Source organism: Coleofasciculus sp. C1-SOL-03, assembly GCF_040220555.1.
Lineage (GTDB): Bacteria > Cyanobacteriota > Cyanobacteriia > Cyanobacteriales > Coleofasciculaceae > Coleofasciculus.
In genome coordinates, this window is the sequence record NZ_JAVJUO010000195.1 from 57,672 (window position 1) to 115,342 (window position 57,671).

General features: G+C 46.3%; 42 protein-coding genes and 1 tRNA gene (2 of these 43 cut by a window edge). 21 read left to right on the forward strand and 22 right to left on the reverse strand.

Going from position 1 to position 57,671, the window contains the following annotated elements; genetic code table 11:
• Window positions 1-384 carry the 3' portion of a peptidoglycan-binding domain-containing protein gene (locus RIE73_RS30200; RefSeq protein ID WP_446404687.1) on the forward strand. It extends 585 nt beyond the left edge of the window, so the window shows 384 of its 969 coding nt (coding positions 586-969); its start codon lies off the left edge, out of view; the stop codon is at window positions 382-384.
• A gap of 724 nt (window positions 385-1,108) precedes the next feature.
• Here RIE73_RS30200 and RIE73_RS30205 read toward each other — a convergent pair.
• Together RIE73_RS30205 and RIE73_RS30210 are read right to left on the reverse strand one after the other, a co-directional pair.
• Window positions 1,109-1,588, reverse strand: a complete 480-nt coding sequence (locus RIE73_RS30205) for a hypothetical protein (protein ID WP_446404688.1) — start codon at window positions 1,586-1,588, stop codon at window positions 1,109-1,111.
• Window positions 1,589-1,772: 184 nt separating this feature from the next.
• Window positions 1,773-4,886 carry an MFS transporter gene (locus RIE73_RS30210; RefSeq protein ID WP_446404689.1) on the reverse strand — a complete coding sequence of 1,038 codons (3,114 nt, stop codon included), beginning with the start codon at window positions 4,884-4,886 and terminating at the stop codon, window positions 1,773-1,775.
• A 362-nt stretch (window positions 4,887-5,248) separates the two neighbouring features.
• On the opposite strand from RIE73_RS30210, the gene RIE73_RS30215 reads away from it, so the two are divergent.
• Window positions 5,249-5,827, forward strand: a complete 579-nt coding sequence (locus tag RIE73_RS30215) for a TIGR04376 family protein (protein WP_446404690.1) — start codon at window positions 5,249-5,251, stop codon at window positions 5,825-5,827.
• A gap of 318 nt (window positions 5,828-6,145) precedes the next feature.
• Here the strand turns inward: RIE73_RS30215 and RIE73_RS30220 are convergent, their stop codons facing one another.
• Window positions 6,146-6,472 (reverse strand): hypothetical protein, encoded by a 327-nt coding sequence (locus RIE73_RS30220; protein WP_446404691.1) that lies wholly within the window; start codon window positions 6,470-6,472, stop codon window positions 6,146-6,148.
• Between the two features lie 42 nt (window positions 6,473-6,514).
• Here RIE73_RS30220 and RIE73_RS30225 point away from each other — a divergent pair, with 42 nt between their 5' ends.
• Complete coding sequence (locus RIE73_RS30225; RefSeq protein ID WP_446404692.1) at window positions 6,515-6,910, forward strand: PPC domain-containing DNA-binding protein; 396 nt, start codon at window positions 6,515-6,517, stop codon at window positions 6,908-6,910.
• Between the two features lie 144 nt (window positions 6,911-7,054).
• Here RIE73_RS30225 and RIE73_RS30230 read toward each other — a convergent pair whose 3' ends face one another.
• The gene (locus tag RIE73_RS30230; RefSeq protein ID WP_446339977.1) at window positions 7,055-7,264 is read right to left on the reverse strand and encodes a hypothetical protein; all 210 of its coding nucleotides are present in this window, start codon (window positions 7,262-7,264) and stop codon (window positions 7,055-7,057) included.
• A 466-nt stretch (window positions 7,265-7,730) separates the two neighbouring features.
• On the opposite strand from RIE73_RS30230, the gene RIE73_RS30235 reads away from it, so the two are divergent.
• From RIE73_RS30235 to iscB (RIE73_RS30250), 4 genes are all read left to right on the forward strand, one after another.
• The gene (locus tag RIE73_RS30235; protein WP_446404693.1) at window positions 7,731-9,500 is read left to right on the forward strand and encodes an ABC transporter ATP-binding protein; all 1,770 of its coding nucleotides are present in this window, start codon (window positions 7,731-7,733) and stop codon (window positions 9,498-9,500) included.
• Window positions 9,501-9,554: 54 nt separating this feature from the next.
• A complete protein-coding gene (gene ccmS / locus RIE73_RS30240) occupies window positions 9,555-9,983 on the forward strand; it encodes a beta-carboxysome assembly chaperone CcmS (protein ID WP_446404694.1) in 429 nt (142 codons plus the stop codon).
• A gap of 328 nt (window positions 9,984-10,311) precedes the next feature.
• A complete protein-coding gene (tatC, locus tag RIE73_RS30245; protein ID WP_446404695.1) occupies window positions 10,312-11,082 on the forward strand; it encodes a twin-arginine translocase subunit TatC in 771 nt (256 codons plus the stop codon).
• Window positions 11,083-11,369: 287 nt separating this feature from the next.
• Window positions 11,370-12,671 carry an RNA-guided endonuclease IscB gene (gene iscB, locus RIE73_RS30250; protein WP_446404696.1) on the forward strand — a complete coding sequence of 434 codons (1,302 nt, stop codon included), beginning with the start codon at window positions 11,370-11,372 and terminating at the stop codon, window positions 12,669-12,671.
• A gap of 233 nt (window positions 12,672-12,904) precedes the next feature.
• Here iscB (RIE73_RS30250) and RIE73_RS30255 read toward each other — a convergent pair whose 3' ends face one another.
• Window positions 12,905-18,331, reverse strand: coding sequence for a CHAT domain-containing protein (locus tag RIE73_RS30255; protein ID WP_446404697.1), 5,427 nt, complete (start codon window positions 18,329-18,331; stop codon window positions 12,905-12,907).
• 502 nt (window positions 18,332-18,833) lie between these two features.
• Here RIE73_RS30255 and RIE73_RS30260 point away from each other — a divergent pair.
• Window positions 18,834-19,670 carry a DUF928 domain-containing protein gene (locus RIE73_RS30260; protein ID WP_446404698.1) on the forward strand — a complete coding sequence of 279 codons (837 nt, stop codon included), beginning with the start codon at window positions 18,834-18,836 and terminating at the stop codon, window positions 19,668-19,670.
• 229 nt (window positions 19,671-19,899) lie between these two features.
• The gene (locus tag RIE73_RS30265; protein WP_446404699.1) at window positions 19,900-21,819 is read left to right on the forward strand and encodes a CHASE2 domain-containing protein; all 1,920 of its coding nucleotides are present in this window, start codon (window positions 19,900-19,902) and stop codon (window positions 21,817-21,819) included.
• Window positions 21,820-21,850: 31 nt separating this feature from the next.
• Here the strand turns inward: RIE73_RS30265 and RIE73_RS30270 are convergent, their stop codons facing one another.
• Window positions 21,851-22,159, reverse strand: coding sequence for a hypothetical protein (locus RIE73_RS30270; RefSeq protein ID WP_446404700.1), 309 nt, complete (start codon window positions 22,157-22,159; stop codon window positions 21,851-21,853).
• A gap of 374 nt (window positions 22,160-22,533) precedes the next feature.
• Here RIE73_RS30270 and RIE73_RS30275 point away from each other — a divergent pair, with 374 nt between their 5' ends.
• On the forward strand, window positions 22,534-22,839 hold the full coding sequence (locus tag RIE73_RS30275; protein WP_446404701.1) for an urease subunit beta: 306 nt from the start codon (window positions 22,534-22,536) through the stop codon (window positions 22,837-22,839).
• Window positions 22,840-23,102: 263 nt separating this feature from the next.
• Here the strand turns inward: RIE73_RS30275 and murA are convergent, their stop codons facing one another.
• On the reverse strand, window positions 23,103-24,452 hold the full coding sequence (murA, locus tag RIE73_RS30280; RefSeq protein WP_446404702.1) for a UDP-N-acetylglucosamine 1-carboxyvinyltransferase: 1,350 nt from the start codon (window positions 24,450-24,452) through the stop codon (window positions 23,103-23,105).
• A gap of 247 nt (window positions 24,453-24,699) precedes the next feature.
• On the opposite strand from murA, the gene RIE73_RS30285 reads away from it, so the two are divergent.
• Both RIE73_RS30285 and RIE73_RS30290 read left to right on the forward strand, forming a co-directional pair.
• Window positions 24,700-24,783 (forward strand) — tRNA-Leu (locus RIE73_RS30285).
• Window positions 24,784-24,834: 51 nt separating this feature from the next.
• Complete coding sequence (locus RIE73_RS30290; RefSeq protein ID WP_446404703.1) at window positions 24,835-25,629, forward strand: TrmH family RNA methyltransferase; 795 nt, start codon at window positions 24,835-24,837, stop codon at window positions 25,627-25,629.
• A gap of 3 nt (window positions 25,630-25,632) precedes the next feature.
• Here the strand turns inward: RIE73_RS30290 and RIE73_RS30295 are convergent, their stop codons facing one another.
• Window positions 25,633-25,827, reverse strand: coding sequence for a hypothetical protein (locus tag RIE73_RS30295; RefSeq protein ID WP_446404704.1), 195 nt, complete (start codon window positions 25,825-25,827; stop codon window positions 25,633-25,635).
• A 4-nt stretch (window positions 25,828-25,831) separates the two neighbouring features.
• A complete protein-coding gene (locus RIE73_RS30300) occupies window positions 25,832-26,104 on the reverse strand; it encodes a hypothetical protein (protein WP_446404705.1) in 273 nt (90 codons plus the stop codon).
• A gap of 857 nt (window positions 26,105-26,961) precedes the next feature.
• Here RIE73_RS30300 and lpdA point away from each other — a divergent pair.
• The 5 genes from lpdA (at window position 26,962) to RIE73_RS30325 (ending at window position 32,737) form a co-directional block, all read left to right on the forward strand.
• Window positions 26,962-28,395 carry a dihydrolipoyl dehydrogenase gene (lpdA, locus tag RIE73_RS30305; protein ID WP_446404706.1) on the forward strand — a complete coding sequence of 478 codons (1,434 nt, stop codon included), beginning with the start codon at window positions 26,962-26,964 and terminating at the stop codon, window positions 28,393-28,395.
• A 114-nt stretch (window positions 28,396-28,509) separates the two neighbouring features.
• On the forward strand, window positions 28,510-29,412 hold the full coding sequence (trpC, locus tag RIE73_RS30310) for an indole-3-glycerol phosphate synthase TrpC (RefSeq protein ID WP_446404707.1): 903 nt from the start codon (window positions 28,510-28,512) through the stop codon (window positions 29,410-29,412).
• 121 nt (window positions 29,413-29,533) lie between these two features.
• Complete coding sequence (locus RIE73_RS30315) at window positions 29,534-29,833, forward strand: DUF5340 domain-containing protein (RefSeq protein WP_446404708.1); 300 nt, start codon at window positions 29,534-29,536, stop codon at window positions 29,831-29,833.
• 307 nt (window positions 29,834-30,140) lie between these two features.
• Window positions 30,141-31,424 (forward strand): RNA-guided endonuclease IscB, encoded by a 1,284-nt coding sequence (gene iscB, locus RIE73_RS30320; protein ID WP_446404709.1) that lies wholly within the window; start codon window positions 30,141-30,143, stop codon window positions 31,422-31,424.
• A 158-nt stretch (window positions 31,425-31,582) separates the two neighbouring features.
• Entirely contained in the window at window positions 31,583-32,737 is a 1,155-nt protein-coding gene (locus RIE73_RS30325; RefSeq protein ID WP_446404710.1) for a pyridoxal-phosphate-dependent aminotransferase family protein, read from the forward strand.
• A 191-nt stretch (window positions 32,738-32,928) separates the two neighbouring features.
• On the opposite strand, the gene RIE73_RS30330 is transcribed toward RIE73_RS30325, so the two are convergent.
• The 4 genes from RIE73_RS30330 to RIE73_RS30345 form a co-directional block, all read right to left on the reverse strand.
• Window positions 32,929-33,120 carry a DUF2949 domain-containing protein gene (locus RIE73_RS30330; RefSeq protein WP_006100242.1) on the reverse strand — a complete coding sequence of 64 codons (192 nt, stop codon included), beginning with the start codon at window positions 33,118-33,120 and terminating at the stop codon, window positions 32,929-32,931.
• A 454-nt stretch (window positions 33,121-33,574) separates the two neighbouring features.
• Window positions 33,575-34,141: a DUF192 domain-containing protein gene (locus RIE73_RS30335; protein ID WP_446404711.1), complete on the reverse strand. Its 567-nt coding sequence runs from the start codon at window positions 34,139-34,141 to the stop codon at window positions 33,575-33,577.
• Between the two features lie 200 nt (window positions 34,142-34,341).
• A complete protein-coding gene (gene nblR / locus RIE73_RS30340; RefSeq protein ID WP_446404712.1) occupies window positions 34,342-35,043 on the reverse strand; it encodes a response regulator transcription factor NblR in 702 nt (233 codons plus the stop codon).
• Window positions 35,044-35,433: 390 nt separating this feature from the next.
• Window positions 35,434-35,514, reverse strand: a complete 81-nt coding sequence (locus RIE73_RS30345) for a hypothetical protein (RefSeq protein ID WP_446404730.1) — start codon at window positions 35,512-35,514, stop codon at window positions 35,434-35,436.
• A gap of 511 nt (window positions 35,515-36,025) precedes the next feature.
• Between RIE73_RS30345 and RIE73_RS30350 the strand changes: the two genes are divergently transcribed.
• Window positions 36,026-36,997: an NAD(P)-dependent oxidoreductase gene (locus tag RIE73_RS30350; RefSeq protein ID WP_446404713.1), complete on the forward strand. Its 972-nt coding sequence runs from the start codon at window positions 36,026-36,028 to the stop codon at window positions 36,995-36,997.
• A 405-nt stretch (window positions 36,998-37,402) separates the two neighbouring features.
• Here the strand turns inward: RIE73_RS30350 and RIE73_RS30355 are convergent, their stop codons facing one another.
• From RIE73_RS30355 to RIE73_RS30390, 8 genes are all read right to left on the reverse strand, one after another.
• Window positions 37,403-38,425 (reverse strand): D-alanine--D-alanine ligase family protein, encoded by a 1,023-nt coding sequence (locus RIE73_RS30355; protein ID WP_446404714.1) that lies wholly within the window; start codon window positions 38,423-38,425, stop codon window positions 37,403-37,405.
• 32 nt (window positions 38,426-38,457) lie between these two features.
• On the reverse strand, window positions 38,458-39,858 hold the full coding sequence (locus tag RIE73_RS30360) for a sodium/proline symporter (RefSeq protein ID WP_446404715.1): 1,401 nt from the start codon (window positions 39,856-39,858) through the stop codon (window positions 38,458-38,460).
• 138 nt (window positions 39,859-39,996) lie between these two features.
• Window positions 39,997-41,343, reverse strand: coding sequence for an ATP-grasp domain-containing protein (locus RIE73_RS30365; RefSeq protein WP_446404716.1), 1,347 nt, complete (start codon window positions 41,341-41,343; stop codon window positions 39,997-39,999).
• Between the two features lie 162 nt (window positions 41,344-41,505).
• Window positions 41,506-42,333 (reverse strand): O-methyltransferase, encoded by an 828-nt coding sequence (locus RIE73_RS30370; protein WP_446404717.1) that lies wholly within the window; start codon window positions 42,331-42,333, stop codon window positions 41,506-41,508.
• An 88-nt stretch (window positions 42,334-42,421) separates the two neighbouring features.
• On the reverse strand, window positions 42,422-43,783 hold the full coding sequence (locus RIE73_RS30375; RefSeq protein ID WP_446404718.1) for a sedoheptulose 7-phosphate cyclase: 1,362 nt from the start codon (window positions 43,781-43,783) through the stop codon (window positions 42,422-42,424).
• 1,426 nt (window positions 43,784-45,209) lie between these two features.
• The gene (locus tag RIE73_RS30380; RefSeq protein ID WP_446404719.1) at window positions 45,210-46,124 is read right to left on the reverse strand and encodes an Rpn family recombination-promoting nuclease/putative transposase; all 915 of its coding nucleotides are present in this window, start codon (window positions 46,122-46,124) and stop codon (window positions 45,210-45,212) included.
• A 517-nt stretch (window positions 46,125-46,641) separates the two neighbouring features.
• Window positions 46,642-50,025, reverse strand: coding sequence for a maltose alpha-D-glucosyltransferase (gene treS / locus RIE73_RS30385; protein ID WP_446404720.1), 3,384 nt, complete (start codon window positions 50,023-50,025; stop codon window positions 46,642-46,644).
• Between the two features lie 204 nt (window positions 50,026-50,229).
• Window positions 50,230-52,191: an alpha-1,4-glucan--maltose-1-phosphate maltosyltransferase gene (locus tag RIE73_RS30390; protein ID WP_446404721.1), complete on the reverse strand. Its 1,962-nt coding sequence runs from the start codon at window positions 52,189-52,191 to the stop codon at window positions 50,230-50,232.
• A 1,036-nt stretch (window positions 52,192-53,227) separates the two neighbouring features.
• Here RIE73_RS30390 and RIE73_RS30395 point away from each other — a divergent pair.
• The 3 genes from RIE73_RS30395 to RIE73_RS30405 all read left to right on the forward strand — a co-directional run bounded on the left by RIE73_RS30395 (window position 53,228) and on the right by RIE73_RS30405 (window position 57,049).
• A complete protein-coding gene (locus RIE73_RS30395) occupies window positions 53,228-54,115 on the forward strand; it encodes a hypothetical protein (RefSeq protein ID WP_446404722.1) in 888 nt (295 codons plus the stop codon).
• 535 nt (window positions 54,116-54,650) lie between these two features.
• The gene (locus tag RIE73_RS30400; protein ID WP_446404723.1) at window positions 54,651-55,565 is read left to right on the forward strand and encodes a hypothetical protein; all 915 of its coding nucleotides are present in this window, start codon (window positions 54,651-54,653) and stop codon (window positions 55,563-55,565) included.
• Window positions 55,566-55,837: 272 nt separating this feature from the next.
• Window positions 55,838-57,049: a calcium-binding protein gene (locus RIE73_RS30405; protein ID WP_446404724.1), complete on the forward strand. Its 1,212-nt coding sequence runs from the start codon at window positions 55,838-55,840 to the stop codon at window positions 57,047-57,049.
• A gap of 87 nt (window positions 57,050-57,136) precedes the next feature.
• Here RIE73_RS30405 and RIE73_RS30410 read toward each other — a convergent pair whose 3' ends face one another.
• Window positions 57,137-57,671, reverse strand: partial view of a peptidylprolyl isomerase gene (locus RIE73_RS30410; RefSeq protein WP_006100319.1) — the 3' portion only. 203 nt of this gene lie beyond the right edge of the window; only the last 535 of its 738 coding nucleotides appear in the window; its start codon lies off the right edge, out of view; it ends in the stop codon at window positions 57,137-57,139.

The window sequence follows — 57,671 nt, forward strand, 5'->3', positions numbered from 1 at the left end:
GAAGTCGAGGCAATTCGGCAATACCGCCAAACGTGGCAGAGTCAGTATAATGAGCGAGCAAAATTTTTGGGTCATTGGTATGGACCTTTTGGTGTTGCCATTACTCTAATTCCGACTTCTAATCCTAATCGTGTCTGTGTGCAATATCAAGACGAGTATGGTGCAGGGGTAGAATCAGCAGAATTCAAAAACAATAAACTACTCTGGAAGGATCATGTTATGCTACTCATGCAGGACAGATTAGTATTAGTTTGGTACGGACAAGGTAAGATTGATGCGAAAGTGGATGTTCAAGACTTTCCTTCAGCTAAGATTCCGGCGACAGTCCGCGATGAGTCATTCCAAGAGCAATACGAACAGTTCGGATGTCAAGGATGGAATTAACAATGTAGTCATTGGTACTCCCATTCTCAAATTTACTTTAATCTAGTCCAAAGGAGTTAACTATTGACATTTAATTACAAGGCTTAACCGAGCCGTTCGGCGAATGTAGATCTAAAAAAATTGCCTACACCACTAAGGAGTGCATACGACAATACAATGTTACCTAAAAAAATTTCCGCTTCTTTCTTTGCCATCATCCTTATTTGCTTCTTGCTTCCCTTCGTAACTGTTTCTTGCTAAGTTAGCAATTATCCCCGCGATCGCCGGAGCTTTTGGCGCTTTAATGCTCTTACTTCTCAAGTCCGCCGTACAAGGACAAGTTGCCCAACAGGGAACTCAACTAATGGGTTTTGACCTTGATTTTGGAATTGGTTTTTGGGGAGCATTTATCTTTTTCATCTCTGGAACTTTTCTAAATGGTTGGGTCTTTTTCTCTGAAGTGAAAAAGTAAATACCTCATTACTGTCTACACGGGCAATATTCATGAATTCAGCCAAACTTTATTGGTACATTATTACAGCGCTTTTCAAGAAGTAGACACATCGATTAGGACTTTCGGCACCATTGTAGAGACGTTGCATGCAACGTCTCTACTCTAGATCCCCTTACTCTGATTTGCAATCTGCTATAAAAAATTGGTCTTGTGGGAGAGAACAAGACCAACTTAAAACAGAAAAACTCCGTTTGAGATTAACGGAATACTTATTTATTAATTTCTGATTGATTAAGAGGGGATATCTTCCAGAGCTAAATCGAAAGTAATCTCATGAACCCCAGGAATGTCTTTAATCTGGTCAATGTATTTACGCGCCGTTGCTTGGTCTTTAACCGTTCCGGTGAGTCGAACCGCACCACTCGCAACGCCAGCGACTAGGTTCTCAGAGATATCGGACTCAATTTTATCCTGAATCTGGGAATCACTCAGTTCCTTTCCACCTCGGCTTGATGCAACATATTCAATCCCTTGATACTGATTCCCTGCTGCAGAGGTTGTCACTTTTTCATTGTTGGGTTGTTGACTGCCTTGAGAGGAATCAACAGCAGCTTGAGGGGGAGCAGCAAAGGCAGGAAAAGCACTATTAAATGTAAAGATGGCAACACCCAGCAGCATCATAACTGAGCGAAACAGGCGATTTGGCTTCACGAGAACAAGACTCGCGATCGCCAAGGTAGCGATGATCATTAATACGTTGATCATATCCATAACTATCAATTTCTCCGTACACTACAGCTAACATTACCGACTGCTGCGAAAATAGGCTTCATTCTACGGTCATAAACTACTAATCTATCCAAAGATAGATACAGAATTAAGGAAACAGGGATATGGGGAAATCCCTGAAGACGCGCCCTGACGTAGAGACGTTGCATGCAACGTCTCTACATCTTCAAGCAACGCCTAAAGCGCCTGCACCTGCGGAAGCCAACGCCGAAACCAGCGCCGTACCAAACAGCCACCAAGCCGCCGCCGCCGCCGCTTTGCGAGTTTCCTCGGCTTGACGTTGGGCTTGATACTTGACTTGTTCTAAACGCAGTTGGGCTTGTTGTTGAATCCGTTCTGCCCGTTGTAGCACACGAGTGCGAACCTGCTCAATCTGAGCAATCATCTGATTAGCATCGGCTTCGGAGATATCGTCACGGGAACTGAGAATCGCGACTAGAGTATCCCGATCAAACTGAGACAAGCGATCGCGCAGTGCATCAAACCCCGCTTCTGGGTCATCAAACAACGTCCGCACATCTTGCTTGATGCCATCATAATTCAGTTCAGGACGCTCTAAGCTATTCAGGTAGTCGCGAATGCGCTCAAAAATACCGTCAATAATCGACTGGATGCGATATTGTACCGTCCGGATTTGGGCGATCGCTTGGTCGCGCACCTTGAGGATTTGATCGACAATCTGGTTAACATCCTCTTCTGATATATCCTCCCGTTGGGATAACAGCGCCACCAGCGTCGAGCGATCAAAGTGGGACAGGCGTTCTTGCAGACTCGACATCCCCGCACCGGGTTCATTCAGCAGTAATTGCATATCCCGCTTAATTCCTGCGGGATTCAGTTCCTCTTTACCCGTCGAACGCAGATAATCCTCAAAAGCGGCTTGGAAATCTTGGGCGGTTTCCTGAGTGCGTAGCGCCCAGCGTCGGGGGGCTTTGGCGATACGGCGCAGGGTGGAAAAGACTTGATCAATGATCTGGTTAACCTCTTGTTCACTCAGATCATCCCGTTGGGCGAGTAACTGTACCAGAGTATCGCGATCCATTGCTGCTAATCGACGTCTGATTAAGCGAGTTCCAAGCTGTGGATCATCCAGCAGTTTGGTTAAATCACGCTGAATCCCGTCTGGATTGAGTTCTGGCTTCCCGGTGTTCCGCAGATAGTCAGCGATCGCGGACATGGTTTTGTCGTATTGCTCTTTGGTTGTATCCGCCATTTTTTGGGGAATACTGCGAACACGAGTCCAAGTCCGTTCAACCTGATCGATAATTTGGTTAATTTGGCTTTCACTCAGATCCTGACGCTGATTTAACAGTTGTACCAACGTATCCCGGTCAAAGCGTTCGGCGCGTTTCCGCAGCAGCAGCCATCCTGCTTGGGGTTCATCTAAGAGTAATTTGAGTTCCTGTTCAATGGCTTGAGGATTCAGTTGAGCTTGACCCGTGTTACTCAATATAGACTGAACCTTCATCCACTGGGCTTCAACTTTTGCCTTCAGCGCCTCTTGAGTTTCTCTGGCGGTATCCAAAACGCGATCGCGGGCTTTCTCCAGTTCTACGATGACGGCTTCCCGTTCTACCGGGGTTAAATCTTGACGTTGTTCGACCAATCGCTCAAATAAAGGACGATCAAACTGAGCCAGACGATTGCTCAGGTGTTCATAATCTGCATCTGGATCATGGAGAATCTCCCTAATATTCAGTTGAATTTTCTCAGGCGTGAGTGCTTCTTTCGGCGTGGATAGGAGATATTGCTCCATCTCGGCTAATAGTGCGATCGCCTCGGCGCGTTCTCTAGCCGCAATTGCCACAGATAAGGCTTCTAAGCGAATGATATCCAGCCAAGTCGAAATTTCTCTGATCCGTTCTTCGGTAAAAACACCCCGTTGGGCTAACAAATCAGCAAAATCTGACCGATTGAGCTGCTCTAATTCCTGCACCACGGTGGCGGGGTCAGCTTCTGGATCATAGAGTACATCTCGGAATTCCCGCTCCAGCGTTGGTCGATGCATCTGCCAAGAATATTTATTGAGCAGATAATTTTCTACATCGGCTCGCACCGTACTGTATGCTTCATCCTGAGTCCCACCCCGGATCTGAGCAGAAACTTGACCAACCTGTTCAGTGACTTGGCTTCTGGCGCTTTTAAGCTGACCAACAATTTTCTCCATATCTAAGTCTGATATATCCACACGTCCCATCACCATGCCCATCAGACTATGCATACCTGTGGATGCAGCTTGAGCCAGAGGTCCTGGATGTTGGGCTTTGCGGCGCTTGCGGAGTTCTGCCACTAAATCATCGAGCTTCTCGGTAAACTCATCACTAACAAGCTGATCTGGCGTAGCGGACTGAAGGTATTCCCTAAATTCTGCGATCGCATCTCTAGAAGAAGGGAGCCGATTCACCGTTTTCTTCCAGACGGCTTCAAGTTGGTCAACAATCCGATTCACATCCCGTGGCGATAAATCGCTGCGGTTACTGACTAAATCAATAAAAGTCTGCCGATTAATATCACGTAGGCTGTCACTACCAGCAATTTCTTGTAAATTTGGGTCATTGATTAAGTCTTCTAATTCCCCCCGAATCTTTTGCAGATTCAGTTCTGGAGGTCGTATCGCCTGAATATAATCTTCTAAGTTCTCGCGAATCGTCTCCGGGTCAATTGCAGACCCCAGTTCTCGACGAACTGCTGCGGCTGTTGCTTCTGCGGTTTGCACCACCTCTTTTTTTACCGCACTCCCGCCAATAGCGGCTGTAGCCGTGCCTACAAGAGCTTGAAACCCTGAGGTAGCGGTATTAACCACTGATCCGATCAACGAACCAACGGTTGTCGAACTGACCCAAACCAGTAACGAAAAATACGTTGCCCAAATCACCAACCCGACGATCGCACCCAATCCGGGATTCTCCAGCAAGCTTAATTCTACGGCAAATAGACAAGCAAAAAATAGCGCCACGGTAACGCTAATTAACGTGGCTAATCCCAATGCTGTACCAACCTTGCGAATTTTCCCTTGTACGCTTTCTGAGGATTTGTGATCAGACGATGATGAGTCTCCGCCTCCAGCAAAGGAAATTCCCAACGCCACACCCAGATTCGTTAACAGCATCTGGAACGCAAACGCTAAAACCACACCAGCGATTAATGTGGTAAAAAATTGGGGTCCGTCAAAGATCAGCGCCGCATCTTCAACGGTATCGAGTTCTGGCTCTATCGGTATCTGTGCTATCCAATCTGCCCAACCCGTGAGTCCTAATGCTAGTCCCACACTCTCAACCATAATGTTCTTCCTTTACATAAACGATGACCAGAATAGGATTCCCTCTTCCAGGACAAATCCTCCTGTCTTTCTGCCAGAATCGTGGTCTCAAGGCAGAAAATCATCTCCCCAAGGGGTGAAACTCTTGGGCAAATTGCCAATTTATGCCCACCGATAGAGTAATTTGCAAGTTGATTCAGGTGGGAACTATTAAAGTTAACGGTGGGGATTGTCATTGGTTAGGGAACAGGGAACAGGGAACAGGTAAGGTAGAGTTTTGAGTTAACTTCCTAATCTTCCCCATCACCCCATCACCCCAGCTCCCTGACATCCAAAGGATGAGGTAGCATATTAGCGAAGCGCACGGGTATTAGGAGTTTGACGTGGGTTTATTTGAGGATCTCAATCGCTTTCTGGAAAATCGACTGGATGAATTTCTCCGCAACAATCCCCATCTAGAGTTACAGGCACTCGAAGAGCAGTTACGGGAGCAAGAAGAAGACACATTGAAGCTGATTGCTGACTTGCAACTTCAGCAAAAGCGCCTACAGGACGAAATATTAGCAGTTGCCCAAGAAATTCAGCGTTGGCACGAACGGATGAATAAGGCTCAATCGAAAGGCAGACCTGATTTAGCCCAAGCCGCTCAACAGCGAGAAGCTACGCTTTTGCATCAAGGGAATCAACTCTGGGGCAAGATGGAAGGGGTTAAACAGCGAATTGCTCAGACGAAAGAACTCCAGCGTCAGATTCAAACCCGTCGTAATCAAGTTCATGCCAAAGCCAGAGAAGTCGAAGCCGCCCGCGCTCAAGCCCAAGCTCAATCTCAGTGGCAGACATCGGCTTGGAACCAGAGTCCTAACTACAACATTGGAGCAGGTGTAGACCCCTTAGAGGCTCAGTTTCAGCGCTGGGAAACTGATGAGGAGTTAGACCAAATGAAACGGAATATGGGACGCTGAGGGGTGTCCCTCCCATTAATTGGTAACTATAGATGAATTAGAATGGGAAACCCAAAACCGTAGGGGCGCAAAGACTTGCGCCCGATTCAATGGTCAAATCTAATCCACAATTTTAGCTGTGTCACGCCAGTAGGGGCGACCCGCCGCATTTAATTGACACCACCCAACCTTTAATTTAATCGGGTCGCCCCCAGCCCAGTATCGGCAATTATCTAACACCGCCTACATTTGCAATTGGGCGAGTCGATATAGGTTAATTCTTACACAGCCTACTATATGCAGCGACTCGCCCCTACAACCGCGACGCCCCCTCCCTATTCACCCATTCCCTGATGAACGGCGAGGAATCGTAAAGGAAATCGAACGAGGCGGCTTAGGTAGTGATGTGGATGACGATGAATTAAGTACCGTCGAGTTGGATGCTAGATTGCCACTCTCCACCGCAGGAGACTGAGTTTGATTGGCTGAGAATTGCCTGGATTGTAGAAAAATCGACCAACCAGGAGATTTACCGTAGTTAGACGCGATCGCGAGTAATGCTCCTGCCAAAATGAATACTGGCATGGGTAGGATCAAATCGCTCATCCACTGAGACAATTCTATTAGGCTAAACAATACCACAAAGGTGGTAATTACAACTCTCATCGCTCTGACTTAAAACTAGCGCTGCCGCCATCATCATACACCATGCAAATTTTTGCGATTCGCTTAAAACCCAACGACGATTTAAAGGCAAGTTTAGGGCATTTCGTCAAACAGCACCAGATTGAAGCTGGGTTTATGATTACGGCGGTGGGTAGCCTCAAACAAGCCACCCTGCGCTTTGCTGGTCAAAATTATGCTCAAGCCTTCAAGCAGCGCTTTGAAATTGTTTCCCTGGTTGGCACTCTGTCAATCCATGGTATCCATCTACACATTGCCCTGTCGGATAAAAAAGGGAAAACAATCGGAGGGCATCTTTTAGAAGGATGTATCATCTATACAACGGCTGAAATTATTATGGGTGTCAGCGACAATTTAATCTTTTTGAGAACAATGGATGAAACGACAGGATATAAAGAGCTAGAAATCAAACTTAAATAAACTTTACTGTACGACCAGCCGAAATTTGTGTTCCTCAAATCCAGCCAAATCACTCTATCACAGTCGTTTAGGGTCATAAACTCAAAACGGATGCGCTTAACGCTCACTTAGACAGTCGCGGAAAGCCGATTGGAAAATAAAAAACTATCCTTCACCCAGAATTAGCTGAAGCGTTCGGTGCGCTTCTTGTAGGGTTTGGAGTTCGGAATTAAACTTCCATAGATAGGGCTTAACTCTATTACCTCCCACAATGGCGGGTTCCCAAGCCGTCAATTGCCATCCTTGCTCAGTTGCAGTGAGGCAATAATCAATTCGGGGAGGAATAATCGAGGGGTTGGCGTTAGTAATCATCATTGCTTGCTTGTAATACCCTTAAGTGGTCAAAAAAATTGTGATTGAGGGTAAGGAAGCGATCGCCTATAGCTTACTGGTGATGCCCTGAGTCCTATCAATCATCATGCCACCCCTTTCTGGAGATGGTAAGCCTTACCCGCAATCTTTATCGAAATATCATAATTAAATTGGAACAAAACACGAGGTTATGGGGGGTTGCCGAAGTCTCTGTGAAATTGAGCTTCATCCAAGCTTCACATAACTCGGTCGAGTAAATAGACTTATTCTACGGATTGTCACAAAATATACAAGAGAGGTGATGGGGGAGCTGGGGGAGCTGGGGGAGCTGGGGGACACCTCGGCTCCGCTCGGTGTGTCAGATGGGGAAAATGAGAGAACTTTCCTTGTCTGTGTAATCAGTGTCAATAAGCTCTCACCTCCCTACCCCTATCTCTCCAATAAATCCGTGAAATCAGTGTTTTGACCAATGACCAATGACAAATCACCACTCAAACGCCTATTTGCCTACGGTCACAACTATCGCACGGAAATCTGGCAGGCGATCGCTTGTTCGGTTCTGAATAAAATTTTTGACTTAGCGCCACCCGCGTTAATTGGTGCGGCGGTGGATGTGGTGGTTCAAAAAGAGGATTCCTTAATTGCCCAACTTGGCGTCACCGATACTTTCACCCAACTGTTGATTCTGGCGTTGCTAAGTCTGATCATCTGGGGATTAGAATCCATCTTTGAATATGCCTATAGCCGACTCTGGCGAAATCTAGCACAGACGATTCAGCATGATTTGCGCTTAGATGCCTACGCCCACTTACAATCCCTCGACTTGGCTTATTTTGAGGATAGGAGTACGGGTAGGTTGATGTCGATTCTCAATGACGATATCAACCAACTGGAACGCTTTCTGGATGTTGGCGCGAATGAAATTCTTCAGGTATCCACAACCGTTGTGATTATTGGTGCTGCGTTCTTGATTCTGGCACCTGGCGTGGCTTGGATGGCACTTCTACCCATGCCGTTTATTCTCTGGGGTTCTATCGCCTTTCAGCGCCGCCTTGCGCCCCGTTATGCTGAGGTTCGGGAAAAGGTGAGTTTACTCAATGGGCAATTAGCCAATAATTTAACCGGAATCACCACGATTAAAAGCTTTACGGCGGAAGCCTATGAAATCCAGCGCATAACTGCCCAAAGTGAAGCCTATCGTCAAAGTAACCGTCGCGCGATCGCACTCTCGGCGGCGTTTGTGCCATTAATTCGTATCCTCATCTTATTGGGCTTTATCGGAATTCTCCTCTATGGGGGGATGGAAGCCGTCGCTGGGAGATTAGCGGTTGGAACTTATAGCGTGTTAGTCTTCCTCACGCAACGCTTATTGTGGCCCCTCACCCGACTCGGACAAACCCTGGATCTCTATCAACGGGCGATGGCGTCTACAACCCGGGTGATGAATCTGTTAGATACGCCGATTACCATGCATTCAGGCGAGATTTCTTTGCCTGTGAGTCAGGTAAAAGGGGAGTTAGCGTTAAAAAATATTACCTTTTCCTATCAGGGACGCCATCCTGTGATAGAAAATCTGTCTCTGCATATTCCGGCGGGAAAAACCATTGCCATTGTTGGTGCGACAGGTTCGGGGAAAAGTACCCTCGTCAAGTTATTATTGCGACTCTATGAAGTCCAAGACGGAACCATAACCCTAGATGGGATTGACTTGCGCCAGCTTCAGTTAGCTGATTTACGCCAAGCCATTGGTTTAGTTAGCCAAGATGTATTTCTGTTTCATGGCACAGTGCGAGAAAATATTACCTATGGTAGTTTTGATGTCACGCTATCCGAGGTAGAAGCCGCCGCCGAAATTGCCGAAGCCCATGAATTTATTTGCCAACTTCCCCAAGGCTACGACACAATTATCGGGGAGAGAGGACAAAAGTTATCCGGTGGACAGCAGCAGCGACTGGCAATTGCTCGTGCTATCTTAAAAAATCCCCCGGTGCTGATCCTCGATGAAGCCACGTCTGCCGTGGATAACGAGACAGAAGCCGCCATTCAGCGATCGCTAGAGAAGATTACCCAGAACCGAACCACGATCGCGATCGCTCATCGCCTGTCTACAGTACGCAATGCTGATTGTATTTATGTGATGGATAAGGGTAAATTAGTTGAACAAGGCACCCATGAAGAATTACTGGCACAACAAGCTATTTATGCGATGCTTTGGCGGGTTCAGTCTGGTGTTAAATAAGTCATTGGTCATTGGTCATTAGTCATTTGTCATTGGGGATTGTCAACCATGATTATGTTCAGTAAACCTCAGCCGAATAAGCCAGAGGATCAGTGGAAAGTTAAGCTAAATCAGTTTGCTAAAAAACATGGTAAAGAACTGGCGGCGCTTTCATGGGGACTCTTTCTAGAGAAGGGCGAAAGCGACGAAACGATAGGAATTGACCTGAAACCTAGACCCCATTTTGTCTATTGTCCCAAAGCGGCGCTGGAAAAATTAAATCAAAAGGTTGAGAACTATCTACAGGAAGTGGTAGGTATTGTGAATGCTCACCAACCGGATAAAGAAGTGTTAATGATTGGGATTGGGAATGACCAAATTAAATTAATTCATTTTGAACCGGAATCTCCGCCTCCAGTATGTTTTGAGGAAGTGGGGAAAGATGTCGATACATTAATTGAAGAGTTAGAACAGCGTCTGAGCGAATTTGGTATTCGTCCTTAGTTGTCAAAACACTGATTTCACAGATTGATTGGAGAGATTGGGGTGGGGAAGTGAGAGGTTAGTTACACTGATTACACTGAGTTCCATCCGGGTCAAAACCAAACGTTAGCGATAAAACCCGCCCCTACAATAGACGTTCCCATTGCTCCCTCATCTCCCTCATCTCCCAGACGTTCCACCGGAACGTCTCTACAACCCCATCTCTCCCATCTCCTGATAACTGATAACTGCTCACTGATAACTGATAACTCCCCCAGCTCCCCCTGCATCCTCATCCCGCGATCGGTACAATAATAGTTAACAAACGACTATCCAACTCTGCAAACTGATGACGCCTGACGTAGAAACCTTACCCCAGCAACCCGACACCAGTGAAACCGACAACCTCGACGAACTTCCCAATGATGTCGAGATGTCACTGTTTGATCACTTAGAAGAGTTGCGGCGGCGCATTTTCTATTCGCTGCTGGCTGTAGCCGTTGGTGCGATCGGCTGCTTTGTCGCGGTTAAATACATTGTTCAGGTATTGGAAATCCCGGCTCAAGGCGTTAAATTTTTGCAATTGGCTCCCGGTGAATACTTCTTTGTTTCCCTGAAAGTAGCGGGTTACAGTGGTTTGCTGGTAGCGACACCTTTCATTCTTTACCAAGTGATTCAGTTTGTCTTACCGGGATTAACTCGCCGCGAACAACGCTTGATTGCACCTATAGTTTTCGGTTCGAGTATTCTGTTTTTTGTCGGGTTGGCATTTTCCTACATTGCCTTAATTCCCGCCGCGCTGAAATTCTTTATTAGTTACGGCGCTGATGTGGTTGAGCAAGCTTGGTCAATTGAACGGTATTTTGAATTTGTGCTGCTTCTCATGTTCAGTACAGGGATAGCGTTTCAAGTCCCAATTATTCAGCTTCTCTTGGGAAATTTAGGCATTGTCTCATCCTCTCAAATGCTTTCCGGTTGGCGGATTGTTATTTTAGGTGCAGTGATTCTCGGTGCTGTGCTAACTCCTTCCACTGATCCTCTGACTCAAAGCTTACTTGCTGGCGCGGTTATCGGTCTTTACTTTGGCGGAATTGGTCTGGTTAAGCTGTCAGGCAAGTGATTGAGTTCGTAGTTTGTAGTACGGGAACCTTAGCCTGTTATAATTCTGGGTTGACTATTAGCGTAACAGCTATCCACTCAACACAGGACAACTGTGGACAAGATAGCCAGACTGAGGCTTAAAAGCCTACGTTAAAGGGGTTAAGACACCTACGAATGCTTTCCAGTTTGTAGCTCTGTCGTCAAGGATTAAACAGGTGTATTGAGTTAAGCCAGTGTCTTTGACCGAACAAGCTTCTTTAACTTTGTCGAGGAACACGTTACCGGAGCAATCCGAGATTAAAACTTATGTTTGTGTTTGTACTGGACAAAAATAAAAAACCACTCGCTCCTACTCACCCAGCACGCGCAAGAAAACTGCTTCGTACTGGCAGAGCGTCAGTGTTTCGTCGCTTTCCATTCACCGTCATTTTGCACGACACAGAGGTAGAGAACTCTCAAGTCACGAAATACAGATTAAAAATCGACCCCGGGGCGAAAGTCACAGGGATTGCCATCCTCAAAAGCAATGTGGTGATATGGGCAGCCGAATTAACTCATAGAGGCTTCGCTATCCGAGATGCACTTACCACCCGTCGTCAATTACGCAGGTCGCGACGCAATCGCCAAACTAGATACCGTAAAGCACGGTTCAATAACCGCCGCCGTCCCAAAGGGTGGTTGCCACCATCTCTAAACAGTCGAGTTCAAAATATATTGACTTGGGTAAGGCGATTATCAGGAGTTTGTCCGATCACGGGCATTAGCCAGGAGCTAGTCAGGTTCGATCTACAAAAGATGCAGAACTCAGAGGTATCTGGCGTCGAGTATCAACAGGGCGAGCTGGCTGGCTACGAGGTTCGCGAGTATCTCCTGGAAAAGTTCAATCGCTGTTGTGTCTACTGCGGTGCAACCGACACTCGACTAGAAGTCGAACACGTCAAACCACGCTCACTTGGCGGCAGTAACCGCGTGAGCAACCTAGCCATCGCTTGTCATAGGTGCAACCAAGCTAAAGGCAATCAAGACATTCGAGAATTCTTGGCAGGCAAACCAAGTGTTCTCAATCGGATTCTTGCTCAACTCAAGAAGCCATTAGTTGATGCTGCTGCTGTTAATACGACCCGATGGGTTTTGTTTGAGCGACTCAAAGCCACGGGGCTACCCGTGGAAACTGGGATGGGTGGACAAACCAAGTTTAATCGCATTCGTCTGGGATTAGAAAAAACTCACTGGGGAGATGCGGTAGCTGTTGGCAGTTCAACACCCCACCGGGTCATAGTCAAAGTCGTCAAACCTTTGATAATCAAGGCTACAGGTTACGGGCATCGACGGATGTGCAATATCACCAAGTTTGGCTTCCCTCAAGTGAATAACAAGGGTGAGCTAGCTGTTCGTTCTAGGGTGAAAAAGGTTCACGGCTTCCAGACTGGGGATATGGTAAAGGCTGCTGTCCCCAAAGGGAAAAACGCAGGTACTCATGTTGGTCGAGTCACAGTTAGAAAAACCGGGCAGTTTGATATTTCCACATCTATCCAGAAGCTTCAAATCATTAACCACAAATACTGCACACCAATCCATCGGCATGATGGCTATAGTTATGCCACATAATCCACTTTTGTCCATTGATTTAATGACTAGAGGCGCACCGATCGCTCAGGAATTGACTCATGTCCGCTTGAATCCCCCTAAATCGTGAAACCTCAGTCGGGGCGGGTTTAGTGACATCTGGGTGCAACTGAAAAGATAGTCGTGAAACCCGCTCCTACACACATTACGCCCCATGCCGTAAAAAGTCAGATCTCCCTCATCTTCCCCATCTTCCTCATCTCCCCCATCTTCCCCTACCAAGGACTACCAATCATCGTAAACGCTGCCCAATAATAAGGATGAGAGAAATTTTTGTCGGGTAATCCCGATACAACAGGGCGATTTTCCCCTTCTCCCAACCCACGCAATTCTCCGGATTCCACACGCACCTCCCCTCGCAGCATGGCGATTTGGGCGCGTCGCAGTGCCTCTGCTTTAATCGTTACATCCGGTTGACCCAATTGATTGTAGAATTCGCTCATTAGGGCTAAAGAACCGCCATCACTGACGTACCAAAGACTGGCTAACGCTGACTTAACCCCAGCTTTAACCGCTAATCCGGCAAAGCCTAACTCCGCTTCTATACTGCCAAAAGCAGTGCGACAGGCGCTTAAAACTAATAGGTCTACTTGGGGCTTCTCATGCCAACCCAGTTGGCGCATTTGGTCGAGTTGCAGTTTCGTGTCCCAAAGCTGAATATAAGAATTGCTGGGGTCTCCTTCTTGAAAATCCGCATGACTGGCAAGGTGGATGATTTGCCAAGGCTTTTGTTGGCGCTGAGTTTGCAGATTCTTGAGGGTGAATTGGTCGTTGAGGTAAGCTTCCCCTGACCAGACGTTTTGAGTAATCGTTTCTAGTTCAATGGGGACAGCAGGTAAGGGTCTTTGGTCAGTGAATTCAGAAGCGCCCATTGCCAGGACTGGGGCATCTTTGACGGGATTGTAGCGGGTATTGGTCAGGCTGATGCTGGGGATGGAACCGAGGGCGTATTTTTCGATGAGAAATTGTTCCCCGTCGTGTAAAGCCGCCATGGGGATAGTGCGTAAACCTGCGTCCATGGAAAAGATGAGGGTGTCAATACCGAGGGCTTCTAGATGCGGTTCTAGGGGGGCAATCATCCAGTTATACAGTTGTTTTGCTGGCGTTAAATAGGCGGTAGGGCGTCGGTAATTGGTAACGGTTTGGCGGAATTCAACTAGAGTCTTTTTCAGAGTTTTGGCATTAGCGGCGGGAATGGTTTTGCGGATGGGAGTACCGTCGGGAACAACCATGATGAGTTCCAGTTGGTCGGGTAGGGAAACGGCGTAGACGATAACCGGGTGAGTGCCAGTTTCAGTGGTGATGGTGTTTAGGGTATGGCGGATGGTTTCGACGCTGGTTTGTTCGTTGGCGATGTCTTCACCTAAGTAGTCTTCGTATTCTCCTTCAAATAGGTCATCAATGGCGGGAATGGCATCATTGAGGTTTTGCGTCAGCAGGTTGGGGATGTTGATGCGTCCCGTGTCTAAGTTTCCTGTACCGGGAATCTGCCAGATAACACGAGATTCCCCGGTGAGGGGGTCTTGGTTGACTGAAGTTTCAGCACCGACAATATCGCCAATGAGGAAGGCTAAATCGGTTTGGGCGTCGCTGGGAGAATCAGAGGGGCGTTGTGAACCTGGTGGGGTGGGGGGTTGAGTAGGGAGTTGAGGGTCAGCACCCGGTGAAGGAGAGGGTTGAGTGGGGGGTTGAGGATCAGAACCGGGTGCGGGGACGGAGATAATTTGAATGCCGTCTTGGGTGTGGGTGTAGGGAAATTCGGCGGTGGGAGAAATTGTTTGTTCGGGTACGGTATTACCTGTGGTAATTGCCCCGGCTGTACCGTTGGTGCTGGCATCACCAACCATAAAGGGAGTGACGCCTGCACCGCCGTGACGAATCGTAATTGTACCGCCTGCGGTGACGCCGCCTGTGGAAATGCTGGCGGTTGTACCATTGAGATTGGGGAAAGAATCAGTGGCGCGGAAGAAGCTGGGGGTAGTGATTTCTACAGCGCCACCTGTGCCAGCGATGCCGCCTTCGGTGTTAATGCCTGCGACGGTAATATTGCCATTATCTGAGTTGAGGGTAATGTTACCCCCATTGCTAATAGCTGAATTAGAGACAATGGGTAGGGAACCTGTATTGATGCTATCAGCAGCATTGAGGGTAATATCACCGCCATTACCATTACTGGAAAACGAACTGATACTGCCTTGATTGGTAATGGTGTCGTTGAGGATAGTAATGGCATCACCGCTATCAATGTCAATTGTGCCACCATTTCCATTACCACCGCTAGCGATGATGGTTTGGGTGGTAATATTGCCAGGAGCATTGAGGGTGATATTGCCACCTGCGCCGTTACTTAAAGAATTGAGAATGCCTGTGATTATTTCGTTGCCACTGGTAAGGTGTATGTCGCCACCATCACCGTTAACGCCATTGGTGAGAAGGTCTTGGGTGGTAATTTTGCCTGTAGATTGGAGCGTGATCTCACCACCATTATTATTGCTTAAACCGTTGAGAATGGCTGTGGTGATGTTGCCGTTGCTATTGAAGTTAATTGTTCCACCTTGACCGTTTTCGCTACCGAATAAAATACTGTCCGTGGTGATATTTCCTGCTGCATCGAAAGTGATGTTGCCACCATTGGTATTTCCAGAAACGTTGAGAATGGCTGTCGTAATAATATCGCTGTCACTATTCAGATTAATGGTTCCCCCCTGACCATTATCGCTGCTAGCGATGATAGCGTTGGTGTTAATTTGACCAGCAGCTTGGAGGGTAATCGTGCCGCCAGTACCATTAGTTCCAGCACGAAGTATTCCGCTACTCGTGTTAATTCCGCCCCGATTATTGATCAGAGTAATATTTCTACCTGTGATATTACTCGCTGTGATATCGCCACTAGAATTATTCGTTAACCCCTCACCTGTACCGAGAATTAAGGTTGTATCGCCTGTACCCGAATTGAGTGTAACTTCAGGGGCGATGGAGATGACCGCTTGACCAGGGTCACGATGAGCATTAATCACTCCATTGGCAGTGGTTTCGTTGGCAATCAGGCTGAGGTTACCATTATTGGTGAAGATAGAGGAATTGACGAGAATGCTGCGCCCTGCCTGAAAGGTAAGTCCACCACCATTTCCACTGGGGTTGTTGGTGACAATCGGTTGCTCCACGATAATGTCTGTATTGGCTTGCATCACCACATCAGTACCTGTATTGGTAATTGCAGTGATGGCGCTAGGGGCAATGCTCACAGATTCAGCAGGGTTGTCATTGAACCTCAAACTTAATTCCCCACCGCTGTCACCATCGCGAGAGAATAAAAAGGCTTGCCCTGCATCATTGACTCCCCCGGAGGTGTTACGAAAAGCGCCAATCAGGATGTCGCTGCCCACTGCCGCTACTGACCAGCCGAACCTGCCCTCTGGGACAGGTTGGGGATTGTCGAAGGTTTGCAGCAGTGTTCCATCCCGGTTAAATAAAAAGGCTTGCCCTGCATCATTGACTCCCCCGGAGGTGTTGCGTTGAGCGCCAATCAGGATGTCGCTGCCCACTGTCGCTACTGACCCGCCGAACCTGCCCTCTGGGACAGGTTGGGGATTGTCGAAGGTTTGCAACAGTGTTCCTGTTGGGTTAAATAAAAAGGCTTGCCCTGCCTTAGGCAATCCCCCGGATGTGTTATTAAAAGCGCTAATCAGAATGTCGCTGCCCACTGCCGTTACTGACGCACCGAAATGACCAGGTTCTACAGGTTGGGGATTGTCAAAGGTTTGCAACAGTGTTCCATCCCGGTTAAATAAAAAGGCTTGCCCTGCACCACTGACTCCCCCAGAGGTGTTACTAAAAGCGCCAATCAGGATGTCGCTGCCCATTGCCGCTACTGAGATGCCGAAGTTGCCACCTGCGACAGGTTGGGGATTGTCAAAGGTTTGCAGTAGTGTTCCTGTTGGGTTAAATAAAAAGGCTTGCCCTGCCCTAGGCAATCCCCCGGAAGTGTTACCAACAGCGCCAATCAGGATGTCGCTGCCCACCGTCGCTACTGACCTGCCGAAATGACCATATTCTACAGGTTGGGGATTGTCAAAGGTTTGCAACAGTGTTCCATCCCGGTTAAATAAAAAGGCTTGCCCTGCATCTTCAAATCCCCCGGAGATGTTGAGGTCAGCGCCAATCAGAATGTCGCTGCCCACTGCCGCTACTGAGAAGCCGAATAAGCCATTTTCTATAGGTTCGGGATTAAGAAAAGTAACTAAAGGATTATTCGGGTCTCTTATGGTAATTGTTTTCGGGTCAAGCAGCAATGTCCCCGGTTGACCAAAAGATGCCCCCGCATCCACAAACCCGGTAAAAATCAGCAATTCTTTTCCCGACACCTCCACTAATCCTCCATCTCCCCCACTATCTCCCCCACGAGCGCTGATGTTACCGTAGAAGCGGGTAAGTTCATCCGACCAAAGAACCACTTCACCCCCATCTGCTGTTACTCCAGACTCTGAGGAAACGCCATCGGCGGTAATTGTCGAATCGGCACTGACGAGGGTTTGCCTCGCACGGGGTAGGGTATTCTGTCCTTGATAGTCTCCACCAATATGAATGGTGCCGCCACCCCCCATCCCGGAGGCGTCAACAGTAGCAGCAAAGAGTCCCACGTTATCGCCTAATACAGTAACATTACCGCCCATCCCAGAGGAGAGGGCATTGCCTGAATCTTCTACATCCGACACGTCCAGACTACCCGAAACAATCGCTGTTCCAGCTTCATGGGGTATGGTTATCCCGGATTCGGTTAACTGCACCTGTTGAGTCTGAGTCACACTCAACCCTGTTTCCATCGTTTCAGTTTCTTCTCCGGTGAGTAATGCCGCTAAATCCAGGGGACTCACAGGTAACATTTGCCCTGTACTATCCTCTAGTGGTTCAATCTCCAAACTCAACACCTGTCCCGGTTGACTAATCCGGACTAAGTTCTCTCCCGGTACAGCAGCGATGGTAATTGTTCCTCCCGGTGCGGTTATTTGCCCTGTGTTCACCACTGTGCCACCCAGTAAGGTTAAATTCTGCCCTTCTGTGACAGCTAAATCCCCAGCATTGACAATACTGCCCGACTGCGCCAAATCAAAGGCAAACTGACTAGGATTCCCAATTAACGTGTCGTAGTTATTATCACCAAAGGCATGAAACCAACCATTCTCCTCAAACCCAATTCCCGTCGCCGTAGTTGCGGTAAAATCCCCCATCACATTTAACTGGGAATTCGCCCCAAACACAATCCCCGCCGGATTCATTAAAAATAAATTGGCGTTCCCCCCCGTCGCCTGAATCAACCCATCAATCATGGAGGCATTCCCGCCCATTACACGGGCTAAGATATTTTGAATATCTGGTGTAGAGAGAAAATTAGCAATCTCATTAGCCGAAAGTCCAAACTCCTGGAAACTATGAAACAGGTTTGCCCCATCCCCCGATAGAGAACCCCCAGAAATATCGTACTGATTGCCATCAATCGTCACCACCGTACCCGTACCATCCTCAGCCTGGGTAATCGATTGCGCCTGAACCGGAGACATGGAGTGAAGCGTAACCATGCCCAGAGAAATTATTCCCCCTAGAGAAAATAATCCAGGTAATTTGCCAACGGAGGAGTTGCACATTTTGCTAACCTGACTTTCACAAATATGCCTAGAATTCTGCCACATTTTTTTGAGATTGGGTAAGGGTGAGTTTGCCCCAACTTTGCGGGTTAACCTTAGGGAATGTTTGGCTAAAACCGCCCCAACCGTTACGCCTGTTTTCTTAGCGGTTTATGTTGTGAATCCTTGACTTAATATTTGGTTACAAAAAATTAATCAAATCGAGAGTTACTTTAACGGTTAACTGGCGGTTGAAAACACGCCACCCAGATAGATTCAGTCAGGTTGTACAAAGTATTACCTTTAAATCATTACTCTCTAGATTGTAAATAAATATGAAAATGATTTACTCTGAGTAAAAAATTCGATTTAATAGGATATGTGCTGTACAGGCATCTACCACCAACCCCTCATCAATTTAAGCAGTTTTACCTAAATAATCAGGGAACTTTCGACCGAGTAGCACGACTAGCTAGGAATAACTGGAAACACCTAAATATTAATTCAGGGAATAGCGAGTATTATGACAAAACAAACCTACTCTCTACTCTTAGCAACCACCTCATTGGTTTGCTCCCTTTCGCTGGTGAGCTTCTCGCGCTATGCCACGCCAGTGCTGGCAGAATCTCAACCCGTTAATTTATTAGCCAGTAACGTTTTATCTGGTTCATTGAAGTTCGATTTCAGATCTCCACGAACTGAAGGAGAACCCAAAGAAAGTGGGACAATCGGCACTCGTGGCGGATGTTCCACTGATGAATCCTTGTCTCCGTCTCTAACTCCGCTAACACCCAATACGGTTCAAGGATTAACGGAAAACCAGGACACTGTGGATGAATATCCCACGTTAACCGTGAGTGATCATCCCAGCTTCTTTGTCTATGTACCCAAAACGAGTGCAACCACAGGAGAGTTTATTTTAACCAATCAACAGGGGACGCAAGAGATTCATTATGCACTTGTAACTCTTCCAGAAACGCCGGGTATTATCAGTGTTAAACTGCCCACCAATCTAGACCCTCTAGAGATTGGTCAAGTTTATCAATGGTCATTTAGTCTGAAATGTCATGATTCAGATGCAACGGGAAATCCGACTGTCTTAGGATGGATTGAACGCACTGAACCCAACCCAGCTTTGGAAAAAGACTTAGACAAGGTGAAGCCTTTAGAGTTAGCAGCCTTGTACGGAAATTATGGCGTTTGGCACGACCTTTTAGCTACATTGGTTGAACTCAGACTGTCTCATCCAGAGGATTCTAACCTAACAATGATGTGGGAAAATCTGCTCAAATCAGAATCCGTGAAACTAGAAAAAATTTCTCAAGCGCCTCTGGTTGAAAGTACGCCAGTGGAGTATTGAGAATTTGGCGAGGCTGGCAATGGGTTGGGAGAGGTTGAGACGAAAACAGTGGAAATCAAACCGACTAAATTAAGCCAAATTGTAATGATCTGACACGGCTAAACTGGTGGAATAGATTCTACATGTTTTCTGGGCACACGTTGGGAAAGGGCGCACGTCAGTGCGCCCCTACAGTGCCGACTACGAACCTGGGTTAATTCAGTGCTATTCAATGAATGACAAATGACCAATGACAATCCTTCAGTTTTTCCAGGAATGGCGGGGTGTATTAATTTCAGCGCCAACTGTCGCCGGATTAACCATCGCCTTGCGCTTAACGGGTGGGTTACAACTCCTAGAATGGGCAGCATTAGATCAATTCTTCCGCTGGCGTCCCCCGGAACCTACCTCAGAACGGATTGCGATTGTGGCGATTACAGAAAAGGATATCCAAAATGCTGGACAGTGGCCCATTTCTGATCGGACATTAGCACAGTTAATTGAGAAACTGAAACAACAACAACCCAAAGCCATTGGTCTGGATTTATTTCGGGATTTACCTGTACCACCCGGTCATCAGGAATTAGTTAATGTCTTTGCCTCGACACCCAATCTTATTGGCATTGAAAAAGTCGTCGGCGATGCCTTGGGTGAACCTGTCGCCCCACCGCCTATCTTAAAGGAACGGGGTCAAGTGGGCGCGGCTAATGTGGTTTTTGATCAAGATGGGAAAGTCCGCCGTGCCTTACTGTCAATTACGCTGAAAAATGGCGACACGATTGAAACGTTAGCCGCTAAGTTGGCATTACTTTATCTAGAAACTGAAGGGATTACCTTAGAAGAAATTGAACCGGAATATAAATATGGCTTAGGTGACGCGGTATTTACGCGCCTGCAACCGCAAGATGGCAGTTATATCAACGTCGATACAGGCGGGTATCAAATCCTATTTAACTTTCGCAATCATGAATGTCGGGGAAAACTGGAGGGAACCTGTCCCGTCTATCCCACGGTTTCCATGACCGAGGTTCTAGAGGATAAAATTCCCCCAGATTGGGCAAAAAATCGGATTGTTTTCATTGGTACAGCGGCTGAAAGTGTCAAGGATCGGATTTTTACTCCCTACAGTAATAGCTTTTTCACTGCCCCGAATGGGGTAGAAGTTAATGCAGATTTGACCAACCAGATTTTAAGTGCGGCATTAGATGGGCGTCCCCTGATTCAAATCTGGTCGGAACCGATAGAATGGGGCTGGATTATTCTCTGGTCGTTTGTCGGTGCAACCGTGGGCTGGAAAGCTTTTCGTATCCGTTGGAAAGCAGCGGGACTGTTTTTGGTGGGAGGATTGCTGACGATTGGGTCTTACTTTGCATTTCTGGCGGGGTGGTGGATACCGTTGGTGCCACCCCTGTTAGCCCTGAGTGGTTCGGGTGTGGCGATTACTGCTTATATCGCCTACACGGAAAGCGAAGACAAGCAAACAGTCATGCACCTATTGGGACAACACGTCTCTCCTAAAATAGCCCAAGCCATCTGGCGCGATCGCAACCAACTCCTCAAAGATGGACAGTTATCGGGACAGAAGTTAACCGCAACGGTTCTATTTACGGATTTAAAGGGCTTTACCACGATCACCGAAAACACTGACCCAGAAACCCTGATGGTCTGGTTAAATGATTACATGAATGTCATGGCAGAGACGGTTCTCAACCATAATGGCGTCCTGGATAAATTTATCGGTGATGCAGTGATGGCAGTCTTTGGCATACCCATCCCCAGTACCACAGACGCCGAAATTACCCAGGATGCGATCGCGGCGGTGAATTGTGCAATAGAGATGGGCAAGAATCTGCGATCGCTAAATCAGCAGTGGCAAACCCAAGGCTTACCCACAGTCGCTATGCGTGTAGGAATTGCCACGGGTACTGTCGTTACCGGAAGCGTCGGTTCTCGCCAACGCCTCAACTACACCACCATCGGCGACAGTGTAAATGTTGCCGCCCGATTAGAAAGTTATGATAAATCTCTCGATGGTGGACTCTGCCGTATTTTAATCAGCGAAGAAACCTATCAGCATATCCACGATAAATTTACCAGCCAATTTATTGGCACGGTGCAGTTAAAAGGACGCCAGCAATCCATCAAAATCTACCAAATTTTAGCAGGATGAGCGAGGAATAACTGTTAGGAACAACTTCCCATTAACATTGTTTTAGCAGCGCAATCCACATATCAGGTGGGTTGGCATAATAATTAATCTTATCCACTTGATAGCGGTTTGAAGTAGAACCTCTCTGCAAAACTAGATAATCACCCGGTTCTATGCCTTGACCCTGTTCTGTCATATACGCCCGAATTCCGCCATCTTTCGAGACGAACACATGATTGTAACGCTCATTGGATACTTTGTAGTGATGCGTTCTCTTCTGTTGCTGGGATAGATTGGATAACGTTTTTTGGTGTAAGGGCAAATTCGTGGAAGCAAGGGTCGCTAACTGGTTGGAAGACATATCTGACACTTCTTGACTGAATGTTAGAATTTGTTAGAAAAAGTTATTTCTGAAAATGTAGGACTCATTTTCAGACCAATTGTTGATTGACTAATTACGTTTTATCAAAGTTAGTGGCTACATATCTCAGCAAAATAGCGTAATTTTTATCCGCATGATCACCGATATTGAGACGAATCAACTATTGTAAAGATATTTTTATGTAAATATACAAAATTACAACAATCTTTTCATCAAACAGGTTAAAAAGTCGTGTATTATAGATAAATTTGGGTTTATTTTCAGCAGGAAAGGCAGTTGCAGCACTGGGAGTTATTGCTGTCATGGAAATGAACACTAGCTATAGTTTTGTAAAATTTTGTTAAGGGTAGCTCATGATTCCAGGGGAACTAATCATCCAAAAGGGAGAGATTGAACTAAATGCGGGACGTCCTACCTTGCGCCTATCGGTAGCGAATACAGGCGATCGCCCGATTCAGGTGGGTTCTCATTTCCATTTCTATGAAGTGAATGACGCTCTCGCCTTTGACCGAGAGCAAGCCAAGGGAATGCGGTTAAACATCCCGGCGGGTACAGCCGTGCGCTTTGAACCGGGAGATGAACGGGAGGTTGAGTTAGTTCCGTTTGTCGGTAGTCGTCAGGTTTATGGGTTTAATGGCAGAGTCAATGGGGCGTTATAACGGCAAGCTGGGGGAGCAATGTAGAGACGTAGCATGCTACGTCTGGAAGCAGGGGAAGCTGGGGAAGTCATTACATACGCTTACGCTACTCCAGATCCCCGACTTCCTGGTTGAAACCCTGATGTTACAAATGACTTGATTCAGAAGTTGGGGATTTATCGGATAAGTAGCCAGAATTGTGGTTTAGGTTGACAAGGATGCCGTCATTCAGCCAGATGCTGTGAAATGTAAGAAGCGTCTACCTGGTGGGGATGGATAGCCAGTCAGGAATTAACGGGACTTTGAGTCACCGAGGGGGCTTTTATCGGGGAGTGATCCGATACCCGTTGTAATCGTGCGCCAAGTTTCTGTAACTTCGCCTCTAGCTTCTCATACCCTCGATCTAAATGATGCAGTCCCTGAATTGTGGTTTTACCATCGGCGGCTAAGGCGGCTAATATCAGCGCCGCTGATGCCCGTAAGTCGGTGGCAACCACAGGGGCACCGGATAACAAAGGCACACCGCGCACGATCGCATTATTCCCTTTAATCCGAATATCTGCCCCCATGCGATTCAGTTCAGGAACATGTCCTAAACGATTTTCAAACACGGTTTCAGTAATCACACTATCCCCATCACTCAAGGTTAAAAGTGCCATAAAGGGAGCCTGCATATCCGTAGGAAATCCGGGATAGGGCAAGGTTTCAATATCCGTCGCCCGAATAATTCCCGTCGGGATAATCCGCAGACAATCTGGGGCTTCCTGAATCACTCTCATGCCAATATCTTGGAGTTTCGCGATCGCGGCGGTAATATGATCAGGCACAACCGGGGACAGAGTGAGTTCTGAGTGAGTAATTGCCCCAGCGACTAAAAACGTACCCGTTTCGATGCGATCGGGAATAATCGAGTAGTCTACTGAATGTAAACTGGGAACACCCGAAATAATAATCGTGTTGGTTCCCGCCCCCCGAATCTTGGCACCCATGGCGTTACAAAAATTTGCCAAATCCACCACTTCTGGCTCTTGGGCAGCATTTTCTAGGATCGTTTCCCCCTCTGCTAACGTCGCCGCCATCATCAAAGTTTCCGTTGCACCCACACTAGGGTAGTCCAGATAAATTTTTGCCCCCTTTAACCGCCGCCCATTCCCTCTCACATACGCATGAACCATACCATGCTCAATTTGCACCTCAGCCCCCAGCGCTTGCAATCCCCTAACATGAAGATCGACAGGTCTAGCGCCAATGGCACAGCCACCCGGTAAAGGCACTTGAGCCGCACCCAATCGTGCCAACAGAGACCCAATCACAAAGAAACTGGCTCGAAGCTGGTTGACTATCTCGTAGGGGGCTTTTGACTGGTTTAAGTGACGCGCATTGATATCCAAGATATTGCCTTGGCGTTCTAGCTTGACACCCACAGCCGCCAGCACTTGACCCATCCGCCCTATATCTACCAGAGAAGGCACATTACGTAGTCGGCAATCGTCCGGACACAGCAGCGCCCCTGCCATAATCGCCAACGCCGAGTTCTTCGCGCCACTAATGGTGACATGTCCTTTGAGGGACGATCTGCCCCAAATCTCTAGAACGGATGGGTTTGACTTGGGTACAGAGCCAGTATCGGTCACATTAAGAGAGTGGTTGATAGGTCTATCCTCCAGAATTGGTGAAATCTTGGCATGTTTTAAAATTTGGTTTTGATTCTACCTGAAAGAGGGCAAATGTCTAGATTTGCTCCCCAAAAGAGTGAATCGACTAGCCTTGAATTTTGAATTTTACCTTGTCCGATGCCGAAAATCCGCCTAAAAAAATTAGTTGACAAATGGGTCAGGACTGTTGCATGATACAAAACTGCGTGGAAAATTAAACAAACCAGCGGAACTGGCGGAATTGGTAGACGCGCTAGATTCAGGTTCTAGTGTTCGCAAGAACTTCCGGGTTCAAGTCCCGGGTTCCGCATAGAAAATTGTAGAGACGTAGCATGCTACGTCTCTACATCCAATCGACATCATGCTAACCAGTACCAAAAATCCTCTAGTTAAGGCAATTCGGAAATTGCACACAGCCAAAGGACGACGGGAGGAGCAACTTCTGTTGTTAGAGGGAACTCATCTGTTAGCAGAAGCCTGTGCGGTCAATTATCCCTTAGTCACACTTTGTTGTACACCCGATTGGCAACAGAATCATCCCCAACTTTGGCAAGACGCTACCCCTCACTGTCAGCGTGTAGAACAGGTTAGCCCTTCGGTTCTCAAAGCCATGGCGACAACGGTTCAGCCAGATGGCGTAGTGGTCACGGCAATGTCTTCATTCCTCGCCCCGCCTCAGATTCCCTGTTCCCTTGGTTTAGTTTTAGAGACGCTGCAAGATCCAGGAAACTTGGGTACGATCATTCGTACTGCCACCGCAGTCGGTGTAGATGGTTTATGGCTAAGTCCAGACAGTGTAGACTTAGAGAATCCCAAAGTCTTGCGGGCTTCAGCCGGTCAATGGTTTCGTCTGCCCATGAGTGCTAATGCCAATCTGAGTCAAGTCGTTAGGCAAAGTCAGGCTCAAGGGGTACAAGTTGTGGCAACTCTACCCAAAGCGCCGTTGAGTTACTGGGAGATCGATTGGCGCTGTCCAACGCTAATTCTACTGGGTAATGAAGCGGCGGGACTAAGCCCGGAGTTAGCTGAACTGGCTGATCAAGCCGTGCAAATTCCCCTCGGTCAGGATGTAGAATCTTTAAATGTGGCGATCGCGGCAGCTTTAATCGTGTATGAAGCGCTGCGCCAACGGGTTGGGGGAACAGTTAACAGTTAACAGTTAACAGGGAATAGGCAATAGGCTATAGGCTATAGAAATTTTGTCCCTCATCTCCTCCATCTTCCCCGGCTTCCCCGGCTTCCCCGGCTTCCCCGGCTTCCCCGGCTTCCCTGGCTTCCCCAGCTTCCCCAGCTTCCCCGGCTCCCCCAGCTTCCCCAGCTTCCCCAGCTTCCCCAGCTTCCCCAGCTTCCCCATCTCTCTATTCCTCCTCCAGCGGTTCAGTGTCGCCAAAAAATGCATCTAGATCAGCCGCCGCTTCTTCGAGAAGATCTAGATCAAAAACGTCATCGTCTGACTGAGCCGATTTTGATTGAGGAGTTTTTGATTGCGGAGTAGGGGATTTCAATGAAGAAGGACGGGATTTCGATTGGGGAGGAGGAGATGTATGACCCAAGAGATTCTCCAGTTGGTCAAGTGACTCTACAAACGCTCTAGCTGCTTCATTTCGATGATTTTGTTGAGACTCGCGCATAATGGTTTTATCCCCTAAAGCTATTGTTTATTGAGAGTGAACGCTACTCATTAGCCTATACTCGGAAAAACAACACCCTTACCGTTTCATTCTATGGTATAGTTTTTTAGTTTTAGGGCTATTTGTCATGCGTCCTTTGTCATACTCGCGCAAGCGAGAAGCAAGCTACGTCATTTATAAGGGTTTCAGGTTTGTTTACAAAACTTATACCAAGTTGCATTCAAAGATATAACTTTCCCTTCCCCTGCTTCTCCTGCTTTTCCTATCTACTATGTTTGAGCGCAACTCGGTATTAGTGGGCGTGCTGTTTTCTTTTGTCCGACTACTTAGGAATCGCCATAGCGGTTAGGACGCATCATTTGTTCCAGACGTTGCATGCAACATCTGGAACAACAGTTCGGAAAATCCTAATCGATGTATCTACTGCTATAGATTAGGAAGGAAAATTGCTCTACTGAGTCAGATAGCAGTATTCGATAAAATATCCGCGTTTTCGAGAAATAATATTTACTCAAAAAATAGTTATTGTAAGTAGTCGGACAAAAGAAAACGGTACTGTATTAAGTGCAAGTAAATCGCCCTCAAACCCTTACTGTTCCCTGTTCCCTGTTCCTTCCTAATCTCCACCGCCCGCCTTTAATTGTGTCCACCCACTTATAGTCAAAGATACCAAAAATTACGTCGAAGCCAATAAACCGCAATCTCAGAAATCTCCGTGACCTATCCAATTTCACAAACGCACAACCCTTAAAGAAACCACCGCCTCAGCTAGATCAGGCAAAATTTTTCAGCAAAAGCTTGCGATGAGTCAGGGGTCAAGTTGAAAATAAGGGGGCAATTGCGTCAGGAAAATGGATGTGAGTCAAGAATTTGATTACGATTTAGTGATTATCGGTGCTGGCGTCGGTGGACATGGCGCAGCTTTACATGCAGTAAGTTGCGGCTTGAAAACCGCCATCATTGAAGCATCAGAAATGGGCGGGACTTGTGTCAATCGCGGTTGTATCCCGTCAAAAGCCCTATTAGCCGCATCAGGGCGGGTGCGTGAGTTACGCAATACTCATCATCTGGAATCCTTGGGAATTCAGGTAGGTGGCGTGAACTTTGACCGAGGTGCGATCGCCAATCATGCCAATACCCTGGTAAGTAAAATTCGTGGCGATCTCACCAACAGCCTCAAACGCTTAAAGGTGGATATCATTCCCGGTTGGGGTCGAGTGGCGGAATCCCAAAAAGTAACAGTGACGACAGACGAGGGTGAAAAAACAGTCACCGCCAAAGACATTATCCTCTGTACAGGTTCCATTCCCTTCGTCCCCCCCGGTATTGAACTGGACGGGAAAACCGTCTTCACCAGCGATCAGGCACTAAAGCTGGAATGGTTACCTCAATGGGTGGCAATTGTTGGCAGTGGTTATATCGGGTTAGAGTTTGCTGATATCTATACCGCCCTAGGGTCAGAAATCACGATGATTGAAGCCCTAGATCAGTTAATGCCCACCTTTGACCCCGATATTGCCAAACTCGCTAGCCGGGTGCTGATTTCTCCCCGCGATATGGAAACCTATTCCGGCACTCTGGCACAAAAAGTGACTCCCGGTTCACCCGTGGTGATTGAACTAGCGGATGCTAAAACCAAGGAAGTCGTGGATGTCTTAGAAGTGGATGCTTGCTTAGTCGCCACGGGACGGATTCCGGTGAGTAAAGATTTAGGCTTAGACGCCGTAGGTGTGGAAACTGATCGCCGAGGCTTCATCCCTGTCAATGATCAAATGGCAGTGTTATCCGGCGAGGAAGCCGTTCCTCACCTCTGGGCAATTGGTGACGCTACGGGTAAACTCATGCTGGCACATGCGGCATCCGCTCAAGGAGTTGTCGCCGTAGAAAATATCTGTGGGCGTCAGCGTACTATTGACTATCGCAGCATCCCCGCCGCCGCCTTTACCCATCCAGAAATTAGTTACGTGGGATTAACTGAACCCGCCGCCAAGGAACTCGGTGAACAAGAAGGATTTGAAATTGGCTCAGTGAGGACGTATTTTAAAGGAAATTCCAAAGCGATCGCCGAAGGAGAGGCGGATGGGATTGCCAAAGTTATCTATCGTAAAGATAGCGGTGAAATCCTCGGCGTTCACATTTTGGGCATTCATGCCTCTGATTTAATTCACGAAGCCTCAAACGCGATCGCTCAAAGACAATCGGTGAATACTCTGGCATATCTAGTTCACGCTCATCCCACTTTGTCAGAAGTCCTTGACGAAGCCTACAAGCGAGCCGTTGCCAGTCATTAGACAAGGCAGGAGGCAGAAGGCAGAAGGCAGAAGGAATAAGACTTTAAAACCTGCTCTTAAATTCCCTGTTCCCTGTTCCCTGTTCCCTGTTCCCCAACAAAGGACATAAGACCAATGACAAATGACCAAAAACAAATTCGCCGTCGTCCACCTAATCCGGCGGTTGACCTGAATATCCTGCGCTATCAAGTGGTTCTTCCAGACGCCCAGCCACGCCATATTCTAGAAGAAATTGTCTGGCATAAAGAAAAAGAAGTTGACCAGATGCGGGAACGGCTAAACTTAGCTCAACTGCGGAAACAGATCGAGTCAGCCCCGCCAGCGCGGGACTTTAAAGCGGCGTTATTAGCGGCAAAGACTCGTCCCGCCTTAATTGCTGAAGTGAAAAAGGCATCACCGAGTAAAGGCGTGATTCGGGACGCATTTGACCCGGTTGCGATCGCCCAAGCTTATGAACAAGGGGGGGCGAGTGCCATATCCGTGCTAACCGACCAAAAGTTTTTCCAAGGGAGTTGGGACAATCTCAGCTATGTCAGGGAAACTGTAAATTTGCCCATTCTGTGTAAAGAGTTCATCATTTATCCTTATCAACTCTATCTAGCCCGGAGTCGTGGCGCTGATGCGGTGTTGCTGATTGCGGCGATCTTGTCGGATCAAGACCTACGGTATTTTGTCAAAATTGCCAATGGGTTATCTATGACCCCTTTGATCGAAGTCCATACTCTGGATGAATTAGACCGGGTGTTATCGGTAGATGGCGTTACCCTAGTAGGTATAAACAATCGCAACTTGACAGATTTCTCGGTTGATTTGCAAACGACCTGCCAACTTCTGGCAGTACGAGGTCAACAGCTTAAAGAACGCGGTATTCTGGTTGTCAGTGAGTCAGGACTGCATAAATGTGCTGATTTAGAGCAGGTCGCCTCGGCGGGGGCTACAGCCGTACTGATTGGTGAATCCTTGGTTAAACAATCTGATCCCGCCCTAGCCATTACCAATCTGTTACCAAGTGCGTGAGTTTTCTATCGTCAATTGTCCTGACTTGTAGCCACGGATGCTATGAGAAGTCAGATCATCCGATACGCTGATTCAACTGAAGCGCGATCGCAATTCGTCCATTTAAGGTAAACCCGGTTTCATGGAGCCAATACCCCTTCCGTCTTATATTCACTACGAACTGCTACTACAGATGCTAGAGCGTCATACTTCCTTTGCCACGAATCAAAACCCGATGATTCGAGAACAGGTGCATCAATTGATTGTTACCCTCCGCAAAGCGTTAGCCCAGCAGAAACAACTCGAACAAACCTGTAATCGGCTCAATTTACCGGTTGAGTACCGTTGGTCTCTCAATAGTGTCAATGTTGAGTCAAAATCATCAGATAATGGTTTTCCCCTAGATTCGGACACCAAAACTCAGTCGTCAGGAACCCCATAGCTAAAGCTAGGGGCTTGCAAATTACCCGATCTTTGAGAGGGAGGGAAGCTTGCCCCACCTGACCAGAAGGCTCACCTCGACTTATCTCGGCTTCGCTCGATACCAGTCGCGGGCGTGAGCGGAGCCGAACCGAGCAGCCGTTATTAGGGAGAGTTTAAGTTCTCACCTTGGAATGCGTGCCAGTTCTGAGCCGCTGAAATCTCAGCATTAAACAGGTGTACAAGGGTTAAGCCAGTGTGCTGGGAAAAGTACCGCCTAATAACCACTTCGAGGCAAACTTTACCCCGGAAACGGGAGATTAAAACTTATGTTTGTACTTGTTGTCGATCAAAACCGAAAACCTCTTAATCCGTGTCATCCGGCACGGGCGAGGAAGTTTCTCAAGTCTGGAAGAGCGGTTGTGCTACGGCGCTATCCGTTTACTATCATGCTCAAAGATGTCGAGAAAAAACCGAATAGTGTATGTCAAGAATATCGACTCAAGCTAGATCCTGGCAGCAGGACAACGGGCATTTCTATCCTCAAGGACGACAAAATAATTTGGGCAGCCGAATTAAATCATCGCGGTTACTCAATTAAACAGTCCTTAGAGTCTCGCCGTGCATTGAGACGAGGGAGACGAAATCGGCATACCCGTTATCGTCAACCCCGATTCAACAATCGCAAGCGTCCTGATGGTTGGTTGGCTCCTAGTCTCCAACATCGAGTTTTGACGACTTTAACTTGGGTTAATCGATTGAGACGTTTTTGCCCAATTGGTTCCATTTCAATGGAATTGGTTCGCTTTGACACCCAACTAATGCAGAACCCAGAAATATCTGGCACGGAGTATCAGCAGGGCGAATTGGCAGGGTATGAGACCAGAGAGTATCTACTCGAAAAGTGGGGTAGACGTTGTGCCTATTGCGGCAAAGAAGGTGTCCCCCTAGAGGTGGAGCATATTCATCCCAAATCCAAGGGAGGTAGTAACCGAGTTAGCAATCTTACTCTGTCTTGTGTTCAATGCAATCAGAACAAAGGAAACAAGCCTATTGAAGAGTTCCTAAACAGAAAGCCCGATTTACTCGGGTCAGTTTTGTCGGTTGCTAAACGTCCTTTAAAGGACGCGGCGGCTGTCAATTCAACCCGATGGGCGCTGTATCGGGTATGTGGTGAAACGGGTCTACCTATAGAGACAGGAACTGGTGGTAGGACAAAATTTAACCGCATTCGTCAAGAGTTGCCTAAAACTCACTGGCTAGATGCAGCTTGTGTCGGCAAATCAACTCCAGACAAATTACGGGTGTTGATAGATAAGCCGCTCATTATCACGGCTAAAGGTCACGGTACTCGCCAGATGTGTCGCACTGACAAATTCGGGTTTCCGATTCGTTATGTCCCCAGAAATAAGTTTGTTAAGGGTTTCCAGACAGGCGATATCGTTAAAGCAATTGTGACCAAGGGCAAAAAGATAGGGGCTTATATAGGTCGCGTGGCTGTGCGAACAACAGGCAGTTTCAACATCTCAGCCGCCAATGGTTTAGTCCAAGGCATTAACCATAAATATTGCAGTCGTGTACAGGGAAAGGATGGATACCAATACGCTTTCTGAAGGAAGTCCTGTCGGACTGCTGTTTATGTAAGGGGGCAAGATCCTCCCCATACATAAATGACAGGGGTTTCCATTCGTCCCCTTACCCACCCCAATTTTCGATGGGATAGTAGGGTGATTCAGAATTAGGTGATGCTCAAAGGTTGAGGATAACGCTCATGGATAATAAGTTAATGCTGATGATTCCCGGACCAACACCGGTGCCTGAACAGGTTTTGCTGGCGTTAGCCCAGCATCCGATCGGGCATCGCAGTGGGGAATTTAGCACCGTTATGGCAGAGGTAACCCAAAACCTAAAATGGTTACACCAGACTCAAAACGATGTTTTGGTGTTAACGGTGAGTGGTACGGGTGCCATGGAAGCTGGGATTATTAATTTTTTGAGTCCTGGCGATCGGGTTTTAGTCGGAAGTAATGGCAAATTTGGCGATCGCTGGGCGAAGATGAGCGCGGCGTTTGGTTTAGAGGTGGAGACGATTACGGCACCGTGGGGTCAACCCCTTGATCCGGAGGTGTTTCGTCAAAAGCTGGAGGCGGATACAGATAAGACCATCAAAGCCGTTATCGTTACCCATTCAGAAACCTCCACCGGGGTACTCAATGACCTGGAAACGATTAACCGTTATGTCAAAGAGCATGGTCAAGCTCTGATTATTGTAGACGCAGTAACCAGCGTGGGCGCGGTCAATTTACCCATTGATGAGTGGGGGATTGATGTGGTGGCGTCAGGTGCCCAGAAAGGCTATATGGTTCCCCCAGGATTAGGGTTTGTTTGTGTTTCAGATAAGGCATGGCAAGCCTACGAAACGGCGAAACTGCCTCGCTTTTATTTCGATTTGGGAACCTATCGTAAAGCGGCACAAAAGAATAGTAATCCGTTTACGCCGCCAGTCAATTTAATGTTGGGACTGCAAACGGCGTTGCGAATGATGAAAGCTGAGGGGTTAGATAATATTTTTGCTCGTCATCACCGCTTGATGCAGGCAACACGGGCGGCGGTTGAGGCGCTTTCCCTGCCTTTATTTGCTCCGGATAATGCCGCAAGTCCAGCGGTAACGGCGGTAGCACCTACGTCGATTGAAGCCGAACAAATTCGTAGCGTGATGAAAAAGCGCTTTGATATTTCCCTGGCTGGCGGACAAGATCACTATAAAGGAAAACTATTCCGTATTGGTCACTTAGGCTTTGTCTGCGATCGCGATATTTTGGCGGCGATTGGGGCGCTAGAAGCCACGTTGCGGGAATTAGGTTATGAGTCCATGACACCAGGAGCAGGAGTGTCAGCGGCGGCTCGCGTCTTGACTCAATCGTAGGTTAAGCCATAAACGCAACAATAAGACGCCAAAAAAGAGCGGGTCAACTAGCGACCCGCTCTTTCTGGTAGAGGACTCAACGGTCAATGGATTATACGGTATGAACTTCAACGGTTTAGACGTGAATGGATTATTTCCAAAGCGTAAGCATTTAGACATTCTTCATTTTCTCCTGACCGATTGTTTAGGTTTCAGACTGTTTCCAGCCAGTCATAGATTTGGTCTAATTGCTGCAATGTGACTAAACCGTACTGCCACAGAATCATCGGTAATGGTCCTGGGTCTTGTTCCCGACGTCGTTGGGCGATCGCAATGGAATCAGTAGAAATTGCCAATTCCTCTTGCAAAAATCGTAAAAATTCAGAATAGGTTGCAGGTGCCATAATGGCTATTCACCTCCTTATCGGCTACTATTTTGGAATCAGCGTCCTGCCTCCTTTAGCAATGGGTAGACAGATTTAATACTGTCTACTAGCTGAAGGTTCTTTGCTTATTGTGATAGGTTAATCCAGCACTGCTTGTGTTCTAGATCACTGACCATCTAAGATCTTGATTGATCGAGTTGAAAACTCACTGGATGTGCTGACCAGGTATCGTTTTAACCTTCACCCCCCATCAACTTGAGGGTAATTTTAGTTAACTCACTTCACACCACTAAAAGCTAGTTGCAGACTACACCCCTACTTGGTCGTGTTGATGGGTAGCCACAGCTCAGACAGGTCACTACCTCGTCGTCAGATAGTCTTTTATGAGAATCTATCTTACGAAATGTTAACGTAATTTTGTATAAAAATCTTTACATCATTTATTTAAGTTTTCAATGATGTTAATCAAAATTTAAGATTCTGACGCGGGATTAATCTCTTCCTCTAGGAGGGTGATTTTTAGGCGATCGCCGACTTGGAGTCCCAGTTGAGCGGCTCGTCCCCCAGGGAGTTCAATCACTTGGTCAACCAGAACCCCCGGACCATAGGTAGGACAGGGAGTGGAGATACAGGGGGGAACATTTTCCGCGATCGCTTTGACCTCGCCATCTCGCAAAAAGATCATATCCAGGGGGATTTTCACATTCTTCATCCAAAAGCTAGCGCGTCGCGGTGGGTTCAAGGGAAACAACATCCCTCGATCTGGCGCTAAAGCCGTGCGATACATCAATCCAATCTGCTGTTGTCGAGGTGTCCTAGCCACTTCGAGCAAAATCTGCTGATCACCGATCTGGGTTTGAGCGCTAATAGGTAACATCTGACCGGAATTAGAGGATGACGAGGAGAGGGATGGCGGTTCTGGAAGTTGTTCGCCAGATTTTAAGGGGGTGCCATCAGCGACAGGGTTGGAACCGGACGCCGAACATCCAAACAGTATCAGACTAAGGGTGATTCCGAATAGGCGAGTATGATAGTTCATGGGTTTAGGTGAGAGAGTTGAGGAAGATGGGGTTGTAGAGACGTGCCATGGCACGTCTGGGAGCAGGGGAAGATGGGGGCGAATGATGAATGAAAAATGACGTAGCTTGCTTCTTTTCGGGAGCGAGTAGGATCAATGACCAATGACCAATGACCAATGACAATCAAAACCGTTAACTTTAATTGTTCCCACCCACTTAACTAAGATTCTCGTAAAACATACCCAACACCCCGGACGGTTTGAATCAAGCGCTTGTCACCCTCATCTTCAATTTTCAGGCGTAGGTATCGGATATACACCTCAATCACATTCGACTCACCCAGAAAATCGTATCCCCAAACATTTTCCAGAATTTGTTCGCGAGTTAAAACTTCACGGGGATGGGTCATCAAATACTTAAGCAGTTCAAACTCTTTCATCGTCAAATCAATCACTCGTCCTCCCCGCATAGCGCGGCGCGTCGTCAAATCTAACGCCAAATCCCCAAATCGGAGTTGTTCACTCGTATTGGTATCCGGTTCTAGGTACAGACGTACCATCTGCAAAAAGGCATCAGCGCGATAGGGTTTAAGGAAAAAATCATCAGCACCCGCTTCTAAACAGGCGACTCGATCCTCGATAGTGTCGCGAGTGATGAGTAAGAGTAGGGGGACACGAGAACCCGCTTTTCTCAGGCGAGTACATAAACTGAGACCGGATTCGCCAGAACCAGAAAGCGATTGATCCACAACCATCATCGCGGGTTGGAGTTCACAAGCTTGATGCCAGCCACTGGGCGCATCTGTGGCGATAACCGTATGATAGCCAGCTTCTATTAGATCTAGGCTCATGCGTTGAGCTAGACTTTCATCGGTTTCTACAAGCAAAACACAGGGATTACCGTCAAGGGGAGCAGATTGCATAGATGGCGTGGGTGATGAGTCGTTGGGTGTAATACCGGAATTTCCTCTATTGTTGTAGCATGACTGAGCCTTGGGTGAATTATCCTACCCCTTTGGCGGTGGGTTGTCGCTGACATCTTAAACCTGTCTCAATACATAAATTTAATGCAGTGGACTGACACAGCTAAAATTGTGGGATAGATTTTATCATTGAATCGGGCGCAAGTCTTTGCGCCCCTACAGTTTCCGGGCGTAATTCTAATTCATCAAATAAGGTGTGCCACGCCACTACTTTCTGTTTCTTATTAGTCGTCTTCAGACGACTTTCGCTATGAGCCTCGGAATTGATTCCGAGGCGGAGTAATTTGGTGGAGATAGAGTAGGGGTGATGTGTTGACAATGATTAGGGATTCAGGCATTGTTGACATCCTGCTCTAATTCTTCTGGGGTTAAAGAGAAGGGAGATACCTGATAACGCCCTAGTAACATCATAAATTCTACTCGTGAGATTCCGGCTCTGATGGAGTATGAAGCCTAGCGATCGCGCTAGAGATTAATGGCATAGCTGGTTTGCTGGTGGATTGCCTATAATGACCTTAACAAGGACAGCAATACCCGCCCCTCATCTCGCGCCTGTGTCGCTAAAGCTCAAATTTCGCCGTTGATTTGCATCTGATGAACTTTATCAGCCAATTCCTAGCGGCGCTGTTCGCTGAGTTCATCAATTGCCAACATAACCATGAGTAAGCTTTAGCTTACTTGAGCTTTGACGCGGAAATTTATTTCCTGGCTATATGAGTCAGCAACATTCCACTTAAGTCGAATGGTACTGACTGGCTGGTGGGTACTGCCCAAATAGAATTATTTCAATCGTTTAAAGTTAGTATATTGTCGATTAATTACAAGGGTTAGATGCAAAAAGAAAACTAAATACCGTCATTAATCTCTAGTTATATACTTGGTCTATTTATGCTAAGATAAAAAACAGCATTAAATAATCCTTATGGTATCAACTGACAGCACTTCAGGAACTGAATTTCGCGCCAATTGTCCCAGCATCGGTATCATCGGTTGCGGCAATATTGGAGGAAAACAAGCCGCTAATTTTCTAGACCACGGTTACTCAGTCTATGTCTACGATCTTGATCAAGATTCTATGGCACAGCTGCAATCTTTAGGTGCTAAAATTACTCAGAGTTGTGCCGAAGTTGCAACCCATTCAGAGATAATCTTTACTGCCTTACCGACTCCTGAGGATGTGATCACAGCGGTGCTAGAGGGTGAACAAAACTTGAGCCAAGGATTGCAACCCGGAAGTGTTTACGTGGATATTAGTACCAACTCTCCCGAAACAATTCTCAGAATTCATCACGCCATGGAAAAACTGGGAATTGAGATGTTAGATGCCCCCTTTAATGATTGCTCGGAAGGGGTTCAAAGTCAGCAAGGTATGGGTTTAGCGATTCTGGTTGGTGGCTCAAAGGGAACCTTCGAGCGAGTTGAACCCATCCTCCAATTAATGGCAGATCAGGTTATCTACTGTGGAGAAATTAGCAGCGGAACTCGATGCAAACTTATCCACAATGCTGTGAATGCGATCGCGGTTCAAGCGGTGAGTGAAGGAATTACGTTGGGTTTAGCTTCGGGAATCGAGCTACAAACGATTTGGGATGTCCTACGTTTGGGATCATTTGGTCAGAATCCTGGGGATATTCATGGCTTGCCTCACTATTGGTTTTCACGACGCTGTGATGACTTATCTCAACACCCTGAATTTACTGTTCAACTACTCCATAAAGATTTGCGGCTGGCTCTGGAGTTGGCTAGTCAGCACGACATTTGTGTTCCTCATTTAAGTTTAACCATCAAAGACTATGAAGAAGCCGAGCAACGCCAATGGTCTGATTATGCTACAACTAAAGTCCGCTGTCTACAAGAAGAACGAGCTGGAGTAATTGCTCAAGATTCTCCTTAGTTATAACTGGACATTGATGAGTGATTACTGCCAATTGTAGGCAGGTATCATCTGCTCGTTTTGTAGTGAGGGCTTCAGCCCTCTCCAGCTATGCGTTAGATTACTCTTTGTGCTGACTACAAACAAAGCCCTATTTTAGCTGTGCCACGCCAGTAGTGGACTGATACAGCTAAAATTGTGGAATAGATTTGACCGTGAAATTGGGCGCACGTCTGTGCGCCCCTACAATGCTAATCCACCAATTAAGGTGTGCCACGCCAGTAGTGGACTGACACAGCTAAAATTGTGGAATAGATTTGACGTTTAAACTGGGCGCAAGCCTTGCGCCCCTACAATTCTAATCTACCATTTTAGGTGTGCCACGCCAGTAGGTTGGGTTTCTTACCTTAACCCAATCTATTGTCCTTAGATTAAGGCTTCAGCGATTGCTGTCTGCAATAACTCATCTACGGATATCCCTGCTGCTTTTGCCATACAAGCAACAACACTTTTAGGGGAAAAAGAACAGTATAAACCTGCTTCTAAAAACCAGGGTTGTCCTTGGGGATCAATGCGAAAATCAAACAAGCTATAATGACGACAACCTAAAGCTTTATGGCATTGTTTGGCGACGTCTTGAACCTTGGTTGTTACCGGATCGGTTGTGTCAACTATCCAAGCCTTTTGCTTATCCTTAGCTGTCAAAGTTAACTCACCTGTCTCTATTTTTTTTAGTTTATCGCTATAATTCCGAATTGGATGGTTTTCCGGATTGACTAAATATTCTTCTAAAGGCAGTCCAATTAACTCTCCATTCTTCACAAAAATCCCACATCTAACTTCTCGTCCAAGTTCAATATAGTCTTCCACTAAGACTTCATCGCTATAGTGAAAAGCTGTGGTTAAGGCTTGATTATAGTCAGCCATATTTTTCACTAGCGTAACCCCTAAAGAGTTATCCGAGTTAGCGGGTTTAATCACAACAGGTGGCATTAAATTGGGGGTGTCTCCTTGGCGTAATAGTTGCCCATACGGGACTTTTACCCCCGCAGCAGCAACAATAGCTTTGGCTTTAGCTTTATGGGCGGTTAATGCCATCAACTCTGCTTTATTGCCTACATAAGGAATAGTTAAGAGGTCAAATAAACCTCGATAGTAAGTCATTCCAGGAATACAAAACATTTGCGGTAAAACTACATCGATGTTTTGTGTAGTGATCCACTGTATGGCTTCAGCAAGAGATAGGGGTTTTGCTGCGTCAATGTCTTCTGGTGTCAACGATGAAGGAAAACGCCACAATCTATCAGGAGTAATATAGGCAATAAAAAATTTATAGCGTGAGGGATTAGCGGTTGCTGTGATACAGTCTTTAGCATAAAGACGGGATAAGTCGCTATAAAAATCATTTTCAGCAGAACCCACTAAATGCAGAATATTCAGCACTGACATGATTGAATCTCCTGATAATTTTAAAACAATATTTAACTGCTTTCTTTAGCAATAAAAAACTGAGATCCTAAATAAATCAGACCCCCCGCCGCCATACCCGGAAGCACCTCATAAACTATACCCGATAAATCCAGTCCCACCTTCCAGAACAACGCCGCCGCAATCCCCCCGAATATCATCGCGATCGCGACTGGCGTGGTTACCGATTTTTGCCACACCCGTAAGATTAATAACGGTCCCAAACTAGAGGCGAGAACTGACCAAGAAAATGTAATCAAAGCAAAGACATTATTATCTCCCACTAAGGCAATACTCAAGGTAATTACTGTCACCGTTAAGGTTCCCAACTTGGCATAATTATACGAGTGCGCCAATCCCGGAAACAGGTCTTGCGTTAATGCCGCTGAACAGGATAAAATTTGTGAATCGGCTGTCGATATTGTCGCCGCAAAGAGTCCCGCTAGCATCAGTCCAACTAAGATAGCAGGTAATAATTCTAGGGCTAAATAAGGTAGTGCTAATTCTGGATCACCATTGGTTAACAAATCGGGCAAAAGCACCCGCGCCGCCATCCCCACAGCCATCGCTGAAGACGAGGTAAAGAAAGCACAAATTACTTTAATATCCCGTGCTAACCCAATCTTATTCGCCGAATTAATTGCCATTGCCCGAACTAGAATATGGGGTTGACCCACGACACCAAATCCGGCGGCAATCCAGCCAATTAAAAAGGGCAAAAATCCCCACTCCAGATCCCCTGGACTTAAACTGACCAATTCTGGGTCAATGGCGGCAAGTTTTGTCCAGAATCCAGTCAATCCGCCACAATTGGCGATCGCTACCACCAATAGCAGCAGTAGGGAACCAATCATAATTGTTGCTTGCACCGCATCCGTCCAAATTGAAGCCCGAATTCCCCCGGAAAAACAGTAAATCATCACCACAATCGCGCCAACAATCACACCGAGGGAATAATTCCAATTAAATACTGCATGAAGTGCCTTACCTCCTGCAACTAATTGCGCCGCTGCATAAGACCCCAGAAAAGCGATGGTAATTAACGCTGAAATTGCCGTAATCCAGCGAATTCCTTTGGTTTCTTGACCCAAGAAAGAGGACACCGTATCGGCAGAAATGGCTTCAGAAACTTGTCTGAATCGTTTAAATACAAACCACCAAGCAATATAATCTCCGATCATCCAGCCAAGGGTTAGCCAAATCGCCGATAATCCAATCGTATAAGCAAAACCAACTTGACCAATAAATAGTAAACCACTTTGACCCGTCGCCATTGCTGAAAGGGCAGTTAGCCAGGGATTAACATTGCGGCTGGCAAGGAGGTAATCGGTTGTCGTCGCTTGCTTTTGGGTTGCTGAGTAAATACCGACGCCAGTAAACACTAAAAGAAATAGGATAAAGGTAGCTGCAATCATTTTTACTGATAGTTGATGATTGGTTCTGTCGGCGCTGTGCTTACGATTCTCATTTCTTATCTCACCCAGATGTTACTCAACCTGTCCCCATCTCCCAGACGTGCCATGGCAGACGTAGCAGGCTACGTCTCTACAGTATCAATCTCCCCCCAATTCCACCAACTTACCAATATTAAAATCAATCCTGATCCAGCCCTGCATCCGGCGCAAATTATCCAGTAACAATAAAGGAATTTGCCAGTGATGTACCATCAAAAACGGTAGCGGATCATTCACCTGAAAAATCGCATCTTTTCCGCCAAACACTGTCTTAAACCAGCGCTGGATATCCCCAAATGAGCGAATCTCATTCAACCGCCAAACTTCGTGATATAACCAATAGGTTGGCTTACTTTTCGGCAATGGCTGCAACGGTTCAGGTAACGGCGTGTCACTTAAATAGGCTTCCGCCACTCCGGGATGGTTATAAAACATAGTAATTGCCGAATGCGTGCGCGGATTACACTCGATCGCGTAAACTGTCCCATCCTCTGCCTTGATAAAATCAAAGGAGGCTTGTCCCGTCAAATTCAATCCCTGGACAAACCGACTCACCCACTGCAAAATATCCGGCTGATCAACGTTTTCATAATTCACTTGAAACGCCGACGATTCACAGCAGCAGTGCAGTCGTAATTCCCCATTCCGCACCGTACTATGAGTACAGTATTCCTTACCCGGAATAAACGCCTGCATAATCCAGGGTTTCTCCTCACTGATGGGCAAACTCTTGACAAATGCGGCAGTTTCTGATGGAGTTTTACAGGGAAGTTTCGTTAAGTTTAAACGCCGCACCGAGTCGTAAGGAATACTCTTCAGGATATACTTGCGTTTCTCTTGGGAAAAGTCAAAATCAATCACCTGTTGCGGATCAGTAATTTTGAAGGATTTGGGTATAGATAAGCCAAATTCTCGTGCTTTTTCGGCAAACGCAAACTTATCATCCAGCAGTTGGGTGACATCTGGATCAAAGTGGAAAACCTCACAACACCCCGATAAAATCGGCTTGGCTAGAGAGTCATAATAACTGGCGACGGGACTACAGACGGGAACATAAACATCCACATTTTCCTGTTTGGCGATCGCGAGTAACCCTTCCATGTAACCATCGGGATCTTTGTTGGGGGCGGGAACCGTATAAAACCGATCAACCGCCCGGGAAAATCGATGTCCCACCAACCAATATTTATGGGTTTCCACTAAAATAACCCGATGTCCATCGGCGTAAAATGACCGCGCCAGTTGCAAGGATTTGGTCATTTTCCCCCCAGTTAGCATAATCGTTTTGGGATTGGGGTTAGCGACTTTGGGCTTCTGGAAAGGGCGAGTGAGACTATCCCACACCAGCGCCACGACGACAACGGTTAAATTGAATGGAAACGCGATCGCGAGTAAGGTTAATGTTCCCAGGTTTTGCAGTACAGCAAGAATACGTGATGTTGTCATTGGTCATTTGTCATTTGTCATTTGTAGGGGTTTGGTCACCAAACCCCCTATTTAATCAGGAAATTGAGGGTTGAGTCGGGGCGGGTGTAGGGTGCGTTACGCTTCGCTAACGCACCATTTCCAACGATAATAGTGAAACCCGCCCCTACAGATTGTTAGGGTTTAAACCCGCCGAATTAGGGTCAAACCATCACGCAAAGGTAAGACAACCTGTTCCACCCTGGAATCATCCATAACCACCTGATTAAATTTGGCGATCGCGTCTCCATTCGGTGTCCGTTCTTCGGCTGCTAAATAAACCTGTCCCTGCAACAAGGTATTATCCACACAAATTAACCCATCTGGTGCTAATAATTGAGTATCGAGGAGCGTATGATAATAATCCACATACTCCTGCTTATCTGCATCAATAAATACCAAGTCAAACGACTCTCCCGCTTTCGCTAATTGACGCAGTGTCTCCAAGGCTGGCGCAACTTTTACAGTAATTTTTTTCCCATGCGGTGAGGCTTGGAAACAGGATTGGGCAAAACTTGCCACATACTCATCCACCTCACAAGCAATCACTGATCCATCCTCAGGTAATCCTTCCGCCATGGCTAAAGCAGAATAGCCTGTGAACATACCAATTTCTAGCACCCGTTTCGCCCCAGTCATCTTGACAAACATCTTCAAGGTTTGTCCCTCAATATGTCCAGATAACATCTCCTGTTCTAACTGGCGCACTGTCTCGCCATCGGAGAATAATTTACTCCAATCTTCGGTGCAGGTTTTCTCTACTAAGGCGGTTAAGGCGGGAGAATCTGGCGTTGTATTTTGATTTAGGTACGGTTCGAGTTTAGCCGCGAGTTGATAGGCTTTTTGCAGAGAACTCGCCAGTTGCGGATGTTGCGCTTCATCTACTAATTCCAGGGTTTGTTCAAGCTGTTCGACTAGAATTCCTAGGGGAGTAACCGGACGCGCGATCGCTTCTTTTGTTGCAGTTTGCATGATTTTTTTCCTTAATGATGTGGCAATTTGTACCAGAGGTTGCAATGTAGAGACGTTGCATGCAACGTCTCTACATTGGGGGATAGAATTATTCCAAACCCAAATCCTTGAGATACATTTCTACGCCAGCACCACTATCAGGTAACATTGCACAGACGGCTTTATGATCCGCTACCGCCGCCTCCAGTAAATCCGGTGGTACCTCTTGTGCATAATCACAGACACCGATACCACAGGGTAAAGGCGCCCACAGTCCGCCATCTCCCCGTTTGCGCCGCATATTTTGCTGACCCGCAATCATCAGATCAATGTCTTCTAAGATAGGATGATAGACACTCAACCCTAGAGAACGAATCAGTGCAATAATGCGATCGCGTTCTGTGGGTTGCAACCAGCCTAATTTCGTCGCTAACGTTGCGCCATACGCCATTCCTGTGGATACCGCATGACCATGCATTAACTTAGCGGCGGGTTCATAACGGGGACTCCAGGTGTGACCATAAGCATGAGGGCGATCCTGATATGTCTCGAACATATTCGTTCCCTCATATTTCATATAGGAGAATAATGCCCGATAAATCACTTCATCCGCAACCTTGGCTAATTCCTGATCATCTCCTAACGTGGCGAAGTGAGTTTCTACCAAGCGCGAACCATAGTCTTCCAGCAGTTCAAACAGAACCTTGTCATCTGTCACCGCCATTTTAATAATTTCCGCCATCCCATTCCGGATATGACCCGTGGCGAGGGTGCGGAAAAAAGTGCGATCGACTAAGGTTAGTACGGGTGGATGATACGCCCCAATACTATTCTTAAATTGTTTGCCATTGGTACAAGTACGCGGACTCGGACCCGCGTCAATCGCGGCGACTACCGTTGTCCCCACCATAATATAAGGCGTGCGGCGGTGTTGTAAGGCACAGGCTAATCCCGCCACATCACTGAGAACCCCCCCACCAATCACTAATACGGGTTCATTGCGAGAGACATCACAGCCGTCTTTTCCTAAAAATTCCAGCAGGCGATGCACCGTTTCTGGTGTTTTATCCGCTTCCCAAGCGCGACAAACATTCATTTGCAGGGGGATTTCATGGGTGTCAAAATACTGACGCACTGATTCCCCATACAAATTATCTACCGTTTGGTCAATGATGGCGACACAGCGACCCCGACTATTATAGATTTCCGCCAGGGTTGGGTTAGAGGGGTCGAAAATTCCCTGAATTAACTTGACTTGCGCTTTTAGGGTAAAGGTTGCAGTGACTTCAAACGAGCGACTATCATTCCCCGGAACGATTTCTCCAGACCCAGTGTACCACTCCGAGGTGCGATACTTGGCTCCATGTTCGACTCCAATATTGTTAGCGTCTCGGCTTGGCAATGAGTCAATTAAATCTTCCCGGATTGTCTTCGTTAATCCGGCTTGAGGAAAGGTTGTTTGTGGAGTCATTGTAGATTGGTTTCTCCTGTACTTATGACATGAAAGGGTGTTGTAGCGTTCTGAAATTATTGGCAGCGAAAATTAACTCGATGCCGGGGGAAACACTGTTGTAGAATTTGGCAAGTCACACCAGAAAAGCCGCGTAGACAAGCATTGAATGGCACTGATTTAAGGGGAATGTCACTGACTTAAGCTGGGTTCGTAGTAGGCACGAAGCGTGCCAGAAGCGAAGACAGCGCTTACTACAAACTCTAAAGTCAGGGGCATTCGATTTAAGGGAGTAAGCACAAAGCGATTCTAGAGCGCTCACAGGCTTACCGACAAACACTTAATTCAGCACTATTCTGTTTAAGGCTTCTCTCAAATTGACCCAAAACACAGGAGTATTGGTTGATTCAATTATTCTCAACCAAGTGGTCATCAGGGTTTATCCTGATTGACGATGTTTTTCCAATGGTGTTATTGAATTTTGGAAAAAAGGACAGAAAACCACTATCTAAATTGCTAACCTGAAAGCCCTAGTGCCAAGGGAGTACAATAAGTAGACGACTCACCTTGACTCGCTTGACAGGTAATCCTGACAAGCAGATCGAGTCTTCCATTAGCGGGTTTTGGGTTAAATACTTTTTGTCAAAATGCCCGTTGGCAAAACGGTGAACCAATTGATTTTGTCAAAGGGTCTTACTTACAAAGCAAACTTGGCTTACCACCGATCTTACGCCTCACTAGCGCCGTTGTTGCCAACCAATAGTCTGTTTGATCGGTAGGCTTCCATTTTAAATTACACCCGTGATTAATTTGCTGATCAGGGTTCAGCGGTTTGGTGGTATGATCCATCTTTATTACTATCCTAAATTTTTCATCAATCATGAGTGTGTTAATGATGAATTCACCAATAATCAATCTGCCCATTCAGACAAAACAGTTTGGCTAAAGGAAATTATCTCTGACCAGAAACAATTTTCGGCAGGTAAAGGAGGTCGCCCTCGTTTCAAGATTTAATACACGTTTGCTAGTTTAACGCTTTACGTTTCTTACTCTTTCGCTGATTTAAGGAATTTATCAAATTATTGTAAATTGATATATAAAACTTATTTAAAGTGGTTGCTTAAAAAAATAAATAAAGTATTATTTGTCAATAAGTAAAAATACTGCTTATACCCAAAACGGGAAATTAATCGATGGGAAGACGGCTGTCAACGATTGATTAAGTGGGTGGACACAATTAAAGTTAACGGTTGAGATTAGGGAACAGGGAACAGGGAACAGGGAACAGTCAGGGTTTGAGGGTGATTTACCAAACTTAATACAGCACCGTTTTCTTTTGTCTGACTACTTATTTCCTTTCAGGTTCTTAGCCTGTAGCCGTGGGTAGAGTGAGTTATTCCAAAGTATTTTAATTTTAAAATTGAGTAATAAAAGATCACAGGGTTGATCAGCGCGATCGCTCTTCCAGCCAATGTTCCAAATCTGCCAAACTGTTAAAGTCTAAAAAATCTTCTCCTAAACGTTCCAACTCTTCAATCGATAACGCTTCAATTTGGCTAGTTATCGCGATATTAATCTCACCAAAACGCTTTTTGAGTTGACGCCGGATTAACGCGATCGCTTCCGTGAGTTTTCCTTCTTCTTTACCTTCTTCTTTGGCATAAGTTATCCGCCCTTTCTCATCTTGTAACATTATCCCTCGGCGATCAACCACCTCTAACTCTTCTACCGTCATTTTGGCTTGGTTGGCAATATTTAAAGCCAGTTCTATCTCACGGACTTCTCCTAAATTATCGGGTATGGCATCTAAGGTGGCAGCTTCTTTAATAAAATAAATCCATTTATCGCTTAAACTCTTTAATTCTGACAGGGTTTTCTTAAATTTCGGCAATTCTATAAAAATGAGTTGCAATTCGGTATCGGGATAAGCAAATTTTTTCGTTTTTTCCTGAAAGATAAATTGATTAATTACATCAGGAGTCTGGTTAAACAGGATAAAATCGGTGATCGTGACAGCAATCACCGGAGTAAGACTGAGATAGTCTTCGCCGATACCTAACTGATTGGTATAAGCTTTGCTTAAATTATAAACAACTCGTTTACTAAAAGCACTTACCCGTGCTATTTGCATTTCAATAACGACAATAGACCCATCATACAAAACCGCTTTTATATCTAAATATGTGTCTTTTAAGGTCATTGCCTGACCCGGATTATAGGGATTGATAATTGTCAAGGATTGAATAATCTTCTCGCCCCCATAAATTATCGCATTGAGAAAACTGATTAAAATATCCTTACTTTGTTCAGAACCAAATATTTTTTTAAAGGCATAATCGACCTTGGGACTGATAAATTTCATACTTCCCCCATTTAAGCCTAAATATATTTAAGATAGTTAAATTGTACCACTAGCTAAAGCTAGAGACTTTCCATGGCGCGTCTCTACATAAATGATGTGTCCTAACCGTCTTGGCGGTTGCTATAACCCATTTACAGCCCTTGGTACACAGATAGATCCAGATAGATCCCCGACTTCTCCAAGAAGTCGGGGATCTTGCTTAAGTACCTCATCAGAGGTTTTTTAAGATTGGGGTTTAGGTAAGACAAGGAAGATAAATAGACCAGTAAACAAGGAAGAGTTTTAACGAAATCATCTTTGGAGATACGAATGTCGCTCAAAACCTGATTTTAAAGTTTTAGACGGCTTGTCACCCCTTCAGCCGGAGAACGCTACCCTCGTTATAACCCAGTCCGCGCAGGCGGACTTTGTTTGTGTAGCTGCGATTTCAATCGCCGTAGCGATCGCTCTAATCAGGGCGGGTTTAGTGATATCAGAGTGAAAACTAAACCTTAATAATAAAACCCGCCCCTACACTCTACCTCATCGGCGGTGTCTGGAAATTCATCTCCCCAGACATAGGTACCGACTCCAGCAACTGGAGAATGCGCTGTAAGGGAATATCCACCCACTTGGGTCGATTATTGAGTTCATAGCCTAACTCATAAATCGATTTCTCAAACAGATAAGCATCCAACAGCACCTGTAACTCCTGAGTCGTTTGCGGAATAAACGAATGACCTGCACTTGTCGCCAGATAGGTTTTTAGGAAGGTATCACTCACCCAGGAATACCAGAACCCAGTCCATTGTTCCATCACCGAGAGATTATCCGGGCGGATCATACCACTGTCCATTTCATTGCGTAAGCCCAGCGCCACTGCATAGTGGAACGATTGCAGCATTCCCGCCACATCTCGCAGGGGCGATCGCTTCATGCGGCGTTCACTCAGAGGACGGGCGGGTTCTCCCTCAAAGTCAATGATAATTAAGTCTTTCCCCGTATATAAGACTTGTCCTAAATGGAAATCCCCATGACACCGAGTCCGCATCGACGTAATTTGCAGATTGAGTAAGGCTTTAAAGCGTCCTAAAATCTGCTCTTGGCGGTTGAGAATGGTTTGGGCTAAGGGCTGAGTGTCCTCCGGTAATACCTCGATCCGTTTTTTCAGTAGCAGTAACACCTGACCCGTCAGGTTCCGCATATACTGATACACAGACCGTTGATAGAACGAGGTAAACGGTTCTGGGGCAAAGTTAGGATTCTCCGCATCCGAGGACAAAGCAATATGCAATTGAGCCGTTCGCTTTGCCAACAGTTGCGTCGTATCCAAATAGGGAACAATCAGATCGTAGCCAAAGGGCGGATCAGTTCGATCCAGCGACTCGACAGCCGAGGGTAAGAGGAGTTCCATCTCCTGTAAATCTGATCCGGGCAATACCATCACTTGTTCAAAATAACCGCGCAGGGAATCTAAGGTATAGGACCAAGCATTGGTGGTATTGGGAACAAATGCTTGCAAAGCGCCGATGGTGATCGTATCTGAGTTGGAAGCGCGATACTCCAGCGCCCCCGCCACGGGAACAAAATGTTCGGTGACTTTTTTCTCGGTGAGGAAACGCCCAATTTCTAAGTCTGGGTTAATTCCTTCCTCAACCTTACGGAACAGCTTTAAGATAAAGCGATCGCCATACACGATTGAAGTATTACTTTGTTCGCCTCTGAGTAGATGCGGTTCCAGGTGAGTCGCCTCTTGCATCAGTTCAGCCAGGGCGTCTGTTGCTGTAGCCACTAAGGTTCCCGCCTTTCCTTTATAGCGATGCTTGTGACGCACGGCGTCTAAGGGGAAGGCTAAAAAGTCCGGTTCAGCTACTGCATCGAATAATAAGCCCACCTCTTCCTGTCCCTCAACCTGGAGATAGGCAATGACCTGATGAGCCTGAATGTTCGACCCATCGCCACCCAGTTCCGTTCCGGGCGCGTAAGCTAAGGGCAGAATGTAGGTTTCTGGGATACCCTCAGTGTACTCTAACTTGAGGAAAAGTAACTCCGCCTCGGTTTGTTTATAGGAGACGGGAATCGCTTCCACAATCTCTGCCGATTGTACCGTCCTTGCCTTACCCCCAAACCAGCGACAAGTATAGAGGTAATTGGGCAAAATCGACTCCAAGGTTGTCTTTAAAATCGGTTGAGAAAACACCGTTTGCCATTTGCCACTCACCCTCAGCGTCGGCGGTTGAACTTGGGAACTGGGAGTTTCCGCTAGAGTGTCTTGCAACTGGAGGGTAAACCAGTAGAAGCTATGCGGACCCAAGCTGAGGAAATAGGATGAAGAACCAATTGCTGGGAATTGGGTACGTCCAAAAATCTCCACCGGTACCATCCCTTGGAATGCCGAGAGATCCAACTCTACAGTTTGCACAAATCGCGACAAGTTGGCAACCACTAAAATATGTTCCCCAGCATAAGTGCGGGTAAATGCCAAAACCTTACGGTTATCGGGATGGAGAAACTCAAACGTTCCTCGCCCAAAGGCTTGGAAACGCTGGCGGGTGGCAATTAACCGCTTCATCCACCACCACAGGGAATTGGGATTCCCCTGCTGCGCTTCTACATTAATCGCTTCATAATGATATTCTGGGTCAACAATCGGCGGGGCGTAAAGTCGTTGCGGATTCGTGCGCGAGAAGCCAGCATTGCGGTCAGCACTCCATTGCATCGGTGTGCGAACCCCGTTGCGATCGCCTAGATAAATATTATCGCCCATACCAATCTCATCACCGTAGTATAAGACTGGCGTACCGGGGAGAGACAGCAGCAACCCATTCATCAACTCAATTTGGTCGCGATTATTCCCCATCAGAGGTGCAAGGCGGCGACGAATCCCTAAATTGAGTCGTGCCTGCGGGTCTTCTGCATACATTTTATACATGTAGTCCCGGTCTTCATCGCTGACCATTTCCAGAGTCAGTTCGTCGTGATTCCGCAGGAACAATGCCCACTGACAGTTATTGGGAATTTGCGGCGTCTGGTTGAGAATATCAATGATCGGGAAATTATCCTCCATCTTTAATGCCATAAACAGACGTGGCATTAGGGGAAAATGGAAATTCATGTGACATTCATCCCCCTGCCCATAATACTCCGCCGCATCTTCGGGCCACTGATTCGCCTCAGCCAACAGCATCCGATTGGGGAACTTGGCATCAACATGGGCGCGTAACTGTTTCAAGAACGCATGGGTAGCGGCTAAGTTTTCACAGTTTGTGTCTTCTTGTTCATACAAATAAGGCACGGCGTCCATCCGCAGTCCATCCACGCCCATTGCCAACCATAAATCCACAACCTCTAAAACGGCTTTACCGACTTCCGGATTTTCGTAATTGAGGTCAGGTTGATGGGAATAGAAACGATGCCAATAATACGCTTTAGCAACTGAGTCCCACGCCCAGTTAGAATGTTCAAAATCCTGGAAAATAATCCGGGCATCTTTATATTTTTCTGGGTTCTCACTCCAGACATAAAAATCCCGTTCACTGCTGCCTTTGGGGGCTTTGCGAGCGCGTTGAAACCAGGGGTGCTGATCCGAGGTATGGTTAACAATTAACTCAATGATTACCCGAATCCCCCGTTGATGCGCCGCATCTAACAGCTCTTGGAAGTCTTCGATTGTGCCAAAAATGGGGTTAATTTTTTTATATTCGGCTATATCGTAGCCATCATCTTTAAGCGGAGAGGGGAAAAAGGGTAATGTCCAGATTGCAGTGACCCCTAAATCCCGTAAATAATCCAGCTTCGATGTCAAGCCACGCAAGTCACCAATTCCATCACCATTGCTATCGGCAAAGGCACGAATCGGCACTTCATAGATAATGGCATCTTTAAACCATAACGGATCATCTTTCAAGATTGAATTAAGCATTTGTTCTTTGGTAGTTCTCCCTGGTTTATTGATAATTGACAATTGTCAATTGTCAATTGTAATTGGTCATTTGTTCTTTGTTGCAGACAATGTGTACTCTATAGGGGCGGGGTTAAAAATATCAGGGTGAAAGAAAATTAAACGTTAGTGGTAAAACCCGCCCCTACATCGGAAATGGGGTTTGGAGACCAAACCCCTACGACTCTATTGCCTTACCCAGAAAACATGGGCTGGAATACCCTGAGGATTGAGTTCCACATAATTATGTCCACCAAACCAGGTGTAGTGGGTATCACTGAGTAGGTCATGGAGATAGTATTCCCGATAGGGGTCAATCCCTAAGGATTCTAAGGGCAAATCAATGAAGCCTGCTTGCATCCATTGAGGGTCAAAACTGACCACCATTAGCATCACATCCTTGAAATCATCAGTCTGTTTGCTGTAACAAATGATCTGATGATTATCCGTGTGATGAAACCGCAAACTGCCATTACTTTGCAACGCGGGATGTTCCCGACGAGCAAAATTAACCCGGGCAATCAAGTCTTTGATTGTATACGGACTATTTAAATCCCATTCCCGAATCTGATATTTCTCTGAGTTTAAATACTCTTCACTCCCCGGTTTCAGCGCCCGATTTTCGCACACTTCAAACGCGGGTCCATAAATCCCATAGTTTGCCGTTAAGGTTGCGGCTAGCACTAAACGAATAATACAGGCAGGGCGTCCCCCATGCTGAATAAACTCATGCAAAATATCCGGGGTATTGGGCCAAAAGTTAGGGCGAAAGATGTCGTGAGCAGGGGTTTGGGTGAGTTCGGTGAGATATTGGGTCATTTCCCACTTACTATTACGCCAAGTGAAATAGGTATAGGATTGGGTAAATCCTAACTTGGCGAGACGATACATCACCTTGGGACGGGTAAAGGATTCCGAAAGTAAAATTAAATCGGGATAGGTTTGTCTCAAATCCGCAATCACCCATTCCCAAAAATCGAATGCCTTGGTATGGGGGTTATCGACTCGGAAAATCCGCACGCCTTTTTCAATCCAAAAAAGCATGACACTCCGCAGTTCTTGCCACAGATTTTGCCAGTCTGGGGTTTCAAAGTCAATCGGATAAATATCCTGATATTTTTTTGGCGGATTCTCGGCGTATTGAATCGTCCCATCCGGGCGCTGGCGGAACCATTGGGGATTTTCTTTGACGTAGGGGTGATCCGGAGAACATTGGAAGGCTAAGTCTAGGGCAATTTCAATCCCATGTTCAGCGGCTTTGGCGACAAATTCCTCAAAGTCAGCCATGGTTCCTAGTTGGGGATGAACCGCCCTGTGTCCGCCTTCGGCTGCACCAATACCCCAGGGTACACCCACATCGTCAGGTTCGGCGACATTGACGTTATTTTTGCCTTTGCGAAATTGCTTGCCAATGGGATGAATCGGGGGTAAATACAGGACATCAAACCCCATACTGGCAATATAGGGTAAGCGGGCTTGAGCATCTTTGAATGTGCCATGTTTGCCCGGTTCACCACAGGAACGAGGAAACATTTCGTACCAGGTGCTAAACCTTGCCCGTTCTCGGTCTACGATAATTCTCAGTTCTTTGTGGTAGGTGCTGGCAAATTTGCGATCGGGGTATTTTGCCATCAGTTGCCCAAGTTCCGGGGAAATGGCTTTATCCCCTAAAATTGGTTGGGCGACATCTTGCGATCGCAGTGTCGCGACCCAGGTTTTTAACTGTGCCGCATCATCCCCACTGGCGCGTTTCACCGCCTCTTCGACTAAGTTTGCCCCAATCAGCAAGTCAACTGAGACCTCCTGTTCGGCTGCCAATTTCTTGGTCATGTCCCGTTGCCAGGATTTAAAATGATCCGCCCAGCCCATAATGGTATAGACATAATCCCCCATCTCTGATACAGTGAATTCTCCCTGCCAGCGATCGTTCACCGTTGGCGATAAGGGAACCTCAAACCAGGTTTGGGATTTTTGGGGACGGTACAAAATGACGCCAGAAACGGCATCATGACTGTCACAGAACATATCCACTTCCACATGGACTCGTTCCCCAACTGTCCGCTTGATGGCAAAACGACCCCCATCGATTTGGGGCAACACACCCTCGATTTGAACTCGTCTCCGACCTTCCTCTGGCAATGGCAGCATGATCAACACGTCCTTTAGCTTTTGCTTCTAAAACAGTCGCAGGTGCCCCTTACTGTCATACCGCTTTATCCTTCAGCCCTTACTCTTGTTCCTTTGACTCTGGTTAAGAGACTGAAGTTGGTGTAACTACCTAAATGTAAAGCGTTTCGATAAACCTGTCCGACTGCTACATTAGTTAACTTTACGAATTAATGTCAAGATTTCTATGCAAAATGTTAATAAACAGCGTTATACTCAAAAGATTTACGGCTATTAGCCTACAGGAAATACCCATTTGATTCATCTGACCTAGGTATGAGCGATCGTTAAGCTCATCCTTGGTGTCCCATGACTCCAAAATAACGGGAGATTCCTATGCCAGCCGATCTACACTGGTGTCTTGTGGAGTCGGTATCTCATCCCTAGGTATCAAGTTAAGCCAAAACCTTTGCTAATTCTTGCTTCCAGCAACTCGTACCTGGTAGCTTTTGAGACTTATACCCAGTTGCCGTATAATGTATAGCTTTCTTTTTCCCCAATCTCCCCATCTCCCCCTCACCCCATCTACTCTATCTGCTATCTTTGAACGCAACTTGGTATTACCCGTCAAAATTATGCCCCAGCGTCCCCTGCACCCCCTACTTAGAGGCTGTCGTCACTCTAACAAATTTACAAAATCTTTAAATCATCGCTTTATAGCTTTAAGATAACTTTATCCATTAAAGTTCAGTTATGAGTAAAATACTAATACAGACCTTTTCAGAGGACGCAAGAAACTTAAACGAATTGTAGTTCTGCTGAACAGACCCCTCAATTGAGTAGAGAAACTGTTCGTGACTTGGCAGCTATGAACAGTTTATACTTCGATCATGTCCGCTCAAGTACCCTTGATAAAAATGGCTGAAACTCCTTGCTTTAGGTCATCACAATTATGGGAAATCATCGATCAGGACATGATATAAGTCCGACTTACTGCTAGTGAAACCTGGGTTTTGCATAAGTTAGCTAAGCGATAAATTTGGCTGCCCATAATTGATTAATAATCAGGGGATAATTCATGAAAAAGGAACTGAGACTGGTTAAGCACATATTGTTCTTCGCTACACCTCTAGTCGCGAGTTCAGTCATAGCTGTTTCACCAACTCTGGCAGCGACCTTTGCCTCGGCGGAAGCCAACGTATTTCTAGGAAACTTTAATAAAAGCCCAGATTTATCGACGGTCTCAGCTAAAACGAATACGATCGCAATGACACCCGTCAACGTCATCTCACATTCAGATGAGGGGGAACATGCCAGTTCCGCATCGGCAGGGGACTCAGCAACAGCTATCGCCGAAGCCGATTCACTGTTTTTCACCAACCCTCCAGCCTTTGCCGCTAACACAACCTTGAGTGAGGCGTTTGGCGAAGCTGAAAACTTTTTGGGATTTGCCCAAAGTGAAGCGTCGGTAACCGGTGGATTCTTGATTAATCCAGCCCCGAATTCGACGGAAACATTTTCTTTTGATTTTACGGCTTTCTCTACCCTAATCACTTCAGGAGAAGAGAGTGAGGCGAAAGCTGATATATCCATAGTAATTTTAGGCGGAACTGATCCTAATCCGGTGAATCAAACGGTTTTTGATATCTTCTCTGTGTCCGGAGAGTTAAACACCCTAGGACAGGATGACGTATTCTCGGTTGAAGTCAGCGACAACTTTACCTTAGATACCTTCTTGCCATCGGGAGACTTTGGTGTGGACTTAGAGGAAGAATTGGCGGATGTCTTGGCGATGGGTTCCTATCAGCGTCAGTTTGATCGCCCAACTTATCTAACGTTCATAGAAACCAAAGAAACCAAGGCAACAGTTCAAGACTCTACACAAGTACCCGAGCCGATTAGCACTCTAGGTTTATTGGTTTTTAGTTGCTTAGTCGGTTTTAGCTCTAGATGTAAAGTTTCTTAAGAATAGCTTTTCCTAGACTATTTTTACAACACATTATTCCTTAATTAATCCCTTGACTTGAGGGATTAATTATACTTTTGAAATCTGGATTAAGTATAAATAATCGATAGACTTTTATCGGATACCATTTCTCGGACTTTAGCCCTAGATTCCGCCCGAGTAACATGGGTCAACTCAACCTACAGTTGTGCCACGCTACTACAAGGGGTGGATATGGCGCAACATTATGGAGAATTGGTATGATACTCACCAATTCATAAACCCTTTAAAAAGAGATTTTTATTTTCAAACTAACTTCACCCATTCAATTTATATTAGGGATAGGATATAACTATAAAGCGTTGGGAGTTACGAGAGTTAAAATCTACTGAGGCTTGGCTAGACCTAACTATTCTTTAATTCTCACAACTGTTCATTTATTAATCCTAAATAACAGTTGGCCGTAAGTCATATTTGCTCACCAACACATCGATATTTATAACCGCTATGTCGAGCGTGAGATTGTGCTGTCCCTATTGATGACAAGGAAAAAATCATGAAAAAAGAACTGAGACTTGCTCAAAGCGTATTGTTCTTCGCTGCACCATTAGTAACAAGTTCGGTATTGCTAGTTTCACCAAGTCTGGCGGCAACGTTTGCTTCGGCTGAGGCTAACGTATTTCTAGAAAACTTTAGTCAAAGCCCTGATTCTTCTACAGTTTCAGCGAAGACGAATACGGTGACAATGACACCAGTCGGTTCAGTTTTAGATGCAGATGAGGGTGAAAATGCCAGTTCCGTATCGGCAGGAGACTCAGCCACGGCTATCGCCCAAGCGGATTCACTGTTTTTTACGAATTCCCCAGCTTTTGCTACAAACACAAACTTGAGTGAGGCTTTTGGTGATCAAGACAACTTCTTCGGATTCGCCCAAAGTGAAGCATCAGTAATTGGAGAATTTCTTCTTAATCCAGCCCCGAATTCGACGGAATCATTTTCTTTCGATTTTACGGCTTTCTTTAACCTGGCAACTTCAGGGGAAAAGAGTACGGCTGCGGCTGATATATCATTAGTGGTGTTAGGGGGAACTGACCCTAATCCGGCAAATCAAACAGTCTTTGACTTCTTCTCAGTCTCTGGGGAGTTAAACACCTTAGGAGAGGATGACTTATTCTCAGTTGACGCTAGCGACAACTTCACCTTAAATACATTCTTACCCTCTGGAGACTTTGGTGTGGACATAGAGGAAGAGTCGGCGGATCTCTTGGCGATGGGTTCCTATCAACGTCAGTTTGATCGCCCGACTTATCTAACGTTCGTAGAAACCAAAGAAACTAAAGCAACGGTTCAAGCATCGACACAAGTACCTGAGCCTGCTAGCACTCTCGCGTTAGTAATATTTGGTGGCTGGCTCAGTCTAGCTGGTAGATCTATCAGCATGGGTTGTCGATCAAGAAGGAGAATCTTGTAGTCACAGGTATAAGCAGATTATTGTCTGATTTATAGCCAATAATTGATATCTGATCAATCGCCTGAATTTAGGAGGTTGATCCGGTTATTTTGTTGATTAAAGTAAACTATTAAAAATAGTAAAAAAAAATGACTACAACTAGATAATATGCTAGTTAAACAGGACTGCCAAAATGGCAGCTTTATTTTTCAAGATGCTCCATTTTGCTGCTTATTTTATCTACACTATTGACAGAAATAAATTACAAATCCAATAAATGGAGAGTTAAACCAATGGTATTTCTCAACTTAACCAGCAACAATGATATCGTCAATCTAACCACTAATCCTGCTGCAACAAATAGTAATGATGTAATCTATGGTCGTCGTGGCGATGACCTGGTTTTGGCAGCAGATGGTGATGACTTTATCAAGGGCGATCAAGGCAATGACACCTTAGTCGGAGGGAACGGTAGTGACAAGCTGTATGGAGGTAGCGAAAATGACCTGCTTTTTGGCGAAGATGGCGATGACTTCATCAGAGGTGATCAGGGAAATGACACATTATTAGGAGGATTTGGTAACGACAAGCTGTTTGGAGGCAGCGAAAATGACTTGCTCTTTGCACATGATGGGGATGACTTACTCGATGGAGGTAGTGGTGACGATATCCTCAACGGCGGAGCTGGCAATGACCGACTTTTAGGGGGTATTGGTCAGGGTAACGGTACACTCACTTACGATTACGATGGCACGACCTTGACAGGTATTAATGATATCCTGAATGGGGAGAGCGGCGATGATACACTACTGGGGGGTAGTGGCAATGATGTCCTCAAGGGTGGAGATGACGACGACACAGCTCTTGCTAGCTTCGGCGATGACTTACTCCTTGGAGAAAGCGGTGATGATGACCTGCAAGGCGGTGCTGGTCAGGATACGTTAGAGGGGGGTGCAGGTGCTGATAATCTCCTCGGCGGGGAACAAGACGATTTACTTTTTGCCGGTTTGTCTAGTAATCCTTTTTCTACCACTGATAACGATACCTTGAGTGGTGGTAACGGCGATGATCGGCTAATTGGGGATGCAGGCAATGACATACTTGTTGGTGGAATTGGAGATGATATTCTCACAGGACTAATCGGGAATGATGTCCTCAATGGTACTGGAGGAACAGGAGCCGGTGAAGTGGATAGTTTGAGGGGTGATGCCATTGGTTTACCCTCCCAATTTTTCGGACAAGATACATTTGTACTTGGTGACGCCGATAACGTCTTCTATGCTGCTGCTGGCATTGGTGATTATGCTTTAATCAGAGACTTCCAAGATGGTTTAGATAAACTCCAGGTAAATGGCTCGTTCGACTATACTTTTGCGGGAGGAGCATTTGGCGGTGTGAACAGTGCATTTGTGATTGCGATCAATCCCAGTGATGGTGCTTCTGAAGTAATTGGTATTTTGCAAGGAGTTACATCTATTACGGTTAATCCGTTTGTTTTCGCCTAAACGTGGCAAAGATTTTATGGGCGCACGTCGGTGCGCCCCTACAGTTTCCGGACGTAAGCATAGTGATAAAGGATTTCCCTTCGGTTTTCAACTGCTTTCACTATGGATTAGGTAGTTTACTTCACTTTCTAACCACTGTCCAAATAGGCGATTGAGAATTTCTTGAGACCGTTCAGGAGTTAATTGGGCGGGGATAAACTCTTCTGCTCGTAACAGATGATAACCGAGATCGGTTTTAATTGGACCGACTACCTCGCCAATCGGCGCTGCAAAGACTGCCGATGCCATTTCCGGTTTTAAGCGCCAGCGGTAAACCTTTCCTTCATAACCGCACCGACGCTTGCGTTCTGGGTCAATATCGTAAAGGTGGGCTGCCTCATAAAAGCTAATTTCCCCTTCTTCAATTTCATAGAAAAGTTCTCGCGCCAAGGGTTCAGAGGCAAGAATCAGTTGATAGAGCAAAATTTGCTCATAGTCTAATCGATTTTGAGTAAAAAACTTTTCTACCTCGTTGCCAAACAAACAATCGGCTAATTTCTGGGTCAGCAAGCGCAGACGAATTCCTGCTTCCCAATCATCAGGTGTTATCCTCTGATCCGCCAACCAAGCCAAGGTGTCAGCC

What these genes read in the sequence shown, in the direction of transcription:
- RIE73_RS30205 (WP_446404688.1), bottom strand. Translation starts at nt 1,588, where the DNA reads ATGGATATGATCAACGTATTAATGATCATCGCTACCTTGGCGATCGCG.
- RIE73_RS30210 (WP_446404689.1), bottom strand. Translation starts at nt 4,886, where the DNA reads ATGGTTGAGAGTGTGGGACTAGCATTAGGACTCACGGGTTGGGCAGAT.
- RIE73_RS30220 (WP_446404691.1), bottom strand. Translation starts at nt 6,472, where the DNA reads ATGAGAGTTGTAATTACCACCTTTGTGGTATTGTTTAGCCTAATAGAA.
- RIE73_RS30225 (WP_446404692.1), top strand. Translation starts at nt 6,515, where the DNA reads ATGCAAATTTTTGCGATTCGCTTAAAACCCAACGACGATTTAAAGGCA.
- RIE73_RS30230 (WP_446339977.1), bottom strand. Translation starts at nt 7,264, where the DNA reads ATGATGATTACTAACGCCAACCCCTCGATTATTCCTCCCCGAATTGAT.
- RIE73_RS30235 (WP_446404693.1), top strand. Translation starts at nt 7,731, where the DNA reads ATGACCAATGACAAATCACCACTCAAACGCCTATTTGCCTACGGTCAC.
- ccmS (WP_446404694.1), top strand. Translation starts at nt 9,555, where the DNA reads ATGTTCAGTAAACCTCAGCCGAATAAGCCAGAGGATCAGTGGAAAGTT.
- tatC (WP_446404695.1), top strand. Translation starts at nt 10,312, where the DNA reads ATGACGCCTGACGTAGAAACCTTACCCCAGCAACCCGACACCAGTGAA.
- iscB (WP_446404696.1), top strand. Translation starts at nt 11,370, where the DNA reads ATGTTTGTGTTTGTACTGGACAAAAATAAAAAACCACTCGCTCCTACT.
- RIE73_RS30255 (WP_446404697.1), bottom strand. Translation starts at nt 18,331, where the DNA reads ATGTGCAACTCCTCCGTTGGCAAATTACCTGGATTATTTTCTCTAGGG.
- RIE73_RS30260 (WP_446404698.1), top strand. Translation starts at nt 18,834, where the DNA reads ATGACAAAACAAACCTACTCTCTACTCTTAGCAACCACCTCATTGGTT.
- RIE73_RS30265 (WP_446404699.1), top strand. Translation starts at nt 19,900, where the DNA reads ATGACAATCCTTCAGTTTTTCCAGGAATGGCGGGGTGTATTAATTTCA.
- RIE73_RS30270 (WP_446404700.1), bottom strand. Translation starts at nt 22,159, where the DNA reads ATGTCTTCCAACCAGTTAGCGACCCTTGCTTCCACGAATTTGCCCTTA.
- RIE73_RS30275 (WP_446404701.1), top strand. Translation starts at nt 22,534, where the DNA reads ATGATTCCAGGGGAACTAATCATCCAAAAGGGAGAGATTGAACTAAAT.
- RIE73_RS30290 (WP_446404703.1), top strand. Translation starts at nt 24,835, where the DNA reads ATGCTAACCAGTACCAAAAATCCTCTAGTTAAGGCAATTCGGAAATTG.
- RIE73_RS30295 (WP_446404704.1), bottom strand. Translation starts at nt 25,827, where the DNA reads ATGGGGAAGCTGGGGAAGCTGGGGAAGCTGGGGAAGCTGGGGAAGCTG.
- RIE73_RS30300 (WP_446404705.1), bottom strand. Translation starts at nt 26,104, where the DNA reads ATGCGCGAGTCTCAACAAAATCATCGAAATGAAGCAGCTAGAGCGTTT.
- trpC (WP_446404707.1), top strand. Translation starts at nt 28,510, where the DNA reads ATGACAAATGACCAAAAACAAATTCGCCGTCGTCCACCTAATCCGGCG.
- RIE73_RS30315 (WP_446404708.1), top strand. Translation starts at nt 29,534, where the DNA reads ATGGAGCCAATACCCCTTCCGTCTTATATTCACTACGAACTGCTACTA.
- iscB (WP_446404709.1), top strand. Translation starts at nt 30,141, where the DNA reads ATGTTTGTACTTGTTGTCGATCAAAACCGAAAACCTCTTAATCCGTGT.
- RIE73_RS30325 (WP_446404710.1), top strand. Translation starts at nt 31,583, where the DNA reads ATGGATAATAAGTTAATGCTGATGATTCCCGGACCAACACCGGTGCCT.
- RIE73_RS30330 (WP_006100242.1), bottom strand. Translation starts at nt 33,120, where the DNA reads ATGGCACCTGCAACCTATTCTGAATTTTTACGATTTTTGCAAGAGGAA.
- RIE73_RS30335 (WP_446404711.1), bottom strand. Translation starts at nt 34,141, where the DNA reads ATGAACTATCATACTCGCCTATTCGGAATCACCCTTAGTCTGATACTG.
- nblR (WP_446404712.1), bottom strand. Translation starts at nt 35,043, where the DNA reads ATGCAATCTGCTCCCCTTGACGGTAATCCCTGTGTTTTGCTTGTAGAA.
- RIE73_RS30345 (WP_446404730.1), bottom strand. Translation starts at nt 35,514, where the DNA reads ATGATGTTACTAGGGCGTTATCAGGTATCTCCCTTCTCTTTAACCCCA.
- RIE73_RS30350 (WP_446404713.1), top strand. Translation starts at nt 36,026, where the DNA reads ATGGTATCAACTGACAGCACTTCAGGAACTGAATTTCGCGCCAATTGT.
- RIE73_RS30355 (WP_446404714.1), bottom strand. Translation starts at nt 38,425, where the DNA reads ATGTCAGTGCTGAATATTCTGCATTTAGTGGGTTCTGCTGAAAATGAT.
- RIE73_RS30360 (WP_446404715.1), bottom strand. Translation starts at nt 39,858, where the DNA reads ATGATTGCAGCTACCTTTATCCTATTTCTTTTAGTGTTTACTGGCGTC.
- RIE73_RS30365 (WP_446404716.1), bottom strand. Translation starts at nt 41,343, where the DNA reads ATGACAACATCACGTATTCTTGCTGTACTGCAAAACCTGGGAACATTA.
- RIE73_RS30370 (WP_446404717.1), bottom strand. Translation starts at nt 42,333, where the DNA reads ATGCAAACTGCAACAAAAGAAGCGATCGCGCGTCCGGTTACTCCCCTA.
- RIE73_RS30375 (WP_446404718.1), bottom strand. Translation starts at nt 43,783, where the DNA reads ATGACTCCACAAACAACCTTTCCTCAAGCCGGATTAACGAAGACAATC.
- RIE73_RS30380 (WP_446404719.1), bottom strand. Translation starts at nt 46,124, where the DNA reads ATGAAATTTATCAGTCCCAAGGTCGATTATGCCTTTAAAAAAATATTT.
- treS (WP_446404720.1), bottom strand. Translation starts at nt 50,025, where the DNA reads ATGCTTAATTCAATCTTGAAAGATGATCCGTTATGGTTTAAAGATGCC.
- RIE73_RS30390 (WP_446404721.1), bottom strand. Translation starts at nt 52,191, where the DNA reads ATGCTGCCATTGCCAGAGGAAGGTCGGAGACGAGTTCAAATCGAGGGT.
- RIE73_RS30395 (WP_446404722.1), top strand. Translation starts at nt 53,228, where the DNA reads ATGAAAAAGGAACTGAGACTGGTTAAGCACATATTGTTCTTCGCTACA.
- RIE73_RS30400 (WP_446404723.1), top strand. Translation starts at nt 54,651, where the DNA reads ATGAAAAAAGAACTGAGACTTGCTCAAAGCGTATTGTTCTTCGCTGCA.
- RIE73_RS30405 (WP_446404724.1), top strand. Translation starts at nt 55,838, where the DNA reads ATGGTATTTCTCAACTTAACCAGCAACAATGATATCGTCAATCTAACC.